The organism is Pseudoalteromonas lipolytica (genome assembly GCF_001306915.1).
GTDB lineage: Bacteria > Pseudomonadota > Gammaproteobacteria > Enterobacterales > Alteromonadaceae > Pseudoalteromonas > Pseudoalteromonas simplex.
Genome location: NZ_LJTC01000011.1, coordinates 115,343 through 173,013, shown reverse-complemented (window position 1 = coordinate 173,013; position 57,671 = coordinate 115,343). Strand labels below are relative to the sequence as shown.

Annotated in this window: 53 protein-coding genes and 4 pseudogenes (2 of these 57 running past the window's edge); 52 read left to right on the top strand and 5 right to left on the bottom strand. The window is 39.3% G+C overall.

All coding sequences use genetic code 11. The features are described from left to right. Positions 1-704, bottom strand: partial view of an immunity 49 family protein gene (locus tag AOG27_RS16400; protein WP_054554078.1) — the 5' portion only. Its footprint begins 160 nt before the window's first position; the window shows 704 of its 864 coding nt (coding positions 1-704); its start codon is at positions 702-704; its stop codon lies off the left edge, out of view. 12 nt (positions 705-716) lie between these two features. Then, positions 717-4,541 carry a contractile injection system protein, VgrG/Pvc8 family gene (locus tag AOG27_RS16395; protein ID WP_054554077.1) on the bottom strand — a complete coding sequence of 1,275 codons (3,825 nt, stop codon included), beginning with the start codon at positions 4,539-4,541 and terminating at the stop codon, positions 717-719. A 303-nt stretch (positions 4,542-4,844) separates the two neighbouring features. Here AOG27_RS16395 and AOG27_RS16390 point away from each other — a divergent pair, with 303 nt between their 5' ends. From AOG27_RS16390 to AOG27_RS16240, 31 genes are all read left to right on the top strand, one after another. Next, positions 4,845-5,264 (top strand): hypothetical protein, encoded by a 420-nt coding sequence (locus AOG27_RS16390; protein ID WP_054554096.1) that lies wholly within the window; start codon positions 4,845-4,847, stop codon positions 5,262-5,264. 28 nt (positions 5,265-5,292) lie between these two features. After that, positions 5,293-5,760: a type VI secretion system lipoprotein TssJ gene (gene tssJ, locus AOG27_RS16385; protein WP_082389302.1), complete on the top strand. Its 468-nt coding sequence runs from the start codon at positions 5,293-5,295 to the stop codon at positions 5,758-5,760. After that, complete coding sequence (tssK, locus tag AOG27_RS16380; protein ID WP_054554076.1) at positions 5,760-7,100, top strand: type VI secretion system baseplate subunit TssK; 1,341 nt, start codon at positions 5,760-5,762, stop codon at positions 7,098-7,100. Before tssJ ends, tssK begins: the two co-directional genes overlap by 1 nt. An 11-nt stretch (positions 7,101-7,111) precedes the next feature. Further along, positions 7,112-7,834 (top strand): type IVB secretion system protein IcmH/DotU, encoded by a 723-nt coding sequence (icmH, locus tag AOG27_RS16375; protein WP_054554075.1) that lies wholly within the window; start codon positions 7,112-7,114, stop codon positions 7,832-7,834. Positions 7,835-7,842: 8 nt separating this feature from the next. Continuing rightward, positions 7,843-11,559, top strand: coding sequence for a type VI secretion system membrane subunit TssM (gene tssM / locus AOG27_RS16370; protein ID WP_054554074.1), 3,717 nt, complete (start codon positions 7,843-7,845; stop codon positions 11,557-11,559). 8 nt (positions 11,560-11,567) lie between these two features. Continuing rightward, the gene (gene tagF, locus AOG27_RS16365; RefSeq protein WP_054554073.1) at positions 11,568-12,560 is read left to right on the top strand and encodes a type VI secretion system-associated protein TagF; all 993 of its coding nucleotides are present in this window, start codon (positions 11,568-11,570) and stop codon (positions 12,558-12,560) included. After that, positions 12,557-14,122: a TssA family type VI secretion system protein gene (locus tag AOG27_RS16360; protein WP_054554072.1), complete on the top strand. Its 1,566-nt coding sequence runs from the start codon at positions 12,557-12,559 to the stop codon at positions 14,120-14,122. Before tagF ends, AOG27_RS16360 begins: the two co-directional genes overlap by 4 nt. Before the next feature lie 52 nt (positions 14,123-14,174). Further along, positions 14,175-14,696: a type VI secretion system contractile sheath small subunit gene (gene tssB, locus AOG27_RS16355; RefSeq protein WP_054554071.1), complete on the top strand. Its 522-nt coding sequence runs from the start codon at positions 14,175-14,177 to the stop codon at positions 14,694-14,696. Positions 14,697-14,706: 10 nt separating this feature from the next. Beyond that, the gene (tssC, locus tag AOG27_RS16350) at positions 14,707-16,233 is read left to right on the top strand and encodes a type VI secretion system contractile sheath large subunit (protein WP_054554070.1); all 1,527 of its coding nucleotides are present in this window, start codon (positions 14,707-14,709) and stop codon (positions 16,231-16,233) included. Positions 16,234-16,370: 137 nt separating this feature from the next. Then, complete coding sequence (locus tag AOG27_RS16345; RefSeq protein ID WP_054554069.1) at positions 16,371-16,685, top strand: hypothetical protein; 315 nt, start codon at positions 16,371-16,373, stop codon at positions 16,683-16,685. Further along, complete coding sequence (locus AOG27_RS16340) at positions 16,682-17,206, top strand: hypothetical protein (RefSeq protein WP_054554068.1); 525 nt, start codon at positions 16,682-16,684, stop codon at positions 17,204-17,206. Before AOG27_RS16345 ends, AOG27_RS16340 begins: the two co-directional genes overlap by 4 nt. A 193-nt stretch (positions 17,207-17,399) precedes the next feature. Beyond that, positions 17,400-17,885, top strand: coding sequence for an Hcp family type VI secretion system effector (locus AOG27_RS16335; RefSeq protein WP_054554067.1), 486 nt, complete (start codon positions 17,400-17,402; stop codon positions 17,883-17,885). Positions 17,886-17,939: 54 nt separating this feature from the next. Further along, positions 17,940-18,347, top strand: coding sequence for a type VI secretion system baseplate subunit TssE (gene tssE / locus AOG27_RS16330; RefSeq protein ID WP_054554066.1), 408 nt, complete (start codon positions 17,940-17,942; stop codon positions 18,345-18,347). 22 nt (positions 18,348-18,369) lie between these two features. Then, complete coding sequence (gene tssF / locus AOG27_RS16325; protein ID WP_054554065.1) at positions 18,370-20,088, top strand: type VI secretion system baseplate subunit TssF; 1,719 nt, start codon at positions 18,370-18,372, stop codon at positions 20,086-20,088. Further along, on the top strand, positions 20,085-21,065 hold the full coding sequence (gene tssG / locus AOG27_RS16320; protein ID WP_054554064.1) for a type VI secretion system baseplate subunit TssG: 981 nt from the start codon (positions 20,085-20,087) through the stop codon (positions 21,063-21,065). The genes tssF and tssG overlap by 4 nt, the downstream gene beginning before the upstream one ends. A gap of 27 nt (positions 21,066-21,092) precedes the next feature. Then, positions 21,093-23,831, top strand: a complete 2,739-nt coding sequence (tssH, locus tag AOG27_RS16315) for a type VI secretion system ATPase TssH (RefSeq protein WP_054554063.1) — start codon at positions 21,093-21,095, stop codon at positions 23,829-23,831. Between the two features lie 21 nt (positions 23,832-23,852). Then, complete coding sequence (locus AOG27_RS16310; RefSeq protein ID WP_188729101.1) at positions 23,853-25,874, top strand: type VI secretion system tip protein TssI/VgrG; 2,022 nt, start codon at positions 23,853-23,855, stop codon at positions 25,872-25,874. Positions 25,875-25,889: 15 nt separating this feature from the next. Continuing rightward, complete coding sequence (locus tag AOG27_RS16305; RefSeq protein WP_054554061.1) at positions 25,890-26,306, top strand: hypothetical protein; 417 nt, start codon at positions 25,890-25,892, stop codon at positions 26,304-26,306. Next, a complete protein-coding gene (locus AOG27_RS16300) occupies positions 26,233-27,465 on the top strand; it encodes a hypothetical protein (protein WP_235523715.1) in 1,233 nt (410 codons plus the stop codon). Before AOG27_RS16305 ends, AOG27_RS16300 begins: the two co-directional genes overlap by 74 nt. Further along, complete coding sequence (locus tag AOG27_RS16295; RefSeq protein WP_054554059.1) at positions 27,455-28,486, top strand: DUF2169 family type VI secretion system accessory protein; 1,032 nt, start codon at positions 27,455-27,457, stop codon at positions 28,484-28,486. Before AOG27_RS16300 ends, AOG27_RS16295 begins: the two co-directional genes overlap by 11 nt. Further along, complete coding sequence (locus AOG27_RS16290; protein ID WP_054554058.1) at positions 28,476-29,384, top strand: hypothetical protein; 909 nt, start codon at positions 28,476-28,478, stop codon at positions 29,382-29,384. Before AOG27_RS16295 ends, AOG27_RS16290 begins: the two co-directional genes overlap by 11 nt. After that, positions 29,372-30,397, top strand: coding sequence for a DUF4150 domain-containing protein (locus AOG27_RS16285; RefSeq protein WP_054554057.1), 1,026 nt, complete (start codon positions 29,372-29,374; stop codon positions 30,395-30,397). Before AOG27_RS16290 ends, AOG27_RS16285 begins: the two co-directional genes overlap by 13 nt. After that, positions 30,394-34,251 (top strand): toxin VasX, encoded by a 3,858-nt coding sequence (locus tag AOG27_RS16280; protein WP_054554056.1) that lies wholly within the window; start codon positions 30,394-30,396, stop codon positions 34,249-34,251. The genes AOG27_RS16285 and AOG27_RS16280 overlap by 4 nt, the downstream gene beginning before the upstream one ends. Positions 34,252-34,334: 83 nt before the next feature. Next, positions 34,335-35,531, top strand: a complete 1,197-nt coding sequence (locus tag AOG27_RS16275; protein ID WP_235523714.1) for a dolichyl-diphosphooligosaccharide--protein glycosyltransferase subunit 2 — start codon at positions 34,335-34,337, stop codon at positions 35,529-35,531. Between the two features lie 92 nt (positions 35,532-35,623). Beyond that, positions 35,624-36,691 carry a hypothetical protein gene (locus AOG27_RS16270; RefSeq protein WP_054554055.1) on the top strand — a complete coding sequence of 356 codons (1,068 nt, stop codon included), beginning with the start codon at positions 35,624-35,626 and terminating at the stop codon, positions 36,689-36,691. Positions 36,692-36,731: 40 nt separating this feature from the next. Next, positions 36,732-36,983 carry a hypothetical protein gene (locus AOG27_RS16265; RefSeq protein ID WP_152967162.1) on the top strand — a complete coding sequence of 84 codons (252 nt, stop codon included), beginning with the start codon at positions 36,732-36,734 and terminating at the stop codon, positions 36,981-36,983. Between the two features lie 51 nt (positions 36,984-37,034). Continuing rightward, positions 37,035-38,237, top strand: a complete 1,203-nt coding sequence (locus tag AOG27_RS16260; RefSeq protein WP_235523713.1) for a hypothetical protein — start codon at positions 37,035-37,037, stop codon at positions 38,235-38,237. A 157-nt stretch (positions 38,238-38,394) separates the two neighbouring features. Further along, positions 38,395-39,384: a hypothetical protein gene (locus AOG27_RS16255; RefSeq protein WP_054554053.1), complete on the top strand. Its 990-nt coding sequence runs from the start codon at positions 38,395-38,397 to the stop codon at positions 39,382-39,384. A 103-nt stretch (positions 39,385-39,487) separates the two neighbouring features. Beyond that, positions 39,488-40,468, top strand: coding sequence for a hypothetical protein (locus AOG27_RS16250; RefSeq protein ID WP_054554052.1), 981 nt, complete (start codon positions 39,488-39,490; stop codon positions 40,466-40,468). A gap of 152 nt (positions 40,469-40,620) precedes the next feature. Continuing rightward, positions 40,621-41,817 carry a hypothetical protein gene (locus tag AOG27_RS16245; RefSeq protein ID WP_054554051.1) on the top strand — a complete coding sequence of 399 codons (1,197 nt, stop codon included), beginning with the start codon at positions 40,621-40,623 and terminating at the stop codon, positions 41,815-41,817. Further along, on the top strand, positions 41,817-42,329 hold the full coding sequence (locus AOG27_RS16240) for a DUF6795 domain-containing protein (protein ID WP_054554050.1): 513 nt from the start codon (positions 41,817-41,819) through the stop codon (positions 42,327-42,329). The genes AOG27_RS16245 and AOG27_RS16240 overlap by 1 nt, the downstream gene beginning before the upstream one ends. Here AOG27_RS16240 and soxR read toward each other — a convergent pair. Further along, on the bottom strand, positions 42,326-42,781 hold the full coding sequence (soxR, locus tag AOG27_RS16235; RefSeq protein WP_054554049.1) for a redox-sensitive transcriptional activator SoxR: 456 nt from the start codon (positions 42,779-42,781) through the stop codon (positions 42,326-42,328). The genes AOG27_RS16240 and soxR overlap by 4 nt on opposite strands. 218 nt (positions 42,782-42,999) lie before the next feature. Here soxR and AOG27_RS16230 point away from each other — a divergent pair, with 218 nt between their 5' ends. Continuing rightward, positions 43,000-43,485: a hypothetical protein gene (locus AOG27_RS16230; protein WP_054554048.1), complete on the top strand. Its 486-nt coding sequence runs from the start codon at positions 43,000-43,002 to the stop codon at positions 43,483-43,485. A 61-nt stretch (positions 43,486-43,546) separates the two neighbouring features. On the opposite strand, the gene AOG27_RS16225 is transcribed toward AOG27_RS16230, so the two are convergent. After that, positions 43,547-43,960 carry a hypothetical protein gene (locus AOG27_RS16225; RefSeq protein ID WP_054554047.1) on the bottom strand — a complete coding sequence of 138 codons (414 nt, stop codon included), beginning with the start codon at positions 43,958-43,960 and terminating at the stop codon, positions 43,547-43,549. A gap of 50 nt (positions 43,961-44,010) precedes the next feature. Beyond that, entirely contained in the window at positions 44,011-44,643 is a 633-nt protein-coding gene (locus AOG27_RS16220) for a hypothetical protein (RefSeq protein ID WP_054554046.1), read from the bottom strand. A 255-nt stretch (positions 44,644-44,898) separates the two neighbouring features. Here AOG27_RS16220 and AOG27_RS16215 point away from each other — a divergent pair, with 255 nt between their 5' ends. From AOG27_RS16215 to AOG27_RS16135, 20 genes and pseudogenes are all read left to right on the top strand, one after another. After that, positions 44,899-45,561, top strand: a complete 663-nt coding sequence (locus tag AOG27_RS16215; protein ID WP_054554045.1) for a GAD-like domain-containing protein — start codon at positions 44,899-44,901, stop codon at positions 45,559-45,561. A gap of 366 nt (positions 45,562-45,927) precedes the next feature. After that, complete coding sequence (locus tag AOG27_RS21950) at positions 45,928-47,001, top strand: RHS repeat-associated core domain-containing protein (protein WP_054554044.1); 1,074 nt, start codon at positions 45,928-45,930, stop codon at positions 46,999-47,001. 3 nt (positions 47,002-47,004) lie between these two features. Further along, entirely contained in the window at positions 47,005-48,195 is a 1,191-nt protein-coding gene (locus tag AOG27_RS16205) for an ADP-ribosylglycohydrolase family protein (protein WP_235378321.1), read from the top strand. Between the two features lie 704 nt (positions 48,196-48,899). Then, positions 48,900-49,586: a GAD-like domain-containing protein gene (locus tag AOG27_RS16200; RefSeq protein WP_235378320.1), complete on the top strand. Its 687-nt coding sequence runs from the start codon at positions 48,900-48,902 to the stop codon at positions 49,584-49,586. A gap of 128 nt (positions 49,587-49,714) precedes the next feature. Then, positions 49,715-50,604 (top strand): annotated as a pseudogene (locus tag AOG27_RS16195) (N-acetylmuramidase domain-containing protein). Next, complete coding sequence (locus AOG27_RS16190; protein WP_054554043.1) at positions 50,591-51,031, top strand: hypothetical protein; 441 nt, start codon at positions 50,591-50,593, stop codon at positions 51,029-51,031. Before AOG27_RS16195 ends, AOG27_RS16190 begins: the two are co-directional and overlap by 14 nt. A 200-nt stretch (positions 51,032-51,231) precedes the next feature. Further along, complete coding sequence (locus AOG27_RS16185) at positions 51,232-51,714, top strand: DUF6795 domain-containing protein (RefSeq protein ID WP_152967161.1); 483 nt, start codon at positions 51,232-51,234, stop codon at positions 51,712-51,714. A gap of 87 nt (positions 51,715-51,801) precedes the next feature. Beyond that, positions 51,802-52,113, top strand: coding sequence for a hypothetical protein (locus AOG27_RS16180; protein WP_054554041.1), 312 nt, complete (start codon positions 51,802-51,804; stop codon positions 52,111-52,113). 82 nt (positions 52,114-52,195) lie between these two features. After that, the gene (locus tag AOG27_RS16175) at positions 52,196-52,669 is read left to right on the top strand and encodes a hypothetical protein (protein ID WP_054554040.1); all 474 of its coding nucleotides are present in this window, start codon (positions 52,196-52,198) and stop codon (positions 52,667-52,669) included. 43 nt (positions 52,670-52,712) lie between these two features. Continuing rightward, positions 52,713-52,757 (top strand): annotated as a pseudogene (locus tag AOG27_RS21945) (hypothetical protein); the annotation flags it as partial. A 27-nt stretch (positions 52,758-52,784) separates the two neighbouring features. Then, on the top strand, positions 52,785-53,201 hold the full coding sequence (locus AOG27_RS16170) for a hypothetical protein (RefSeq protein ID WP_235378318.1): 417 nt from the start codon (positions 52,785-52,787) through the stop codon (positions 53,199-53,201). Next, positions 53,171-53,350 carry a hypothetical protein gene (locus AOG27_RS16165; protein WP_054554038.1) on the top strand — a complete coding sequence of 60 codons (180 nt, stop codon included), beginning with the start codon at positions 53,171-53,173 and terminating at the stop codon, positions 53,348-53,350. The genes AOG27_RS16170 and AOG27_RS16165 overlap by 31 nt, the downstream gene beginning before the upstream one ends. A 169-nt stretch (positions 53,351-53,519) precedes the next feature. Then, positions 53,520-53,822 (top strand): DNA/RNA non-specific endonuclease, encoded by a 303-nt coding sequence (locus tag AOG27_RS16160; RefSeq protein ID WP_268795055.1) that lies wholly within the window; start codon positions 53,520-53,522, stop codon positions 53,820-53,822. A 9-nt stretch (positions 53,823-53,831) separates the two neighbouring features. Continuing rightward, entirely contained in the window at positions 53,832-54,305 is a 474-nt protein-coding gene (locus AOG27_RS16155) for an immunity protein YezG family protein (RefSeq protein ID WP_054554036.1), read from the top strand. Between the two features lie 808 nt (positions 54,306-55,113). Beyond that, positions 55,114-55,263 (top strand): annotated as a pseudogene (locus tag AOG27_RS21940) (hypothetical protein); the annotation flags it as partial. A gap of 12 nt (positions 55,264-55,275) precedes the next feature. Then, positions 55,276-55,416 (top strand): annotated as a pseudogene (locus AOG27_RS21935) (RHS repeat-associated core domain-containing protein); the annotation flags it as partial. 63 nt (positions 55,417-55,479) lie between these two features. Next, positions 55,480-56,208: a hypothetical protein gene (locus AOG27_RS21640; protein ID WP_054554035.1), complete on the top strand. Its 729-nt coding sequence runs from the start codon at positions 55,480-55,482 to the stop codon at positions 56,206-56,208. Beyond that, positions 56,205-56,471 carry a hypothetical protein gene (locus AOG27_RS16145; protein ID WP_235378343.1) on the top strand — a complete coding sequence of 89 codons (267 nt, stop codon included), beginning with the start codon at positions 56,205-56,207 and terminating at the stop codon, positions 56,469-56,471. Before AOG27_RS21640 ends, AOG27_RS16145 begins: the two co-directional genes overlap by 4 nt. 10 nt (positions 56,472-56,481) lie before the next feature. Further along, entirely contained in the window at positions 56,482-57,234 is a 753-nt protein-coding gene (locus tag AOG27_RS16140) for an immunity 49 family protein (RefSeq protein WP_054554034.1), read from the top strand. A 27-nt stretch (positions 57,235-57,261) separates the two neighbouring features. Further along, positions 57,262-57,671: the 5' portion of a hypothetical protein gene (locus AOG27_RS16135; protein ID WP_235523712.1), read on the top strand. The gene runs 91 nt beyond the window's last position; the window shows 410 of its 501 coding nt (coding positions 1-410); its start codon is at positions 57,262-57,264; its stop codon lies off the right edge, out of view.

The following is a 57,671-nucleotide window of genomic DNA, read 5'->3' as shown; positions in this document are numbered from 1 at the left end:
CTGTAATATTCTTTATGCGCCAGCAAGGCTTTTTCCATGGCTTGATTATATTCTTGCTCACCGTTATCAGTGAATATGGCGGTGAACACCGGGATAAGCGGCCATTCTAAACGACTTACATAGAGGTATGCTTCATCATCAACGTAATCATCTGGGTTACAGGTGATATAGGCTTGCTCGATTAAAGGGGCTAAATCAGCACTTGGGTTAAATAACCCTTTAAGTAAGTCAGACAGTGCATAATCAAAGGGTCTCAGTTGATTACCATAATTAGCTGTTTTAAACACATCGTTATCGATAGCCGTTAAGTAAGCGATAGCATCATGGTTACGGGCGATAATACTGCTGTACAAAGCAAGGAGCCACACTGGGTGCTCAGCATGTTCAGGATCGCGTTTACCAGTCACTTCTAAATACTCATCATCGTAAAAAAAAGGGAAAGGTTGGCCGTCATGGGCATTGCTTTGGAAAATACCATGTCCTAATTGCGAAGCGCGAATAACATAGAGCCAAGCATGGTAGCTATTGGGGTTTTGAATCGCTTCCATGGGGAACGAGTCAATGATATTGCGGGTAAACTGTGTATGGAGTCCTAAGCGAGGATTTTTTTGAATACGGGGTATATTTTTATCTTCGTGCTTTTTATAGCGCTCTACCATATGGTCATAACTAACTTGTGCAAAGCTGTAATGGCTTTCAATCATTTTATTAGTTCCTTAAAATCCTATATCAAAAATCGATACGTCAATAACTTCGATAAGCCCTGCATCATTGGCTTTTTGTTGAATACCTATGTATTCAACTGCCCCATCTAATCTTGCATCATCAATATCATCCAGCATATCTTGAATGCCTTGAACCTCTTTCACAAAATCATCATCGCCCGCTAAGTAGCGTGGGTCTTTTGTTAGCGTATCAAGCTTAGAAGTGTAATTGTCAATTATCGAATTCATATACTTTTCAGAGCCTTGTTGCGCTCTATCTTTACCAGCACTCCGGCTACCCCAACTGGCATTACCGCCTTTGGCTTCGATAATTAATACTTTACCGTCTTCTGTTGCATACACTTGGTCAAATTGGCCTTGTTTGCCTTTACCTGGGAGTTTGCTTGCCAATGGTGTGGCATCTGGATAATTTTGTTTCACATAAATGCGTGCGGCTTCTTCACCCAGTGCTTCACTGGCTAAGCGCATGGCACTTTGCGCTTCTTTTAATGCAGTGGCGTTTCCGGCAAGGAGTGCGGCATCACGCTTGGCGACAGCTTGATTTCGTGCTGCTTCAAACTGTTTGAGTCGCTGTTTAACGTTGTCACTTAAATTAGCATGATTTATCTTTAATTTTTGCGCTATTTTGTTAAACACATTTATTTGGTCCGACACGGGCACTAAATTACCATTTTCGTAACGTAATTTAGGGGGCTTTTTGCCATCAAGGCGGCTAATAATGACTTTACCTTCACTGTTGGTATATGCGCGGTAATTGCCGCGAATATCGTCAGATAATTCAGTGAGTAATAAATATTCAGCATGGTCTTTTGCTGACACATGCGTCGCCACAGCGTGGTTTTTACTTGGCTGTAACTGTGTATCTGGTTTGGTTATTTTGGCTGAAACAGTTGGATGTTCAGCCGTCACAGCGTGTGATAACTGTTTATTTAGCTGCTTGCGTTTTACAATCTCGGCAATCTGAGTCAGTGCTTTATTTGCTTTTGCTAAATACCTTGATTTACTTGCCAGTGAAGCGGCCGCACCCACGCCACCTGTGAGCAGTGCTAATACGACCTCAAATGCCAAAATACCCGTTAATCGTTCTTGCTCTACGTGTGAGTGGGCATCAATATACTCGTAAGGGAAACGCGCTAGCGCCAAGCGGGTTTGTTCATCATCAAGTAGAATGTAAAGTAACTCACATGCTTGAGTAAGTGATTGGGCTGATTTTTGTGAGAAAGAAATAATTGTTTCTAGCTCATATTTAACGGCTTCTTTATCACCGCGAGCAATGGCTTCTATAATTCTAAAGCAAGCAGAGTACACACTTATATTAATATCAATACCGAGTACAATCAGGTCTGCTACGCCCTCAATAAGTGACTTTGCCCCTTGATAAAAACCAGTGGCATTTGCACCTAGCTCTATCATGTATTGGTTAAATAGACTTTCTTGTTCAAACAAGGCATCTTCAATGGCCGCTTTTTGTCGAACTTCATTTAGCATCGCTTCTAGGGTCTGCTTAAACTCATTACGCAGTGCAACTAAACGCTGTTCGTCGTCATCAGATGAAGCAATAAAACGAACCTGACTTTGACCTTGCGGCACGTTGGCCAGTTGCGCTTTGCCATTACTGAGTGAGCCGGTGTGCTCATGGCCAAGGCTATCGATAAGCGAGTAACGAATATTGTCTTCAGCACTGCCATCTAGGTAGCAATAGCTTAAGTCTAGTGTGCATAGTGTAGTAGAATCGAGTGAGCTATCAGCCAAATCAAATGATGAAATAGCAGGCGCACGACTCACATTAAGGCTTTGTGCACGCGCTGTACTTGGGCTTTCAATATCGTAATCAACGGGGCCATCAAAATTTATAAATGTGCCATCGAGGGTGAGTACATCGGTGGCAATAATCTCAACATTTCCTTGACTGTCGAGTTTAATTTCGCCGCCTTCGTTATGGAGAATTAAATCACCACGGCCTGAGCCAGTAATCGCGATTGACTGGTTAGTTTGTAAAAATGTTGAGCCATTGGGGGCCGAAATAGTTAAGTCACTTGAGCTAGTTTTAAGCTGAATATCGCTTTGCGCAAAGGCTTTAACTGCGCGACCACTGACCATTGACAGTGCTTGACGAGATTCAATAAGGGTGTCTTTTCCTTGCCATGCTTGGCTACCTGCACTTTGCATGTTGATATCGCGGTTTTGAGTGCTGAGCGAAACATTGTTTTTAACATCAATAAACTGATTATTTTTAATCACAAACTGAATGTTGTCGTTCTCAGTTGTTAGGCAGAGGTCTTTGCCTGCATGTAAGTTAATGGTGCCGAGCTGGCTTATCCATTCTATAAATTGGCGGCCTGATTTTTTGGCATTGAGCTCAAGATAGTGCTCACTGGCTAAGGTTTGTAAAATGATTTTAGGTGCTTGCTTGTCATCATCAAACTGCAGCTCGTTTTGCGCCGCACTGACCAGCCTGTTTTGCGTATTATTTGCAGCGGTGACAACGCTTGGCTGCGATTCATTCATCGCAAAACCCATTAAAAACGTGTTGTTAGGGTCGTTATTTATACAGCCAATAAGTACCTCAGAACCACCAACAAGGGGGAAGTGCCAGCCAGTGGCCTGAGGTTGGTTTTGACATGCGTATAAAGCAAGTTGCTGAATTGCTTGGCTTGATTGCGCAATTGGCCTTGCAGTTGTGTCAAAATCAGTTCGCACACGGTAGCAACCTAAATCATCAATGAAACTAGAAGTCGTTAAAGACTCTACCTTAGCCGGAAATACCATAGGTTTGGGTTGATGTGGCAAAGGTTTGGCTTTAAAAGGCGTACCACGTTCGATAAATTGGGCTTTACAACTGTAGCGTGTTAAACCTTGGTGACTATTTTCGTCATTAGGTTGTTCACTGCTGTGATACACGCTAACACACAGTAAATCAGCACTACTGCCGGTGCCGGTTTGGTCGTCAATTGCAACTGAGCTACCCGCAAATAAATCACATACATTACCCACTAGCTGCGTTGTTTTATTAAGAGAGGCTAACGCGTTACTGAAATCTTGCGCTTGTAATGAGGCGGCACTGGGTGTTGATGCGCATGGTTCAAAGTAAGATTGACTGTTACTTGCGACCTTTAAATATTGTCCATGGGCCACGCAGTCAGTGCGATCATTGTAAATAGAGTGATGTACTTGGCTGTTAAAAAAGCCAACATAAGCGGTATTGTCATCGTTATTCATACCAGCTGAGTTTTTGACTGATACTATACCGCGCTGCAAATATGGGCTGTTTAAGTTACTATCACTGATCACTAACAGTTCAACGTTATTTTTTGTTTCAAACCAAATAAACAAGCCAAATTGGGTTAGTAAGCGTTGTAGAAAATGCCAGTTGGTTTCCATTGCTTGCACACACTGTGGAAGCGCTGGCAGTGATGATCCGACACGAAAATCAATTTGCCCTGGTGAATAGCCAGCTTGGCCTGCTAAATAAAAAATAACATCTTTTAAATTAACGCCAATAAAAACCTTACTGTTCGTAATGTTTTTTAATGTGCTCAATCTATCTTTAATAACTATTTTATATCGATATTTACCTTTGAATGTACCTAAATTGTCACACTCAAAAATGATCCCTGCTAGGTGGCGAAAAAAATTATCTTTATTAACGAATGTAATTAATGCGCTTTGTAAAAGCAGATGCTCTAAAAGAATTTGCTGGCTGGATTCACCAGTGAGAATAAACTCAAACCCTTGATTTAATTTCTCAATTCCATCTACCTGAGTGACATTTAGGGTTATGTTATTTACATCAATTAATAGTCGAGAATTAGACACATCCTTGTCCTTTTTTAACTAAGTCTTGTAGCAAGAAAGGGGAAAATACACACTTATTAATCAATGTTCAATAGAATAATTGTAATCGTAATAATTACGTCATAATTTTGTTCATAATGCAGCTTGTTCTAAATTAATACATTGTTATTAGTTTTTATATTAAATTGAAATTAGTTTTATTTTTGAGCTGTATTGAGTTGACTTTTTTGAAAGGATGTTTGTATTATGCCCCCGTTTTAAGGACTAATGTACCAAAAGTATGACATGACTTTGTACTTTTTTTGGTTAATCAAGGATGATTTTATGGATAAAAAATTATTTATAAATCAAGTCGATAGCTTTTATTTTTTGGCTTGGTCTCTTACTAAAAGTATCTCTTCCTTACTTGATCAGACCGGTATTCCAGCACATCGAGTGTTTTCAGCGTCGGTGATCGATCAGTTTTTCTTTTTCCTGAATAGTCCACCTAAAAATGAAGGTAAAATCATTTTAATTAAAGAAGATATAAGCGCTTATATTGATGAGTTGATTGTTCTAAATAYAAAAATAATCTCTTCTGTAGATGATGTGGTTATTAAGTCTCTTGCTGTTGATAACCAAGAAAATAGACGTTCAGGTATTTTTACGAAAATATTCAATAGTCATAAATGGTCCGATTGCGCATCAGTGCGATTTAATCGAGTAATCTGTCCTGTTTACGAAGAAGTTCTTTGTAAAAATTAATTAATCTAATAAATCAATGGGGTTTTGAATGCGTTTTGCAATTAAAAAAGCAGTGCTAATTACTTTGTTTATGTCTTTAACAGCATGTATGAGCACAAATGTAGAGCTAGATATCACTGCGACAGATAATCTTAATTTGAACCAATTTGATGAAGCTCTGCCTGTGGTACTAAGAGTGTATCAACTTTCGGACATACAGAGTTTTAAAACGGCGACGTTTGAAGATTTGTGGAAATCAGATAAGTCAGTTTTATCAAATACGTTGATCACCGTAGAAGAAAAAACAATTAACCCCGCTGAGAAAACAAAAATAGAATTTGAACAAGCAGAAAATGCGCGTTTTGTTGCCATTGTAGCCCTTTTTAGAGATCGCCAAGGTGATAAATGGAAAACGTTTTATCCTCTCGGTGACGGGCCAGTTAAATTATCTACATCGTTAGATGTATTGATTACAAATAACGAAGTTCAATTACCAGATGAAGACGAGGCTGAGTAATGAACGTTAAAGGGCCAATGAAACCTGTATGGGCTGAAGGCGTGTTGCTAGCACAGCAGCATTTTCAGTTGTTTGATGACTACCATGAGCAAAATCAGATTGTTAGACAAGGCTTGATTTCGCCATTGGCCTTTGGTTTGCACCACCTTACTATTGATGAATCCGCTCTCGCTCGCGGTATTTTAAAAGTGATCAGCTTTAAAGCGATTCTTGAAAATGGACGTTTACTTGAGTTTGATCGTCAACATCACGAAGAACTAAAGCTTGAGTTAGCTGCCGATACAGATGAAGTCACTGTGTATCTAGCGATTGCAGCAAATAAAGTTGTGAGCGACATTGAAGGCTATGCAACTAGCGGTCAACTCAGTGCCTATCAAGCAGATTACATTGAGTTTAGTGATCACCACGATGCAGCAAGAAACCGTGAAGTGTTAATTGCACAACCTAATTATATTTTGCTGACAGATAACGATGTAAAAACGTATTTTGATACGCTTGCTTGTATTAAAATTATGCGCGCTGAAGACGGCTCGTTTAAAGTCAGCAAAGAGTTTGTGCCGCCATTATTAACGATACAGGCCTCGTTTTATTTAACCGAGTTGCTTAATAGAACGGCGAACTTGGTAAATGCAAAAGTGAACGTGTTGCTTGGTCGCAGAAAGAACTTTGGTTCAGTTACTGATTTTGGGCCTAACGAAATGAATAGCTTTTTGCTGTTAAATGCAATGGCACCATCAGCAAAACGCTTAGACCATTTAAAAAGTTTGCAACTTGTTCATCCAGAGCGATTATATTGCGAGCTTGTTGACTTAATTAGCTCTGTGTCGATGTTCGAGCACAGTGATTTAGTAAGTCAAATCCCGCCTTATCAGCATAAGCAATTGACTCATGTCTTCGGCACCTTAGATATTTTATTGAGTAAATTACTTGAGGGTGTTGTTCCTAAGAAAATGGCAGGTCTTAAACTTGAGAAAGTATCGAACGCCATTTATCAGGTTGCCACCATTGATTCAGCCATTTTTGATAATAACGACTTCTACTTGGCCGTTTACTTTGAATCTGAAGATACCAAGTGGATTGATACGTTTAGTGATCAGGTCAAAGTTGGCGCCACAGAAAAGCTCGAAATTATGATTGCATCGGCTCTTGCGGGCGTGCAGTTAACACATTGTCAGCGACCACCTAATAAACTAGCTATCAAAAGTGGCTATGAATACTTCCGTTTAGAGGCTCATGGTTTTATTTGGCAGCAAATTATTGAAGAGCAATCGCTTAGTTTATTTATTCCATTTGGCTTACAAGCGGCGCAAGTCGAAATCGTTACAGTGGCAAGAAATTAGGACGCAAGACAATGCAAGAAGCAAAAAACGAACTTGATTTAATCGCCTGTATTGCGCCAGTGATAAACGCGCTTGCGCCTTTAAAGTTAAAGCAATCGACAGATCTTGAACTAAACGATTTTCGGGAGCAGTTACTTACGAGTTTTGATGAGTTTGAACGTAACTGTTATACCCAGCAAGTAACAACCAGTGTTATGCAGGAAGTTAAGTTTGCCCTGACTGCAATGTGTGATGAATTTGTAATGAGCTCTGGCGCGCATTTTCGAATGGATTGGATGTCGAGACCCTTACAGCTAGAGTTTTTTGGTAATAATCGCGCGGGTGAAGAGTTTTTTGAGCGATTAGCAAAACTTCGTACCGGTGGTGAGCCAAAGTTTGCAGCATTAGAAGTGTATTACATTTGTTTGCAACTTGGCTTTGAGGGTATCTACAAAGTGAAAGGAATTGAGCAACTTAAAGCCTTAATTGTTGATGTACGTGCGCAAATAGAAGATGTACGCGGCACACCTCGAGGGCAGCTATCAGATAATGGCGCGCCACTTGAAGGGTTCGCAATGAAAGTAGGCAGAAACATTCCTTATTGGGTGATTTTATCAATTTGCTTGGCATCGATTGTTTCGCTTTTTGCTGGTTTTCATTTTGTTATTAACAAGCAAGCAACTCAGAGCAGCCAACGTATAGATAATCAAGTAGAAGTACTTACGCAATTAAGTAAAACCAACGAGACTCGATAGGAAAAGTAATGCAAGGAAGAGTGAACAAAAGCGGCCTAGTGCACTTTTTACTGGGCTTAGTGTCATCAAGAGCAACAGGGCAGTTAATTGGCTTAATTGCAGTGCTCAGTATTATTTGGTTTGCTGGCCGAATCGTTGGTTTAGACACGACAGATAAAAAGCTTATCGCGATGGCTGCGGTAACAGCTGTTTTTATCATCTTTATTTTTATCCGTTGGTTATGGACAAAGCGATCAGGTGATAAGCTAGCCTCTGAACTTGCGAGCCATAATGCGGGTTCAAGTGCTGAACTTGATGAAATAAAAGAAAAAATGCAAGAAGCACTAAGCTCGTTAAAAGCTTCCCATCTTGGCGCAGGATACCGTGGTAATACAGCTTTGTATGCACTACCTTGGTATATGATTATTGGTCCTTCAGCAACCGGTAAAAGTACATTATTTGCGAACTCTGGTTTGCATTTTCCATATTCAAACTCAAATGAATTACACATCCAAGGTTTTGGTGGCACGCGTAACTGTGATTGGTGGTTTTCAGACCAAGCAATTCTGATCGACACCGCAGGGCGTTACACAACAGAACAATCTGAAAACAAAGAGTGGTTATCTTTTTTAAGCTTGCTCAAAAAATATCGTCCTAAACTGCCTATTAATGGTGTGATGGTCGCGATTAGTGTTGCAGATGTTTTAACATCAGACAGTGAAGAAATTCGTCAACACGTAAAACTAGTTCGTGAGCGTATTGAAGAACTTATTACTCAACTTGGGGTGATCTTCCCAGTTTATATAACCTTTACCAAAACAGACTTGATCAGCGGCTTTGAGCCATTTTTTAATGACTTAACAGAAAAAGAACGTGAGCAAGTGTTTGGTGCTTATTTGCTAGATATTAGCGAAGATCAACAAAATGATCCGGCTGAAATGTTTGAAGTGCGCATGGAGGAGTTATACCAACGCCTTTGTGAGCAACGTTTGAGCAAGGTTGCTCGCGAACGAAATGAACACCGTAAGCAGCTAATTTTAGATTTCCCGAATCAATTTAAGTCAGCATCAACAAAGTTGACTGAGTTTGTAAACTTGTTATTTAAAGCCAACCCGTATCAAGAGGTTCCATGGTTTGCTGGTGTATATTTTACCTCAGGCACGCAAGAGGGCACACCGATTGAACGTATTACGAATGGAGTAAGGGATCAATTTGGTGCTGTCGTTGTTGAGCAAAAACAAGAAAGCATTACGCAAAGCTACTTTATCAACCGTGTTTTTAATGATGTGATCTTCAAGTTGCAAGACCTAACTCGTGGTAACCGCAAAAAGCGCTTGGTTGGCCGCTGGTTAAAAGGTTTAACAGTGACTTCAGGTTTGGCAAGTATTGCCGCCGTGACAGCATTACTCATTACTTCTTATACCAGTAATCAGCTATTGTTGAATCAAGGTGAAGCCCGTGTCAAAGCGATTGTAGAAGCGAATGTAAATAAAGCAAAAGACGAGCAAAAACTTGCAGCCACGCTTGATTTATTTGAACACTATCAATCGCTTAATAATTATGAAGAGCAGTTGCCATGGTATTTCATTTTTGGCATTTATGAGGGTGACGAAACCCTAACTAGCGTTTCGCAGGTTTTGTTTAATCAATTAAATCAGTTGATCACTCTTCCTGCAGAAAAGCAAACACTTGCGCAGCTCAAAGAGTTTGAAGCTATTTGGTCAGCAGATGATGCCGATGCTCGCGCAGCAAGTCGTCAGGCATATTACGATGCTTTGAAATTACATCTAATGTTAAGTGCTCACCCTGAACACAAAGACGATGAGTTTGCCAAGCAGCAGTTACTTAGTTTTATTAGCCAGCACTTTAACATTGAGATTGATGCTCAAGCTGATTCACCGATCACCTCACAATTAAACGATTTAGTTGATTTATATTTAGCGAACATAAGCACAGATCTAGAGAACCCAGGTGAAATTTTATTTTGGCAAAATAATGAAACGGCTGTACTGAATGCAAGAAATAGCCTGAACACACAACCAGAAGCCGAACCTCTATATCAACAAATTATTAGTAGCTTTGCTGAGCGTAAAAAAGCCATTCAGCTTAAACAGTTTATGGCTGCGAAAAATCGCGATGTACTGAAAAGCAACTTTAGCATTCCTTATGTCTATACCAATGCCGGTTGGCAAGAGTATGTTTATCCAGAAATTAAACGTATTTCTCGACTGGTATTCTCTGGTGATTGGGTAATGGGCACAAGTAATGAAAGCGGTCAAAATGCGGTTGATGAAGCGCAAGCTGATGCACTGGCAAAAGCAATGCGTAGTTATTACTTTAAAGACTATGGCAATACATGGTTCGCGTTTTTGAACAGTATAAAAGTGCCTACTTTTAGAGATTTAAATGATGCCAGTATTAATTTTGCTCGCCTTTCGTCTACTGATGGACCACTCATTGATCTGATGACGTTGGTGAATGACAACATCGTTGTTGCAGATAAACCATCTGCGGTTAGTGCAAACAACGACAAAATAGCGACCATTCTTTCTGGTGCAACAGATACTGCGGCTAAAAAAGTGGCCAAAGGAAAGCTAGCAAAGCAAGTTGCAGAGCGCCCTGATTTTTCTCAAGTTAGTACTGTTAGAGCCCCTGAACTTGAAACGCGTTTTGCTGACTTGCGTCGCTTCTCGCAGCATGATGAAGATAAGCAGATGTCTGATTATATGAGTCAGTACATTAGTTCTTTGAGCAGCATTCACTCAGATATAAAAGCGATGGCTGCTAGCAATGAAGATGATGCGCAAGCAATGGTGTTTGTACAAGACTTATTGTCTGGAAATAGCCAAGATAATGCATTGCAATCGTCTTGGATCATTATAGAAAGCCAAACTCGAGCGCTAGACCCAGAAACAAAAGACACGCTTGACGTGCTATTTAAAGCCCCATTGCAGTCAGGTATTGCAAGTATCATGGCAAAAGCACGTAGCCAGTTAAATGAAGAGTGGGAAAACCAGGTTTATACCATGTATAGCAACAGCATTGCTGGCAAGTACCCATTCAATTTGACTGGCCCTGATGCTGCTATTGCCGATGTTTCTGAGTTCTTAAATAGTGAAACTGGGGTGCTTTGGAACTTTATTAATAGCCAACTTAAACCATTCATGAAAGTACGCCGAGGTGTATGGGAAGAAAAGCAATGGAACGGTGTGGGGATTGGTTTTAATCAAGAGCTATTAGACGGTTTAACAAAAGCAAATAAAGTAACACGCTCTTTATTCTTGAACGGCTCAGACGCGGCTGGTTTTAACTTCCAAATGATGCCTGTACCACAAAAAGGCATTCGCGAAACGTATTTAGGTTTCTCTGAGCAAGGTTATCGCTATAGAAATGAACCGGAAGAGTGGCGTAATTTCTCATGGCCAGGAAGAGGCGCAGCAGAAAAAGCTATTTTGTATGGTTTAGATAACGCCGGACGAAGAGTCACTATTGAGCAAGATGGTCCATGGGCTTTATTAAAAGTACTTAACGAAGCAAATGTGAAATGGATTAAGGGTACAGAGTTTCTTGCTACCTGGGAATTAGTTGATAAATCAGAGCAAAGTTTAACAGTCCAGTTCTCATTAAAGTCTGGTCGCAATAGCGGTATTTTTTCAAAGTACATGTTGACCTCTTTTGCATTGCCTAATTCGTTGTTTGCACCTAAGCCACAACTTGCGCAAGCAAGCAGAGCCTCGGTTCAATAGGGGCAGGTATGTTTAATTTGTTCACCAAGAAAAAGTCGCCAACGCTGGTTAAGCAGTTTACCTACGGGTACATGGGTAAAACACCTGTTAGGCCTGACTTTGTAAAGTTAAATATATCTTCTAGGGAATCAGTAGCACTAGACCATTGGTTGCAAGAAGGTTTCGCGCATATAAACCGTGGTGTTATTGGCGGTAAAACAACTGCATTAAATGGAGTTTCTTCGTTATTTTTTGTATCTGGTAACAGTGACGACAGCAGTTTGTTTGGTGTTTTACAGCCAAGCACTGATAGCAGTGGTCGTTTTTACCCGTTTAGTTCGTTTATTCATAGCGGACTTGAGACTTACAAACGTCACCCTGCTTTTCTATTTTTATATGCAAGCCATGTCATTGAGCATCTATTAGGGGTTAATCAGCGCATCGTTGAAGCACATTCAATTGATGCGATGGCTGAGCAAGCTAAATCGTATAGTAAAGTGGCCGATGCATTAAAGCAGCAGCCAAATCTAAATCAAGAGCTTGATAAATTACGCAGTATTCCGATGAGTGTGGTTTGGCAGCATTTAGGGATCAAAGACATTCATCACCGAGCTGTTTTAATTGAAGAGCTTTCAGCGGTATTAAAGTCGATTGCGAATAGAGGTTGCCTACGTACACAGTTTGGTATTCGACTTCCTATGCCACACTTTAGTCACGAAAGTGCCCTGGTTGCAGGTTTTTGGCTACATTTAATTGCTTCGATCGTTGCCGATCATAATTGGCAACCTTGGTTCTTTTACCAGCTAGGAAATGAAAGTTCGCAACCGAGCCTAACGGTGTTTTGTCGCCCTGTGCCGGCATCTTATTTTGGTTCAGTGTGGCTTGCTGAGGATAAGTCAAAAGACATTATTGATTTAGTAAATCTCTCACTAGACAAAGTGCCGAGCGAATACAGCCTTAATTTTGCTGATATGGACAATGTGAGTGTTTACGATGCGCTCAGAAGGTGGTGCAAAGCATGAGTGTAGTTAATCCGCATACCCATAACAGCTGGGAGCTGTGGCTTGAAGAGCTTAGTAAGCCACTTTCGGGGCTTGCGTGTGGTGAAGATCTAAAATACGAAGAAACCTTTAAAGCACTTAAAGCTTCATCATCAGGTGTGGGCGAAGTTGATTTTAAAGTCATGTTTATTCAAGCCACTGACCTTTTGCAAAACCAAAGTAAAGATTTACGTTTAGTGAGCTACTTGTGCCTCGCGGCGACCAGTGAGTTTGGCGTGGTGGGTTTAACCCATTCTTTAAAACTGTTTAATCAACTATTAAGCCAGTTTAGTGAACAGGTTCATCCTTTAAAAGCACGTATGCGTTGTGCGGTTAACACGTGGTTTTTACAGCAGCAAGAACGCTTAAAAGGAATCGCCCAAGCTCAATCATCGAGCCCTGAGCAATGGGCTGAATTAGAGACTGTGTTAGCTGAATATAATCAGGTTTCAGTGCCTGTACTTGATGCTGAATCAGGGCCTTTATCAACTCTGAATGAGTGGGTTAGAGAACAAGTAATTCGCAATCCTGTTGCTAAGCCAGAGCCAGAAGTTAAAGCAGAGCCTAAAGCAAAAGAGACGACCGTAGTTAGCGAGCCAACGACTGAGCCCGTAGCGCAACAAGTTGTTCAGGCAAAACCAGTGACAACTGCACCTAAAGTGGCTGACATTGCCAGCGATAGTGCTTACCTAGCAGCAATTCGTGAGCTGCTTAATTTTGATAAAGAACAAAACAACATTGAACGGGTTTTAAAGCTCTCGCGTGCAGCACGTTGGTCTGGATTAGCGTTACCTGCCAATGAAAATGGCAAAACAAGACTGCCAGCGCCGCGTGCGGCTGCCTTCGCCCCCATTGAAAACGCACTGGCAACGGAACAAGCAGAGCAAGCATTGTTACTTGCTGAGGGTTTGTTTATGGAAGGTGCAATGCAGTTTAATTTGAATCTGCAAATGCTTACTTTGTCAGCGCTGAAACAGCTAAATAAAGCAAAATTAGTACAGTGGTTAGAGCAACAGCTAGTCTCTTTAGTCAGTCAATTTCCGTTATTAACCAATTTAAAATATGACGATGGTTCGGGGTTATGCAGCCCACAAAACAAAGAAGCGTTATTAGACATTGCCAATTCACATGCTTCGCAAAATGAAACAACTCAAGTGCAAGCAAATCCATTTGACGAGCATTACATAGCCTTAAGCGAGCAAGTTGCAAAAGGGCAGTTAAGTGCAGCACTTAGCTTGGTTGCACAATTAAGTACGCCAACTGGATTCGACCAAGCTCAAAGTCAATTGCTTAAAGCTAAGCTGCTACTTAAAGCAGAGCATTATGAGCACGCATTGGCAATTTTAACCGAATTACTCGAGCAAATTGAAACTTATCAATTAGCGAAGTGGCAACAACAGTTTTGCATGGAAGTATGGCGTTTCGCCAAGCAATGTTATGCCAATTTGTCTCAGACAGAGAGTGATGACATGAGTTTAGCTGCTAAGCAAATTAGTCAGCGAATGATGGTTACAAACCCGGCTCAAGCAATAGCCTGGGTGTAACACGCCTAATTGGAATTTAGTCGTTAGACAAACAAACTGCAAAGGAAGAAACATGACAGATACATTTCAAAAAGAGATCCCACGAGCTCGGATCAACATATCGTTAGAGCTTGATACTGATGGGGCATCACAAAAAAGCGAATTGCCTTTAAAAATGCTGGTTATTGGTGACTATTCTAATGGTCAGAATAGCCAAGAACTTGCTGAGCGCGAACGCGTGACGATCAATAAAAATAACATTGAGCAAGTGCTGAAAGATATCGCGCCAAAAGCGAACTTTCAGGTGGCAAATAAGATTAAAGGCGACGGTGATATCAATGTTAATTTGCAGTTTGATTCATTTAAATCGTTCGATCCAGAGCAGGTTGCTGCACAGGTGCCTGAATTAAACAAAATGATGGCAATGCGTAATTTATTACGTGACTTAAAATCAAACCTTCTTGATAACTCATCACTTAGAAAAGAGTTGGAACGTGTTTTACAAAACCAACCAGAACTTGATGAGCTAAAAGCCAAGCTAGATGAAATAGCACCGCTTGCATCTGAAGATGAAAAACAACCTGTGACGGAATAAGGACGCCGCTATGTCAATGCAAGAACAATTAAATGTAGCTGCTCACACGGTAGAGCAAGCGCCATTATCAACTTATGAAAACCTATGTAGCATGGTTGATATTGCCCCTGTAGGCGATGAAATCAAACTAGATACATTTAGAGATGCAGGTAATCTAGCAGAAACACGTGCGAATGAGCGCCTTACTGCCGCTATTAATGTCTTTTTAGATATGGCAGGTATGAGTGGCGAAGAAGTAACACGCATCGATAAGCTATTGCTTGATGATTATATTGCAAAAGTAGACACCATTATTTCGCAGCAGTTGGATCAGATTTTACACCACCCTGATTTTCAAAAAGTAGAATCAGCGTGGCGTTCACTGCGTTATTTAATTAACCGCACGCCAAATAACGCGAATATCAAAATTGAAATGCTCGATGTTGATAAAGAAACATTGCGTGATGACTTTGAAGAAGCGCCAGATACCACACAATCAGCGTTATATAAGCATGTTTACACATCAGATTATGATACTCCTGGTGGCGAACCGGTATCGACTATGGTGTCTAACTTTGAGTTTGATTGCTCAGCGCCAGACGTTTCACTACTACAAGAAATCTCGCGCGTTTCGGCAGCGGCGCATTGTCCATTTATGGGCAGCGTAGGTCCTAAGTTTTTCTTAAAAGAGTCATTAGACGAAGTATCTAAAATTCAAGATATTGGCTCTTATATGGAGCGTGCTGAATTCTTACGCTGGAAAAACTTCCGCGAGTCAGAAGACTCTCGTTATATTGGTCTTGCTTTCCCTCGTTTCTTACTACGTTTACCGTATGGTGAAACAAACCCAATTCGTAACTTTAACTACCAAGAAGATGTGAACAGTCAGCACCACGAGCGCTATTTATGGGGTAATGCAACATTTGCATTTGCTGCCAACATTATTCGTAGCTTCCATGATAATGGCTGGTCTGTGAATATTCGTGGCCCGCAATCAGGTGGTAAAGTTGAAAATCTACCATTGCACTCATTTGAAGCAGGTAAAGGCTCTGAAACTAAAATCCCTACAGAAGTGCTTATCTCAGAGACCAAAGAGCTTGAGTTTGCTAACCAAGGCTTTATTCCTCTTAGCTATTACAAAAACTCTGACTTTGCGTGTTTCTTCTCGGCAAATAGTGCCCAGAAGCCGCAAGTACTTGAAACAGCTGAAGCAACTGCAAACGCCCGTATTAACTCGCGTTTACCTTATATCTTCTTAGTATCTCGTATTGCTCACTACTTAAAAGTATTGCAGCGTGAAAATATTGGTTCGAGCAAACCTCGTCATGAGCTAGAGCAGCAGTTAAACGATTGGCTAGGTGCGTTGGTAACGAAGATGAATAACCCAGATGAGTCGTTAATTGCAACACACCCGCTCAAAGACGCAAAAGTAACGGTATCTGAGATCCCAGGTAACCCAGGTTATTACCGCGTGAGCACTTACATTGTGCCGCACTTCCAAGTTGAAGGTATTGATGTTCGCCTTGCCCTTGTTGGGCAAATGCCTGGCGAAAAATGAACTGCCAAGCCGCCGATGAAACGGATTTAAGCAGGCTGTGTAAAGACGTCAATTTGGTGAGTAGGGATAATAAACTTAGTTAGGCATGCTTACTGATTAAGTTTTGCATGCTTAGCTTCGTGTAAAGGAGTATTAAAATGGATGACGAAAGAGTCCGTGCGGCTATCAATGCCTTTTATAAAGGGGCAGGTGTAAATAAGAAGTTTAATGGCCAAGTTAACGAAAATGTAGCAGCTGTATTTGGGGTTATGATTTCGGAAACTAAGAAGTGCTCAAAAGCACTTTCGTGGGTTCCTGAGCCACCAAATGCAAAAGCTAGCATTTCTTGGGTTGTTCGTAATTTTGCAAATAGTGTTTTAAATCAGTTAAAAGATGAATCATCTTTAACTTGCGCTAAAAGAGTTATTCAAATATGGGACCGCAAAATCCAAATGGCAGGCATGGGTCTATGAGATTATTAAGTAATTTAATTTTCGTTTGCACGTTAGTTGTGTTTTGTACTTCGGCACAAGGCAAAAGTAATTCAATGTTTAAAATTAACTTCGCTAGTTTAAACCTTGAAATACCGAAAGAGAGTATTTGTTCCGTTGAAGTTCATAATTTGACAATGGCAGCTATGACTTTATTTGTTAATCAGCAAGATGAATGCATGGAAGTTGGTATTACTTATCTACCTGAGAGTAATGTAAGTGGTGGACTTGCCAAAAAACTTGGATTAAAAAACTCAGATTTATTTAGACAAGTAAGTGCACATGAATTAACAGCTAAGCAACTTGAGACTTTTGAGCGTGTTTTTTCAATTTCATCTGATGCGAAGTTTTCATTTGTAGAACAAGCTAGCGTGAATTTATTTTTCATAGAAGACATAGATTCATTAACAGTTTACGTGTTCAAAAATGAAGAAGTTGTATCAATTTCTGGGCAAGTTTCTCGTCAATTTTTAGATGTGATGCTCAGTAACTTGGTCGATTAAAATGAAAAGTTAACCTATTTTTCATTCTATATGTTGATTAGGTGTAAAAGAATGGCCCCAAGTTGGTTGCAGCCAACTTGGGACATGTTCCCCAGTGGCATGAAGCATCGGGCTTTTTGGGGGGCATAAACAAGGTTGTTTATGCCTATGCCATTAAACAGGAAACAATTCATTCTAAAAGGAGAATAATGAAATGGCAATTCCAGCGTATATGTGGTTAAAGGATGACCAAGGTAATGACATCAAAGGTTCTGTAACTGTTGCAGAGCGTGAAGGTTCAATTGAGATCCTACACTTTGATCATGAACTTCGCATTCCTACAGATAACGACACTGGCGAATTAACAGGTACTCGTAAGCACGAACCTTTTGTTATTACAAAAGCGGTTGATGCAGCAACACCTTACCTGTACAAAGCGTGCTCAAACGGTCAAACACTTAAGCAACTTGAGCTTAAATGGTACCGTATTGATGACACAGGGACCGAGCGTGAATATTTCTGCCACAAGTTGGAAGATGTAAAAATCACCTCAATTCTACCAACAATGCATAACGTAAAAGACTTAGACAAGGAGCGTTACCCGCACCTTGAAACAGTTAGCCTACGTTATAAGCGCATTACGTGGACTTACCTTGATGGCAACATCGAGTTCTCTGACTCTTGGACTGAAGGTCGATAAGTCAGCAAAATTAAAGGATATGCGAAAGCATATCCTTTTCTTAGAGGTAAGTTTATGGCGTTATTCGATTTTTTAACTCAACCAGTCACACGAAATGGTCATCAAGGTTTTCAAACTGATGAGCAAAACAGTGTCTGCAAACATCTAAATGAATTACTTAATGCGCGTCGTGGCGTGTTAAAACATTTGGCCGATTATGGGTTGCCTGATGTCGAAGATATCTACGAGGGCCTTCCGTATTCACAGCACACCTTGGCGTTTGAAGTTAAAAAATTGATAGAAAAATACGAGCCACGGGTTCGCTATGCCAATGTCATTCCTATGGAAATTCGTGAAGAAAATTGCGTGATTAGGCTTGATATACAAGCATTTTTAACCTCAGGACAATGTATCAAACTTAACACCCGATTTGAGTCGGGTGGTAAAGCCGATGTGGCAGAGCATGCCAAGCAGTTTGATTAATTCAGCGTAAAAGGATAGTTCAATGCAACAGTATTTTGATGCACAAATGCGCTTATTAACCCAAGCCGGCAAACAGTTTGCTCAGCATTACCCTGAGCACGCAGGCATGTTAAATATCGATGCGCTAAAAGATCGTGACCCCCATATTGAACGACTACTAGAAGGTGTTGCCTATTTAACTGCGCATACGCAAAAGCGTTTAGATGAGTCTGTTCCTGAGGTATCAGAGCAAGTGCTGCGTCAGCTATGCCCTATATTATTGAGCTATTACCCATCAAGCACGGTTGTAAAGTTTAGCCCTAAGTTGGCAATGCAAAAATCACATCTTATTGAAAAAGGGCTGACGCTAAGCGCTGATAAGTCAGTGGTTGATAAAAAACATATCACCTTTACAACAACGCACGACCTACAAGTTAGTCCCCTTGATGTTGAGCATGTGCGTTATCAAGAGTCGCATTTAGGATCTGAGCTACGTATTGGCCTACGCTTTGTTTGCCAAGGTGAGCGCAAAAATTACGACCTTGCAAATTTACAGTTTTACTTACGTGGTGACACGCCTTTATGTAGTTCTTTGTTTAAGCTTTTAAAAACAGCAGAGCAGTATACTGAGCTTGATTTTGGCCCCTCGCATTTTGAACATAATAAAAAGTTAAAAGTAAAAGGTTGTAGTGCTACTTATTTAGATATAGATGGCGCTTTATTACCGCATGCAGAACAAAGCCATCCGGGCTATGCGCTGCTGTTAGACTACTTTAACGCGAAAGACCGTTTTTACTTTATGCGCTTTGATGGTTTAAAAGATCTGACCTTACCTGAGCATATTGATCGATTTGAGCTAGTGTTTAGAGGCAGTAGTAAATTACCACCGGGTCATCAATTAAGCCGCGATAATATTTTACTCAATTGCGTGCCAGCTATTAATTTGTTTGCACAACCTGCAGAGCCAATACGCATAGAGTCAAACCGCACTGATTACATGATCACCGCTGATCAAAACAGAACAGATCATATCTTCAGTTACACCGTTAATGAGGTTAAAGGACGCAACTCATTAAGTGGCAAATCGTATGATTATACCCCCAGATATCAAAGCGTGTTTGAAGACGAAAAGAAACTGTTTACCGTTTTAACGAAAGATGTAGGCGGGGCTGCGCCGTGCCACTATTTACAGCTGCCATTTAACCTTGAAGAAGAAAAAGAAACCTTATCGGTTGATTTAACCGTTTTTAATGCTGGTTGGCCAAGGCAGTTACTCCAAGAGGGCGATTTAAACATTGGCGGCCCAGATATGCCAAGCATTGCCAATGTAGAAAATGTAATTCGCCCGACTAACTATTTGCCATGCCCTGAACAACCAAAGCATTGGCAGTTGATAAGTCTATTAAATGTGAAGTTTTCACAGATTACACAAGTCACCGAATTAAAACGCTTGCTGGTATTATTTGATTGGTCACAAAAAGCTGAAAACCGATTACGTATTGATAGCATTCAAAAAATTACCGCAACACCGATTAGTCAAATTAAGCGTGGCATTTTTATTAAAGGTGTTGATGTACTGATTGATATTGATGAAAGCAAATTTGTTTGTGATGCCGACTTATACCACTTTTGCAATATGCTGCATCAATTCTTTTTAATGTATGCGCCAATTAACGAAAGCGTGCAAACCCGAGTCAATGCGATTCCGAGTTATAAAACCCACTGCTGGGAAATTGAACCGGGCAAGAGTTATCAGTTATGAATATGCACGAGTCAATAAATCACCCTGTTTGGGCAAAGTTACCTGAACCAATAGAAAAGCTGATTGCAGCTCCTTGGCAGTTTAATTTGTTTAAGGCGATGAGCCTAATTGAAAAACATTGGGCAACCCCTTTAGAACTTGAAAAAGGGATTAGCGAGCGAGTTATCTTTAAGCCTTATAAAGAACTTGGCTTTCCTGCCACTGATGTACGTAGCTGCGAATTAGATAACCTTGGTCGTGGCCGATTAAGCTTATCGACATCATTTTTAGGCTTGTATGGTGTAGATGCACCTATGCCACATTATTTACTCGAGCAGGCGGCAAGTGATCAAGAAAGTGGGGGCCGAGTAAGGCGGTTTTTAGACATGTTTAATCATGTGCTTTATTGCCAATTGTTTCAAGCATGGAAAAAGTCGCACATCAATGTTGAAGGCCGTGGTGCAGAGCAATTCGACCATTTAATCGAAGCCATCTTATCAACCAAAACTGAGCAGAAAGTTCAGTGCGGCATCGCCAGTTTAAAACAAACCAGCGCTGCGGGTTTAGCGCAATTACTTCGCCACTCTCTAGAGGTTGAGCAACTGACTGTGGATGACACCCGAGCAAATTGGCAGCAAATCGACTCGCCAAGTTCATTTGGTCAAGATCAACAGATGGTGTTAGGCGAGTCAGCGGTTCTTGGTGAGCGCGTATTAGTCAGTGGTAGCGTACTGACCATAGTGATTGGTCCTGTGGATTCTGATACCGCGATAGCGCTTAATCCTCAGCACTCACAAGGCAAGAAAATGGCTGCCATGTTAAGCACTCATTTACCTAGTAATGTGCAATGGATTTGTCAAATTAAGGTGGCTAATCAAGCAGTAACAGAGCAAGCCTTAGGGCAAAACGATTTGCTACTCGGTCACAACTCTTATTTAGGCTGCGCTGAAGCAAATATCAGCGTGCACAGTTACACACATCAACAATATCAACATTAAAAGTAATCAGGATTTAAGGAAAACAACATGGATGCAAAAGGCATAAAGCAGCTTATCGACAAACTAAATGGCCATACTGCAACAGCACTTGAGTCAGCGGCAGGGTTTGCAAGCAGTCGTAGTCACTATGAAGTGTTACCTGAACATTTATTAATTAAGTTGATGGAAGAAGGTAGTAACGGCGATTTAGAGCATATTTTTCACTTTTTTAATATTAATCAAGACGCAGTGTGGCATGAGCTGCTCGACTTTTTAAACCGCCAACCTGCGGGTAACCAGAGTAAGCCTGTTTTTTCTCGTCGACTTTATGAGTGGCTTGAGCGAGCTTGGTTAAGTGCAAATGTACAGCACAAAAGTGACTGGATCACCGGCGCTGCGTTGATTGATGCCTTAACTGAATTATTGCCATACAGCCCTGTACTGCAATTGCCTGCGTTACTTGAAAAAATTGACGCCCGTTTTATGGCTGAAAACCTCGATAAGCTTTGCCAAAACTCAAGTGAGCGATTAAATCCACAGGCAAAACAAAGTGCTCAGCATACTGCTGCTGAGCAGCAAAGTGGTCAAGGTGGTGCCCTTGATGAGTATTGTGAAGACCTGACCGAGAAAGCGAAACAAGGCAAAATTGACCCTGTGCTTGGTCGCAATGACGAAATTCGCATGATGGTTGATGTGCTTTGCCGTCGTCGTAAAAACAATCCAATTTTAGTGGGTGAGCCAGGGGTAGGTAAAACGGCAGTAGTCGAAGGATTTGCTCAGCGTATTGTTGATGGTCAGGTTCCTGATGATCTTAAAGGTGTACGATTACTGGTGTTAGATATGGGCCTATTGCAAGCCGGTGCAGGGGTTAAAGGTGAATTTGAACGCCGTTTAAAAACAGTGATCGATGAAGTAAAAAACTCAACCCCCCCTATCATCATGTTTATTGATGAAGCCCACACGTTAATTGGTGCTGGTGGCGATGCTGGTATGAGTGATGCGGCTAACTTGCTAAAGCCTGCGCTTGCCCGAGGTGAGTTACGCACAGTCGCTGCAACCACTTGGAGTGAATACAAAAAATACTTTGAGCGAGATGCTGCACTTGAGCGCCGTTTTCAACTTATTAAAGTAGATGAGCCAACGGAGCAAGCAGCTCAGCTAATGTTAGCGGGTTTGAAAGATAAGTATCAACAACATCACAACATTCAAATAACTGATGATGCTATAGAAGCTGCAGTGGTCTTGTCGTCACGTTATATCACGGGTCGTCAACTACCAGATAAAGCCATTGATGTGCTAGATACCGCTGCGGCAAGAGTTCGAATGTCGTTTGCGACCGATCCTGCAGCCATTGAAGCTGAGCGTGAGCACATTAATTACCTTGAAACACGTATCCAAAGCATTGCAGCAGAAAGCGAGCAAGGCTTGGCGGTTGATATGGACAAATTGCTGCACTTACAACAAGAACTAAATGCAGCGCAGAGCAATTTAGCAACATTGACGAGTGCGCGTGAGTCACAAATTTCGACATTAGGCCAAATCAATGAGTTTAAGCAAGCTAATTCGCAAAATGAATTAGACAGCTCTGTGTTACTTAACTTACGACAAACGCTAAAAGAGCAGAACACCCAAGATAATGGCCTTTACAGTGAAGTCGATGCTGATGCCGTTGCGCAAATTATTTCGCAGTGGACAGGCGTACCTGTTGGCGCGATGGTGAAAGACCAAATAAGCAATTTGATTACCCTTGAAAAAGCCATAAGCCAAGAAGTGATCGGTCAGCAGTCAGGCATTGCGAAAATTGCCCAAACGTTGCGTGTAAGTAAGGCAGGTATAAGCAATGAGTATGGGCCGCTTGGCGTGTTTTTATTAGCTGGCCCTTCTGGGGTAGGTAAAACCGAAACAGCACGATGTTTAGCTAAGCAACTATTTGGTGGTGAAAAGTTTTTAACCACCATTAACATGAGCGAGTATCAAGAAGCGCATACAGTATCCCAGCTTAAGGGTTCGCCACCGGGATACGTTGGCTATGGCGAAGGCGGGGTATTAACAGAGGCTGTAAGGCAGCGTCCGTACTCGGTAATTTTACTCGATGAAGTAGAAAAAGCGCATAAAGACGTACTAAACATGTTCTACCAAGTTTTTGAGCGTGGCAGTATGCGCGATGGCGAAGGTCGCGAAATCGATTTTAAAAATACCGTGATCATCATGACCTCAAACTTAGGATCTGCAGAGCTTATTGATGCTTGCACGCCACCTAATGTCATTGATTTAACTGAACCGACTGACGATGAACATGCCGACATTGAAAATCAAGACCAAATCAATGCAGCATTGAATAATGAACAAGCCCCTTTGAATGAAGACGGCAGCCCATGGCAAGTTCCTTCAATTACAGCTCTAACAGAGCTAATTAAGCCGCAGTTACTGCAATTTTTTGCCCCGGCACTGTTAGCGCGTATGCAAGTTATTCCTTATTTAGCGCTCGATAAAGAGGCACTGCAATCTATTGTTAGTTTGAAACTAGACGGTATTGCCAAGCGTTTAGCGAATAATCACAAAATGCAGCTACGTGTTGATGAAACCGTACTTAATAAACTGACCGAACAGTGCCAGTTATCAGACAGTGGTGCGCGCATGGTAAATGCAGTGATAGAGCAGCAAATATTGCCAGGCATTGCGAAATCAATTTTAGAGTTTATGGCAGAGGATGACATGCCAGATATTCTCACTCTAGCTGTTGATGAGAATGATGAAATTACCGCAACCTTTGCGGACCAAGCATAAAGGATTTGAACAATGGGATTCATGGATAGCCTTAATGAACTAAAAGCCAACACCAGTCATTTTAGTGTCAGCGTGCAAGGGTTACCGGATGGCATGGTTTCGGTGACCGATTTTGAATCAAGCAATGACAGCCTATGTGAAGACTTTGCTTTTTCTATTCAAGTGTTAAGTCAAGAGCACCTCAGTGCCGAGATGCTGTTAGGTAAAGATGCCAAGCTCAATTTAGTGTGGTCAATGAGCGACCGCACGATTTCTGGGATCATCAGTGCTTTTACTGCACATGGGCAAAGCCATCAGGGTTATCACTATACGCTGACCATGAGTTCTTATTTAACCTTGTTGAAGCACCAACACTCTAACCGTGTTTTCACCATGATGGATCCAGCTGCCATAGTAAAAAGCGTATTTACTAAAGCTGGTTTTCCAATGCAAAAGTTTAGTATTCAAGCGTCGGGCCCAACCCTTGAAATGACGGTTCAATACAACGAAACAGACTATGAGTTTGTTACACGTTTGATGCGTAAGTATGGCTTTGTGTATGGTTTTGTAGAGCAAACAGGGGGTGATTGCACCTTCAAAGTATGTAATAGCAGTAAAGACTTTTCGTCCTTATGTGATGATGTAAGCCTGAGCTATGTGCCGCCATCAGGGCAAGTTCGAAATAGCGAAACCATTTTTGCAATAAGCCGTAAAGCACAGCTGCATCCACAAAGTGTGTCGCTTAATGATTACAACTACAAAGCCCAAGGTAACTTAAATGTGTCGACCGCAAATAATACCAGTTACCCAGGGTTTGGTGATGATAGTCATTATGCAGATAATTTTCCTAATGCCAATATAGGTAATTCGCTGGCTAAAGTACGCCAACAAGCCTTTGATTGTCAGCGTGAACAATTAATTATTGATACTGATTGCCGTGCCTTAAGACCCGGTATGTTGTTGACAGTGTATGACCACCCTGATCATAAAGGGCTGTATTTAATTACGCGTGTTGATCACAAAGGCAGTCAATCTGCAGCAGTAGAGTATGGCTCGCAAGTTAAGGGGTTAACCTATAAAAACCAAGCTTATTTATTGCCTGCATCCGTTGAGTTTAGAGCAGAGCTGTCTCCTGCTCGTCGTGTATTTGCAACATTTAATGCCACCATTGAGCAAGAGGTTGACGACGATGGCAATTACTTAGTGCGCTTACCGTTTAACCAAGACGGAGAAGGCCAAGAAAGCCGCCCAACGCGCTTACTACAGCAGTATGGTGGCAGTGGTCATGGTATGCATTTTCCGTTAACGACGGGCACCGAAGTGTTAGTAACCGGTGAAAATGGCGACTTAGATAGGCCGATTATTTTAGGCGCGCTTTATAATCAGAGCAGCCCGAACCCGGTTACCAGCCAAAATCCGACAGAGAATAAGCTTGTCACTCGTGCTGGGCATAGCTTGATCATGGATGACAAAAGCGGTGAAGAAAAAATTAGCCTTGCTAATAAAGAAAATAAAAACCAATTGTTGTTAGATGCAACCGAGAATGCCCATCAAGCAACACTTAAATCAGTGGAAGGTGACGTCAAAATTTCAGCCAAAGAGAACCTTCAGTTTGTTGCTGAGAATGACGCCATTTTTACTGCTGCCAACGATTTTACTAATCGTGTCGAGAACACCCTACAAGTTCAAACACGTGAGGGTGATATTAAGGTAACAGCTGCGGCTGATTTAACATTAAAGTCTGATGCTGATACCCGTATCGAAGCGACCGATGGCAGTAGCGAGCTAAAAGCAGCGCAAGAGCTTAACTTGCAAAGTGAGCAAGATTTTAGTGTCTACTCGGTCGATGGCAACCTTGAATTTCAAGCGCCAAATGGTGATTTGAACCTCTCAAGCGGGGCAAATATTACTATTAAAGGCGAAGGTCGAGGTTCGATCCAGCTCAGCCAAGGTGGTGCAAGTGTAGAGATTGATGCCGCGGGTAATTTAACTATCGATGCCACCAATATCACTCTATCGGCTAGAAACATTGCTATTAAAGGCAATGCAATAAGTAATAACTAATTTCAAGGACTGAAAATGACAGCCACAGTAACTCAGTTATTTGATCAGCAACAAAGCCTCGCAGAGGTCAGTGAAGTGTCACCTCAGGGTAAAGCTTTGAGCGTGGTTATTAATCACATTCGTTACGATGTTGCTTTACAAGCTGCCCATGTATCGTGTTGCAAAATAGGTAGCCAAGTTGTGGTGCTACACAGTGAGCAAGGTGTGATTGTAATGGCACTTTTAGCCGCACCTGAACAATCTCCGGCGGCTCACATTAGCAACGAAGCAGGGCATATTATTATTGCCGCAGAGCAAAGCGTTAGCTTGCAAACCGCCAAGGGCAGCATCGAAGTATTTGCCGATGGCACTATCGTGCTTGAAGGCGAAGATATTACTGCAAATAGCCAACAAGACCTTACTTTGGCAGGTTGGCCGATTAGGCTTAATTAATATGTTTGCAGCGGTTTCTAAGTTAAAACAGCATCAACAGCGTGTTACTACCTTAATGGCGCACCGTGAAAAGCTCCTTGCGTCAGGGGCGTATAGTCTTGCAAGGCAAAAAGTGTTAGAGCATCAAGTGCTTAATCATCTTTATGTGCTGGCATCGCTTAAGCAGCAGTCACCGTGCGGCTACTTCAATGGGAACAGCTTTAATGACCTTGCTGAACTTAGTTGTGATGATTTTTGTGAGATCGCGTTAGCGAGCGACCAGCACGCCATTTTTGCCCTTTGTGCAACACGTTTAATGGCTGCACCAGAACAAGACAACAGTGATTATTTTTTAGCGCTTAAAAAGCAGCAAGCTCTGCCTGTTTATACTTTGTTATCGCAGCAACTTAGGTATTGGACTATCCCAGAACAAAAAGCACTCAGAGCCACAGTGCTAGAGGGCAAAGAGTCATTACCGCAGCAGCTTAAAACTATTTTGTTTTCGCAGCCTTTAAATGATGCCGAGTTACAACAAGCCCTCGCTCATGCTGATTTTACTTTGGTGTATGCCGCTTTAGTCAATTGCTATTGCCAAGGCGATAACAGCCTTAGTGATAAGTTGTTTAAAGTGTTTTCGAGTACTAGCGAGCCTTCACAAAAAGCGCAGTTATTACAATTAGCGGGACTGGTTGACGATAGTCGCTGGCATGAGCCGTGCGCTTTATTTTGTAAAGCGCACCCAGAATTTTGCCAAACCGTATTAAGCCACTTTGTGTATAAATCAGCGCTGGTATTGGTGATAGAGCTTATGGGCGTTGCGCAAACACAGCAAGCAGCTTATCAGGCTTGGCTAACGTTAACAGATAGACCACTTGCAAAGGCTGAAGCCTTAACACTGGTAAGTGCGCAAAATCAGCATCATGTGCAAGTCGGTATAAACTTGCATGATGCAGAGCATGTTAGGCAAGCACTGGCTTTAAGCAAAGGAGAGTGTGTTTTAAAAGGCATGAGTTTTACAAAAGCGCAGCCAGAGCAAGGCTTAGCAGAATTGGCAGGCGAGATTGTACAGCGAGTATTTGCCCCTCAGTTTGAATTAACACTGGCCTGTGGCCTTTATCATACTCAGCAAACAGCAGTTCAGTGGCAAAAGTTAATAGCAGGAGCAAAGCATGCTGCATAACTTTACTCCTTGGCAAGCAAGCGTGTTTGAAGGTTGGCAAGCAGATGGCACTGCATCTCATGTTGTTTTGGTAAAACAGAGCTTTGAGTTTGATGAAAAAGGCAATACCAGCTTAATGGAACCGTGTGTTGAAATCGTCATGGCCGACGAATATAGCGGTGATCCGACTAGCGAGCCGCTGGTGGCAGTGAATGAACAAGTTGCATTTAAGCAAGGTTTCGAAGTGTATGGCAACTTTACTGCGTACCCGCCAAAGGGCAAAACTGCGCGTGTTATTGAGGTTGAGCTAGGTTTGGCAGCAAACGACACGCCAATAATTAAAAAGCGATTACGCCTTACTGGCGAACGTAAATGGCGCCGTTCACTGCTTGGCCCTGTCGCAACAGATCCTAGCCCAATTACGCCAACAGCTATTTGCTATAGCCATGCGTTTGGGGGCAAAGCACATCATGATCAAAGCGATTACAGCCTCGAAAACCCTATAGGTGTTGGCTTTAAACTGAAAAACAAGCACGCAGTAGGGCAGCCTTTACCTGCGATAGAGTATGCCAACGAGGTATTAAGAAAACCAAGCCATCGAGTAAGCGTTGCTGGCTTTTCGGCAATTCCGAGTCATTGGTCACCGCGTATAGAGTTAATGCCAGATATTGACGAACAAGCACTTATGGCTGGTAAGTACCCGTTCAAAACGTCATTGGCTAGCAACTTTTACAACACAGCCCCGGCAGATCAACAAACAAAGCAAGTGTTTACAAAAGGCTGGGCGTTTTCGTTAAGCGGATTATATCCATTGCAAGAATATGGCCAGCAACAAACTGTAGAGCTTCCTGTGCTTAAGCCTCTAGTGCAAGTGGCTAATACCTTAAAGAGGCATGATATCGACATGCACTGCGATACCTTAGTGATTGATTCGGACGCACAGTGCTTTTCGCTGTTATGGCGCGGGCATATCAACAGCGACAACGTGGCAAGTAGCAGCAATATAATTGTTGCTGAGCAAGGAGGTACAGATGCAGTTTGATACTCTTTATCATGTTAATGTCGCGGGGTGCTATACCGAAAGCTTTTATACTTCAGTGGCAAACCAAATGTTGTATTCAAAGCCAAGCAAAGCGCTGATCCGCTGTGATATTAGTTTAGATGCCCCTTATGTATTTGTAGAACTGACTGAGCTTGCTGGGTTTGATAGGCAAACTCGTTGCTTGCTAATTTTGTCTCATATTATTGAAAATATTGAGTTAAAAAAACTTTGTTGTTCATTTAGGGTCAATAAAGTTCAGTTTATATTACCGCACGCCAGTAATGGCGAGCCGCTGATTGATGATGACACATTAAGTGAATTATTGACTGACGCAATGCCTGAGCAAACACCTGCCTTTGAACAGGTAAGCGATTGGCAGCTCGAAGCAACCGACCTCGATACCCTCGTAGTTGCTGTTGATTCGTGTAATGGTTTTGAATACGTGTCTGAGCAAGCCAAACACCACACAGTACAAGTTGTAAATGGCCCTAGCGGCGTAATTAATGGCGAAGGTGGCTATGCATTGTTGGTACACAGACACGGTTGTTTAAAAGCCACGACTTTTGATGAGTCAATGCCTACTCAGCTTAAAAGCGCAAACATACAGGTTAGTGACTCCTTTATTTTTGCTGGCATGCAGTCGTATGAATGGCAAAAACAGTGGTTTAGTTATACCCAAAAGCACTATAAAAATGATGACGAACTAATAGAGTTTGCCGAACTAAATACCGTACTAGGTTATCAAGGTGTGGCAAACCAATCTGCGGCATTTGCATTAGCTGGAAGCTATTTGCATAACCCGCTGATGGCTGACACTGAACACGTTTTTGTGGTGTTCAATCAGCCAAATGAACAGCTATTTAAGATTTCAAGGAGTGAAAGCGAATGTCATATATAAATGCCATGGCTGGCAAAGAATCAGGCAGCGTACAATACGACATAGACGCACTCACTGCTGACGTACGAAGCGGCGGCAGTGTTACATGGCGCCATAATAACCCGACATTACTTGGTCTAACCAATAGTGCACGAAGCAACGGTGCACTTGGCAAAGCTAATGGTATTGCCATTTTTTCGGACCGCTCTGAAGGCGAATCTGCTTTTTTAGATGAAATTGCCAGACCCAAGTACCGAGAGCATACACTTGGTGAAATGGTTAATCGATTTATTCCAGATTACATTATTCCGCCACCACAATGGGATAACGAGAAAAACCAGCCAATTTTGCCGTGGAACGAACCCCAGACTAATATGGACGTTAACAAACCAATCGATAACCCCAGTGCCTTTTTAGATTTAGTGTCGAATCATTTAGGTTGGCAAGCAGGTACAGAGCAGCAATTAGTTAAAGATACAGAATCAGAGGCACCGCAAACCGCTACAGTCTCAGGGCAAAATGTGCTTATTAATGGCCGTACCGCTGTGCATCAAGATAGCGGTGGTAAGCTAACAACAATCGATGTGTGCTTAACCACAATTGGCACCAGCGTTGTGCCTATTCCCTACGGCAATAAAGCCCAATCAAGTGATGTTACCTCTGTCGCCAGTTCAGTCAAAGTGAATGGTCAAGGTGCTGCGAATGTAAAAAGTTACTTTTCTCAAAGCTCGGGTGACTCTCCAGGTGATAAAAAAGGTATCGCTAGCGGAACGAACGACGGTAAAGCCGAATTTATCATGGGGTCATTTAACGTAATGATTGAAGGCAAACCTGCGGCTCGCCAAGGCGACCCGATGATATCAAATAATAAAAATACCCCACCCATGCCACTTATGCAGTCTGGCGGCCCTGCACCAAGGGGGCTTAGAGTGCAAGTTAGGGATAGTTTGCAAGCTGAAAATGCAGGGAAAAAGATCATAGTTAAATTATCTGGAGCAGAAAAGCTAGACGAAGATGGGGTAAATATCCAATGAGTGATTTAAGTGTCGCAGACAAAATCAATATAAAAAATGCCCACAGAGAACTTGTTTTTGAACGCCAATCAGATGGTACGAAAAATGTATCACTGATGGTTAAAGATGAGTCAGTTGATAGAAGTCAAAAAGGTTTTTACAAAATTCCTTTGTATAAAGTGGATGCAAAAGAAGAAAATGACAATACAGCTGATATTGAACTGGTTCATATATTTCCCATCAGATATGCACACCCTGCTGATGAAATAGATAATCATAAAACGAATCTTAGAGATGGTTACTTATACATTTTTGTTGATGGTCATTTATGGCGTGAACTCAAGGTTACAACTGAGCAAAACGTGACACGTTTTAATGATGTTAATCTTGCATGGCAAAAAGGCGTCATGACGTGGAAGCAAAATAAAGGTTACAGAGATGCAACGGGCGAAGAACTCAAAACAGTTATTGTGCCTTATAAACTAAATGGGCAAACCTGTGAGGTTCAAGTAGCTTATTCAGAAGTGCAATGGTCTTGGAAGCAAATAGAGCTTTTTGGCGGCCTCAACCCTGAAGATCCAAGGTTAAATTATGGTGAGCCAGTTAAACCCGGTGATAATAATAGCGATGCGCAAATATTACGAGGTGATAGGCTTTTCACGTTAGATAAACTCGGTGACTTTGAACAAGGCTATAATAGCGCCAAACTACCTAAGCATGTTGTGCTTGATGTTGTTAATCAAGCGGGTGTGTATTGTCCAGTTATTCCTGACCAGATAGGCAAAGTACGCCAAGCCGCAGCGGATATTACATTAACGCGTTCAGTTATTAGTTCACTACCAATAGAGCAAGTCGCAAATGGACAAATGGTGTCGAGTGTAGCTGAACTCACAAAAGAACAAAGGGGGCAGCTTGAATTAGCATCGTTTGTTCAACAAACCTTTTTTGCTTTTCCACAGTCTGTTTCAGATAAGTTAGCAACCTATGGTGAAGACAGTGTTTCTGAACAAGAGCAAGATATTGCTGCTGATTATAAAAAATGGGTAGATAACAAATTTGATAAAACTGCTTTCAGAAAATTTTTAGCTACAGCAAAAGTGTTCGAGTTAGGCGAATATATCAATGAATTAAGAGCCAATGTAAAAGATATTATAGAGGACGAAGATAGCGCCTCTAGTTTTTATCAATGTACCAGAGATTATGCATATCACACGGGCAATCGAAGGCTCGATATGTATCAACTAATGTGCGATGTATTAGCCCCACTTAAAGATTTAACGGCAGACTTGCTTCGTTCAAGTGTAGTGTATGAAAAAGACGCACAAAAGCTTAAACAAATAGACAGTAATGACTTAGGCCAGCATATCATTTTAAAAGTGTTAGGTACTCACCCTGAAGACACTAGTAATCGTGAAAACTTATTGAAATTACACAAGTTACTTTTTCCTGACGAAAAGTGCAGTAACCCAGGCTTAACCGATTACTTAAATTTTAGAGACCCTGACGACCCTAAAAATATCGATTTTGATATGGATGAGTTTTACGCCCTTGAGAGCAACGACGATGGGCTAGATGGCTATATTGAAGGTGATTTAACGCAAGTATTTAGGCGAAGCAGTCAAGCTGTGTGGGGCTTTTTTAATATTATTATGGAAGTCCCCTCTGCTACATATTCAATGTCTCAAGGTAGCGGAACAATTAAAGATGTGTTTACTGCTCGCATGCAAAAACAATCAAGCTTACAGCGAGAAAGCAATAAAATTCAGCAGCAAATAGCAAACTTAAAAGAACAAATAAAAAATAAACAAAATGAAATTGAAAGCTCCGAAAAATCACGCAATGAGCTAATTCAAGAAGCGCGTAATCAAGGGATTGATGGCGATGACATCACAGAGCAATTAAACAGGCAACTGAAACAAAAAAATAAAGAATTAGAACATTATAAAACATTGCTAAAACAAGCCAAAACAAAAAGTAGTGTAACCCGTGCGCATTTATCAACCCTGAAAAGTGTTGGGCTCGACATGCTTAATAGTGAGGCCCGTATTAAGTCAGTTGCGATGTCGTACAACCCGTATCAAAAAATAATGCATTTAGCGCATATGATCTCTGACGACTTGCTTGTTGAGATAGATATTGATGTAAACGACTATTATCAGGGCAACTTGCCCGATTCAGTCGTGCCGCTTAATTTTGACAGCCGTGCAAAGCGAGCTGAACAACGCATTTTAGAGTTTAATAAAATAACCGAAGGCATAGATGAAGCATTAAGTCAGGGCAGTTACCCTGGTAATGGTGGAACGCGACCAGTCGTTAAACTTAAAGTTAACGATAAAGTAACTATACCCGCTCGGTTAGACCTTATTACAAGTTTAGATGGCTCTTTAAATGAACTTGAGGCAATGGTCACGAAGCAATATTACCAAGCAGACAGCGCCAGAGAAAAAGTAATAAAAAAAATGGTGGTGTTAGATAAAAATAAGCTAGCTGCATTACAAAAGGTTAAGAAGAAACTGGCAGATGGCTTAAATGCTATTGAAAAAGAAAAGCTTAAAACTGATTGGGATTTAGCCGGTTATAAAGATCATAATAAGTCTCTCAAAAAATACGCACAAACAGCATTTGGTAAGCAGCAACAGGGTAAAGTGGGTTCAGCCAGTATTGGTGTATTGCCGTTTGTTTCTGGGTTAGAGGCCATTAACTTTTATACCGTAATAACGGGTGATGGCGTGAGTGCCATGGATAAAGCATCGGCTACTTTAGATTTACTTGATGTGATGGTGAATATTGGTAAAGACCTTGTTGAACGCCGTTATGGTATGCCAAGTTCTGAACAATTGAAACTTTTCTCCAAAAACAAAGTGCCTGCAAGTGAGTTTACTAAAAAAATACTCAGAGGAAGAGTCAGTGTAATTACCGCGAAAGTAATATTGTTTTACGCCGCCAATGCTGCGACATTGCTTGCAGGCGCGATTAGTACCTATGTGGCTGTAAGAGATGCTGTTAATGAATATAACAAGGGTAATGTAGGTCTTGCCACGGCTAATTCCATTATGGCTTTAGGCTTTTTAAGTATGACCGCAGCATCGGGCATTGCTATTGTCACTAAAGGTGCATCTGCCTTAATTGCCGTTTTTGGTATAGCAGGCTTAGTGATCATTCTTATTGCAGCAGGGCTGATTTATTATTTTAGTGAATCAGAGGTTGAAGCTTGGTTGCATGCATGCCCGTGGGGTAAGGCAGCTTTTATTAATGATGGCTCAACAAGTGTGCGAGCAGAGCAATGGCGAAATCGCCCTGATTTAGCGCTTCTTGATATATACAACGTACTTTACAAGCCTTATGCAAAAGTGATTGCAAATGAACACGCAAAAACAGTCTCAATGGGCTTAACTGCTCCCTTAGCTGCAGTTAAAGAAGGTGTTGATACAAAAATTAGTTGGCGAATGCTTCCACCTGATAAGGGCATGCTAAATTATTACGCTGCATCATTACTAACTGATTATGACGCTAGACTAGCAAGATACAGCAAGAATAAACACTTTACTGAAATCCCATTAGATTCGGTTATTTTCCTTAAAAGTATGTGGGCGTTGCAGCCTGCTCGAACGGGTTGGCAGGCCGAAATAAATAATCATATTTTGTTGACAGAGCTTGGATTAAAACCTGGCGATCAAATCGAACTTAAGATAGAGGCGACAGTGTACCCAGAAGGTAAAGGTCAACCAACAATTCAGGGCTTTAATAGTATTTACGGTTTACCAATCGAATATTACAAGGTAGGTGAAAAGCCAGGGTTTTTATCTTGGGGTGATGATCGTAAGTTTACCCACCGCATAGGCAAAGAAACTAGCAAAGCCATTATTCATTTATAAAAGCTAAATTATAAAAATCTAAGCTTTAATAAATTTAAATATAAAAACAAGACAGAATAAGTGCAGCAAATAAAGGAGTAACAATGAGTAGTGATGATAAAAGCTCAGTAAAATCAAGCAATCTGGATGATTTAATTGATAACCTTATTAGTGATGAGGATCTTGAGCGCTATATTGCTGAACAAAACGACGGTTTAACTCGTGAAGAAAGAGAAAAAATAAAAAGAGAAAATCGTATTAACGCAATTAACCAGTGGTGCGCCGAAAACCCTGGCCGAGATCCTGCTAGAGCAAAAGATAAAACCATCAAACAACTGGCGTTAGATGAAGAAGCTGAGGTGCGAATAGAAGAGTTTAGAAAAAATAACCCTGAGGAAATGGCTGAAATTGAAAGAAGAAATGAAAACAAAAGCAAATATTTTGATGATAGAGAAACCTATAAAGCGCAACTGCCAAGAGACTACTTACATAAAGACAGTTATGAAACGCGATTAAAAAAAGCAGAAGCACTCAATGGCTGCAGCTTCAAAACTCGTACCTTTAAAAGTAAGCGTTTTACTGATCAATATGAAGCAGAGCTTGAATCCCCAGATAGTGGCTCAACACTTGAGGGGCATTGGGTAGAGAGCGATGGTAAGCAGTTGGCTATTTCATGGTTTGGAGGCTGGTCAAATTTATTTACTGCTCTAAGTTTCTTGCTAATGGTCGCAGCGGTTATGTTTTTTTTCGTTGATTTGGTTGTTATTGGTTTTGTGTGGGGCGACTATCGATGGGTGCCATTTGCTATATATGCACCTATGTTTATTGTCGGTTTTTATATGCTGAAACATCGCGCAATATTAGCGCACCGAGATAATTTTTACTTTAATCGCCATACCGGCCTCGTGAAAACTCCGCATACTTTATTTAGAAAACCGTTTTATTTACCTTATGAAGACATTGTTTGCTATGGTGCAAATCAGCGTAATGTCGGCTCAGCCCGTGGTGGCTCACGTGTATTTGTATCACTCATGGTGCCGTTAAAATACCCTAAACATTATCGCTTCACTAAGCCAACATTTTATGTAGGTGGTTCAAACCGTGACTGGGATTCACTGGCATACGCCACAGCGATGACCTTTATGGATACATCCATCCCGCTTGGTACTCACTTATATCAATCGATAGAGCATTACTTCAAAATTGATAAAGACATAACAGAAAAACACGGATTCCCAGAAGAGCTAAAACCCTATTTAGATCCAGTCGATTGCCAAGTAAATAGAGAAGCCGTGTGGTAGTGAAGCTAGTTTGGTTTGTATTTACGCAAAGGAGTGGCACCGAACTGTAAATAAATAGTTAGTAATACAGTTCGGTAATAAGGAAGTTGAATATGCTTGAGCAATACGCAGAAACCGCTTATCGCGGAAAACAAGCTGCAAAATTTAGAAATGAAATCGCAACAGATGAACGTGAATCAATGTATTGCCGCTACCAAAGTAAACAGGCGCAATTTCCTAGGGGTAATGTGTTAGGTCACTGTTTTGATAACTCTCAAATATTAGAATATAAAATGAATCTAAGTGGTACTGCAAACCGGCATCGCAGTATCCTCAGTCAAGGTAAGAATCGACTGGAACTTCCATTAGCTTCTGAAGCAGTCAGTTTCATCGATAACTTAACTTTCTTCTGGGGGGTCATACACATTTATGTTTTATTTCTTTTGATAGCATTCCCAGTCGCCAGTCTTTTTTTAGGAGATATTGGAGAAGCTTTCAATAGTTACATTTTTTTGTTGCCTATTTGGTGTTTTTCAAAAATTCTGAACTGTGGAATATGGCCATACTTTAGGCCTAATTTTAAATTAGCAGTTATTTTTGAACGTAAAACGGGAATCGTAAAAGTGCCAAGGAAAGGTTCTAAAAGTTTTTCTTATTTAAGCTTTGAACAATTTAACGCGCATTATAAAGCTACTCATAATCCTAAGAGTGGATTTCCACACAGGGGATTTACACTTTTACATTATAAAGAAAATCGTCATTATGATGTTGCTTACAATAATGAGATAACTTGCAGCTTCCATCATTGGGAACTATTACAAAACTTTATGGATGTTACCCAGCCTTTGGCCGATATCCCACAATTTGAATATTATCGAGAGTTTGATAAAACAACCGCAGAGTTTGATAAAGCGAATGGTCGTCCAAAATATTTTTGGTACCGTGTTGAGCGCAAGTTCGCTAAACAAATGAACAAAGAAGCCCTGAAGTTAAGTAAAGAGTTTGATAATGAGGAGCAACTAGATAATTTACTGATGGGTAAACCAATCAAAAAGCTCAATCCACCTGAAATTTTTAAGTTTCCTTGGAAATACGCAGAAAATATAAAACCAGAAAGTGAGATTAAGTTTGGCAAAACAGCGTGGCAAAAATTCACTTCGTTTTTAATGATTGATTTGTAAAAACTGACTGTTAGGGCAACATTGAAAGATAAGGATATCAATGTCTATTTCGTATAGATTCGCAAAAATGAATGCCAGCGCAATCGAAGTGTCACAAAAATTTAACCAGTGTATCGCTCTAAATAAGTTTGAATATAGCTCACTAGCCAACCTTACACGCTGGGCAAACAAAGAAATCACTAAGCCATGGGAAAAATGGCCAATCGACGAAAGCTTAAATCAGCCTGATACAACGCCTTATTGGAAGCGATTAACAAAAACCTTATTAAGACAAGTAGCAGTGGGTGTTTAGGGTCTGAGATATTTAAAGTGGAATGGTTAAAAACAAGGAATGTAGATAGCAATGACTATGAGTAGTGATGATAAAAGCTCTGTAAAATCAAGCAAGCTGGATGATTTAATTGATAACCTTATTAGTGATGAGGAGCTTGAGCGCTATATTGCTGAACAAAACGACGGTTTAACTCATGAAGAACGAGAAAAAATTAAAAGAGAAAACCGTATTAACGCAATTAACCAATGGTGCGCTGAAAACCCTGGCCGAGACCCAACAAGAGCGAAAGATAAAACCATTAAACAACTGGCGTTAGATGAAGAAGATGAGGTGCGAATTGAGAAATTTACAAGAGATAATCCTGAGGAAGCGGCAGAAATAAGTATAAGAGCTGAAAATAAAGTTAAATACCGCAAGAATAGTCAAACCTATAACGAACAACTGCCAAGAGACTATTTACATAAAGACAGTTATGAAACACGATTAAAAAAAGCAGAAGCACTCAATGGCTGCAGCTTTAAAACTCGTACCTTTAAAAGTAAGCGTTTTACTGATCAATATGCAGCAGAGCTTGAATCCCCTAATCGTGGCTCAACACTTGAGGGGCATTGGGTAGAGAATGATGGTAAGCAGTTGGCTATTTCATGGTTTGGAGGGTGGTCTAACTTATTTACAGCACTTGGTTTTTTCTTTGAAACACTCGCTTTTATGGTTTTCTTATTTCATGTATATGCGTTAATTGCGAATGGGTTTGAATATTTTTGGATTATGGCCTCAATCTATGTGACGCTCTTTGGTTTGGGTTATTTCACTTTAAAACATCGAGCCATATTAGCGCACCGAGATAATTTTTACTTTAATCGCCATACCGGTCTTGTAAAAACCCCGCATACTTTGTTTAGAAAACCGTTTTATTTACCTTACGAAGACATTGTTTGCTATGGCGCAAATCAGCGGAATGTCGGCTCAGCCCGTGGTGGCTCACGTGTATTTGTATCACTCATGGTGCCATTAAAATACCCTAAACATTATCGCTTCACTAAGCCAACATTTTACGTTGGTGGTTCAAATCGTGATTGGGATTCACTGGCATATGCCACAGCCATGACCTTTATGGATACATCCATCCCGCTTGGTACTCACTTATATCAATCGATAGAGCATTACTTCAAAATTGATAAAGATATAACCGAAAAACATGGATTCCCTGAGGAGCTAAAACCTTATTTAGATCCAGTAGATTGCCAAGTAAATAGAGAAGCCGTGTGGTAGTGAAGCTTTATTAAGGCAAATAGCTGTGGGTGTTTGATGTTGAAGTAACATCAACACTTATTTACAACGAAAGTCTAACGTTACCGGTAGATTTTGATGCGTTTGAAAAGCCAATTGAAAATGTCTCACCTGATTTAGCAATTGCATAAGGAAAAAAATGCAAAACAATGACTACTTAACTGTTGATATCATGCCTAAAAAAACGAGATTTAATCGTTTTTTTTACCCTGAGAGATTAAATGGTCTTAAGAAGAAGTTCAAAGGCTTATGCTATTTATATGATTTACCTGCAAGAAAGCAAACAGTAATTCAAAAACATCCAGAGCGATTTAAAATAGAAATGTGTGGGAATAGTCCTACTCGAGCTTTGCTTTTTGGTCCTATGGCTATTGGTGGAGTTCTGAGCTTTGTTACTTTTATCAGCATCCTATCGCTACCTATTTATGAAGAAGGTGAAAATTTTCAATGGTGGATCCCAATCTTAAGCTTTTCTTGGAACTTGTTTTTTCTTAATTTATTGCCAATAACAGAGAGTTATATCCCCAAAAAACAAATCTACTTTGATAGAAAAAAACAGTTAGTCGGCTTTACTTATGACATACCTGGATGTGAAGAGCGCGATGAACTGGGTAATTGTTGTTTTAAATGGGCCGATATTGTATGTCATCTTGATATTGTGGCAACGCGCCCAGGTGTAATGGGGTTTGTGCCTTTTATTAGTCATATTGATGAGGATAAATACCCTGAGACTAAAATAGCAGTTCAAGTGCCTGATAACTCAAATAACCCGATGAACTGTTATTTATATTGGGAACGTGTAGTTCGGTTTATGGATAGCAATCAACCATTGCCTGATGTGCCTGAGTATGAAAGTTGCCGTCATCTTGATGAGTTAACTGCTGAATTTGACAAGCACAATAAGAGACCCGATAAGTTTTGGAGTGATTTTTCGCTTGCTCAACAAGTCGAAATTTGGCGAAAATTCAATAAAGAGGCTGCGCATTTTAATTGGCTTAGAGCAACACCTAACGAAGAAATCACTAAACCTTGGTTGCATTTTAAAGGTGAGCCCGAGCGCATAGAAAAGCTGACATGGAAATACAAAGCAAAGCGCTTAGCACTACAATTATTTATAGGAATACCTTAAAAGATAGTTTGATGCATAGTATTGGGTTAAGTGTATTGATAATAAAAATATCTTAATTGTAGTTTTTATGTACCGCCTCGGCTTGTTAAAGCAAAGGAATCTAATGCAAAAACAAAATTACCTAGGTGTTGGAATAATGCCGAAGAAAACGAAGTTTAATCGTTTTTTTGAATATCGTAGTATAAAAAATACATATCACGAATTTAAAGGCCTGTGTTTTTTATATGATTGGGCTAATACCAATAAGGTATATGAAAATGAACGCGAGAGATATAAGGTCATTCCTTGTGGCAACAACCCTATAAAAGCCATATTGTTTGGGCCAATGGCTATAGGGGCTGTATTGAGTTTATTAATTATAATAGCATGTGTTGTCGCAACATATTCAGAAGAACCATTCCCTTGGTGGCTTGTAATTCTGACCTTTTCTTGGAACTTATTCTTTTTAAATTTACTACCAATAACAGTTAAGTATATACCTGATAGGGTGATGTACCTTGACAGGCAAAATCAAACGGTCGGGTTCACTTTTGATATTCCCGGTTGTGAAGGGCGTGATGAATTAGGTAACTGTTGTTTTAAATGGGAAGAGATTGTTTGCAGGTTAACCTCGAAAATGGGCGCGCCGGGTGTAATGAATTACTTTCCAGAAATTAGCCATATAGACCAAGATAAGTATCCTAAAACAACTGTAACTGGTTCAGTTGTCGAACTTTCAGCCAATCCTGTGCATTGTTATTTATTATGGGAGTGTTATGTACGTTTTATGGATTTTAGTAAGCCGTTACCTGATGTGCCGGTATATGAACAACACCGTCACTTAGATCCAGTTACTGCAGAGTTTGATAAGAAAAATAATCGTCCTTCAAACTTTTGGGTAGACTTTTCAATTGAACAGCAAATTGAAATTAGGGACGAAATTTTAGAAGATGCTTTTCCATTTGATTGGCTAAAAGGTAAAGCAAATGTCGAAATAACCAAGCCTTGGCTACATTGGAAAGCCGAGCCAGAACGCATAGAGCGATTAACGTGGAAATATAAAGTTAAGCGTTTACTGGTTCAACTTTTTATAGGTTTTCCGTGAAAAGGCTTAAGTTGAATTGCCAATGATACGTTAACAGTTTTGCAAAAATAGCACTCTTAAAATTACCTTCGACGAAGTAAGCAAAAAGCAGTGGGTGTTTAGGGTCTGAGATATTTAAAATGGAATGGTTAAAACAAGGAATGTAGATAGCAATGACTAGTGATGATAAAAGCTCATTAAAATCAAACAAACTGGATGATTTAATCGATAACCTTATTAGTGATGAGGAGCTTAAACGCTATATTGCTGAACAAAACGACGGTTTAACTCATGAAGAACGAGAAAAAATTAAAAGAGAAAACCGTATCAACGCAATTAACCAGTGGTGCGCCGAAAACCCTGGTAGAGACCCAACAAGAGCAAAAGATAAAACCATTAAACAGCTCGCCTTAGATGAAGAAGATGTGGTGCGATTAGAAGAATTTAGAAGAGATAATCCTGAAAAAGCTGCAGAAAGTAGAAGGAGAGCCGAAAATAGTAGTAAATATTTTGATGATAGACAAACCTATACAGAGCAACTACCAAGAGACTATTTACATAAAGACAGTTATGAAACGCGATTAAAAAAAGCAGAAGTACTCAATGGCTGCAGCTTTAAAACTCGTACCTTTAAAAGTAAGCGTTTTACTGATCAATATGCAGCAGAGCTTGAATCCCCAGATAGTGGCTCAACACTTGAGGGACATTGGGTAGAGAATGATGGTAAGCAATTGGCTATTTCATGGTTTGGAGGCTGGTCAAATTTATTTACTGCTCTAAGTTTCCTGTTAATGGTCGCTGCAGTTATGTTTTTTTTCGTTGATTTGGTTGTTATTGGTTTTGTGTGGGGCGACTATCGATGGGTGCCATTTGCTATATATGCACCTATGTTTATCGTCGGTTTTTATATGCTGAAACATCGCGCTATATTAGCGCACCGAGATAATTTTTACTTTAATCGCCATACCGGCCTCGTAAAAACCCCGCATACTTTGTTTAGAAAACCGTTTTATTTACCTTACGAAGACATTGTTTGCTATGGTGCAAATCAGCGTAATGTCGGCTCAGCCCGTGGTGGCTCACGTGTATTTGTATCACTCATGGTGCCGTTAAAATACCCTAAACATTATCGCTTCACTAAGCCAACATTTTACGTTGGTGGTTCAAATCGTGAGTGGGATTCACTGGCATATGCCACAGCTATGACCTTTATGGATACATCCATCCCGCTTGGTACTCACTTATATCAATCGATAGAGCATTACTTCAAAATAGATAAAGACATAACCGAAAAACATGGATTCCCTGAGGAGCTAAAACCCTATTTAGATCCAGTCGATTGTCAAGTAAATAGAGAAGCCGTGTGGTAGTGAACTTTGTTAGGTTAGCATTTATCGCTATTTTTCTTTTTACTTCAACTGAGGTATTCGCAGGCATGTTTGGTTTGTTCAATAAAAGTGATTTTTTGTTATCTGCTCCAGTTCAAGGGGTTTTACTAGATAATGGTAAACCGGTGGCAAAGCAAAAAGTAACCCGTTTGCTTACTTATGGTAAAGAATACATTGATAAGACGATAACAGATGAGAATGGCCGCTTCCGCTTTGATGAAAAGCTAATAAGAACAGCTAAACCTGCAAAAATGTTTGATAATGACTCGCTTATTCAACATATCTACCTTGAAAATGGCACTCCCGAAGGTATTGTGCTTTGGTATACAAGTATTTCAATTCATGAAAATAGTAATACCCTTAAAGGGTTGCTTGGTGATCTTGTTTGCGATCTATCAAACAGCCCACAAACAGTTGATATTCAGATAGAAGAGGCGCCTGAGCATACGTTTGCTATTTACGGTATGTGTGAGCTGCGCAAAGCTAAACTTTAATCTCTTTCTAACAGCACAGCGCCGCTTTGATCTTCACCTAAATAATCATCTTTGTTGTAGATAGGGCATTTGGCCATTGATAAACAGCCGCAACCAATACAACCATTAACGCGCTCGCGCAATCGCTGCATGTATTGAATGCGTTCATCTAATTGCGTTTGCCAAACTTTAGAAAGAGCTGCCCAATCTTGTTTAGTGGGTGTGCGTTGCTCGGGTAGGGTGCTTAACGTTTGTTTAATGTCTTCAAGAGTTATGCCCATGGTTTGTGCAGCTTTTATAACGGCAATTCGGCGCAATACATCGGGTTTATAGCGGCGCTGGTTACCGTTATTACGCCAGCTGCGAATAAGTCCTTTCGACTCATAAAAATGCAAGGTTGAAACTTTTACGCCACTGCGTTTTGCCACAAAGCCAACCGCTAGGTTTGCATCAATAAGTTTCTTATCTGACATAATTTTCTCCAAGGTGTTGACCTAAAGTTAGCTTGAGGTAGTGTGCATTCAATAGTAAAAAAAATGCATTTCACTGTGCAAGTAATATTTCAATCTTAGTGTCGAAATTTTAATTTCATCTATGAATAAAGTAACTTTTTTAATATTTTTGGTAATTTTTTTGTGTTTTTGATGTATAGTATATTTCTGTTTATGTTTTAAATACAAAAGGAAGGGTTATGAAAAATAAATTGTTATTTGGTATGGTTTTATTAATGGCTAGCTCAACATCATATGCGTCAGTGAAAGATAAAAAAGCAATGAGGAACGTTGACAGTAATATTCTAGCTGAAGTGAGTAAAGTAAAATCTAGCTGTGGAAATTCAGCTTTAGATGTAACTGTAGACTGGGATAGCTATAAGAATATGATTAGTAGTAATGGTGAAAAGCTTAATAAAGATAACTATAAGAGTGAGTGGGTTATTTCTCATTCAGGTCAACGAACCGTTGCGGCACTTGAGGCAATAACATCTATATGTGGAAGTGATGAAGATTATAAAGAAGAATTAGCAAAGTTAAAAAAGATTAAAATAACAGCTAAGCAAGACTTTTTAGATTCAAAAAATAACTTTACTTTATCTGATAATACTTTAAATATTGAAACAGGTCATAAGATGACTCGAAGAGCGTCTGATTATACTGATAAAATAAAATCTTTATTTTAAATTGATTGTTGTAATGATCTACTAAATGTAGATCATTACATTTTAGTCTATAACTAGAATGTTATAGCTCTTTTTCTATAGCATTCTGTACTGATTCAGCTCTTTCATCTATTTGATTCGCCGCATTCAATATTGGTGAATGATTTAAGGTTAAAATACCCTTGCTGTATGTTGCAAAGTGGTTAGCATTATGAACATTACCATAGTTTTGAATGATTAATTTTTTCAAATCTTCTTCTATCGCTTCTTTAGAAAATTCATCAGAACACATTTCTTTAAATGCTTTTATGGTTGGTTCAAAATAGATCATAGGCCAAGTTTGATCATATAAATGAGCGTAATCATCAATAGCAAGCGTTTCCCAATTTACTTCTATATCAAATTCGAATTTGGCTGCTTCGAAAATTTGTCTTTTAAGTGAATCGAAACGATTCTTTTCAAATTCTCTTGCTGCTTTTTTCTCTCTTAGTCCCATTGTCATTCCTTATTTATTTGACATGTTTATTAATGATTTAACTTAATGAATTACAAAGTTCTATTAAGTCCTTTTTCGATAAGTTGATTAATGCTGTGTGGTAGAGGCTCTGAGTAGTTAATTTTTATTGTTATAGTTTTATTGTTGAGCTTCAAATTAAACTTTGACATTTCGTCATTCTTAATGTGGAATGTGTGTACTTTATTTATTGCTGATAATGTAAAGTCATCATTAGTTAATTTTTTTATGTTTTCTGTTAAATAATCGATAACAATAGAAATTTTTTCAGCCTCAATATTGTTATTATATTTATCAGCAAAGAATTTAAATTCTAAATCATAACTTGATTTAAACATTTCTGACGTTAAATTTATTATTTCATCTATATCAATTATTTCTGATGTTGGCTGTTTGGTTTCTAAGTTTTTAAATAAATTTACTGTTGAATTTTGGTCTTTAATTGTTACGTGTGTTGCATAATTTAAATCAAAAATGGTTTTGTTTTTATCTTTATCAGATATGAGTACAGTGTTACTCTTTTCACTTAACTCTTCTAACCTGCCGGTAAAATTATTTCCAAACTTATCAAAAAGAGTAACTTCAAAAGAAGATTCTTGATTGATTAACCTGCTTATTAAATCTATTGGAGAGGGGATTGTTGGTTTTTCTTGGGTGTTAATCATGATATTCCTTATCTAGATTTAGTCCTTAATTTAGGGATATTATCTTTTTTTTTTGATTCAGACAATATCATTTTTCACTTTCTGTGTTAAAAACCTTTGTTTTATAGTCACTGCTTAATTATTCACCATTGTTCACAATGGGCGAAAGCCGATCGAGTTGATGGAATGGATAAAGCAGCTAAGCAAGCCATGGATTTGCACGGGCCAGATGCAAAAATGAATGTAGAATTATCACGTTGTAAGTAAGGCGGAAAGATGCACGAATTTAAATTAGATGAGGACTTTGAGGGCTTTTTAGAAGATTTTGGAATGCCAGAGCAGCAAGAAAGCTGTTCTTCAATAACATTAGAAAAATTTAAAAATAAGCTCCCAGATCGTTTATTAGAATATTGGCAAGAATATGGGTTTTGTAGCTTTAAACAAGGTTTATTTTGGATTGTTAACCCTGATGATTATGAAGATACCCTAGATGAATGGTTAGAACATACAGATATTCCAGATAATGATATCTATCATGTTTTTGCACGAAGTGCATTTGGAAATTTATATATTTGGGGTGAAGAAACCGGTTATAAATATGAAGTTAATACTCGGCGAGGTTGGATTATTGAGCAAGATGGGAATGCTCGTGATGAGAATGATTTTTCATTAGAGATCTTTTTTGGTGGAGCAAACGTTAAAGATTTTGATATTAAAGATAAATCTAGATCTTACTTATTTGAACCATCTATCAAAAAATTTGGTGAATTAAAGGCAGACGAAATGTTTGGTTTTGAACCGAGCTTAATTGTTGGTGGAGAAGCTATTTTTGACAATATTAACAAGGTAAATATTTTTGTTCACTTATCTATATTGGCGCAATTTGGTCAAATCGAAGTACTTGATCATGATGCACTTATACGAAAAGCTTTTTCATAATTAAAATCGCTCTTTAACAACACGGATGTTCTATAGGCTTGGGCTATTTGGCTTAAGCCTTGCAGATATTTTGGCTCTTATTGCCTAACCCATTTTGGCGATAGCGATTTTGACTACGACTCACTCGGTCGTCGTATTGCTAAGCAGACTGAACATGGCAAGATTGATTATATTTGGGATAACGACCAGCTAATAGGTGAATACCAGCACGGCGAGTATACCTGGTACATCAACTTTCCCAATCAATTTCACCCGGTCGCACTGATTAAACAAGGTGAACTGTATTACTACCACCTAGACCAACTAAATACCCCACGTTTTGTAACTAATAAAAACGCAGAGGTTGTATGGCAAAACCACGCCGATGTGTATGGCTATGAAGAACCAGAAACCCATGCTGACTTTTATAAAGAAAACCGCTTCACTCAGCCAATACGTTTTCAAGGGCAATATTTTGATGATGAAAGCGGCCTACACTACAACCGCTACCGTTATTACAGCCCTAAGCAACAACGCTTTATAAATCAAGACCCGATAGGCTTAGTTGGCGGCATAAACCACTACCAATACGCGCCGAATCCGGTTAATTGGGTGGATCCCTATGGGTTGATGTGTAAGGAAGGTGAAAGAAGTTTAAAAATAAGCTTAGATAGAGCTTTCAATAAAGGTGTGATTAGTAGGGAGTTACAAAGGAATCTATTTGAAGCTGCGCAAATTGGTTTCATCACTCCGAAAGAGATTAAACAAGAGCTTATATCTGGAAATCCAGCTTCATTACTTGTATTCGAAGCTAAAGACAAATCAGAGCCACTAGTTTCTCAATCTGTAATAAAAGAAAGTAATAAAACTCCGCCCTCTGTGGATGAGCTAATTATGTCAGATTTAAACATCGGCAATAGTTTAAATGGTTTAGAAGGTGAAGATTTCAAAAATCATGTCCTTATGAATTACTACTTACATCCAGGTTTAGATGTACTATCGCGCGAAGAATTTTTGTCAATCTCTGTATATACAACAAACTTATATGAACCAATTAATAATGGTTTAAGAGGCTTTTCTTCCGATGATAAAAAGAAATGGTCTAGAGTTGTTGAAAATGCCAATAAAGGCTTAGAAAAACTAGCTGAAAACCCAGAGTTCAGATATGAAGGTGAGGTTGTGCGGGGAGATAAGTTTAGTGATGATTTATTAGATGAGTTATTTCCCATTGACGGAATACATCATGAAAAGGGTTTTAAAAGTACCAGCTTTAATCCAGATAAAAGTTTTTCCGGTAATACAAAGATTACAATTAAATCAAAAAATGGTGTTAAAGTGGCTGACACAGCTTCAGTAGCTCCACATGAAGAAGAAGTTTTATTTAAATCGGGAACTAAATTTAAAGTTATTAGTAGAAATACATTAAATGGATTTACTGTAATTAAACTAGAAGAGATGTAAATAATGAGTAACGATTTTTTATTAGATGATAATGGTCTTCCTATTACAGATCCAGATATTATCAAAATTTTTGAGGAGAGATTTAGAATTCCCGACGATCTTCGCTTTCCTTTTATGACAAATAAAATGAGCGGTTCTAGAGAGCCTCATAAAACACAATGGATGTTATCATATCTTGTTTACCGAACCGCGGTGCCCAAACCTACTGATGAACAGTGCAAAGAATATTATAAGAGAATTCAAGTAGATTGTGATGATGATATTAATCGTTTTCGAGGTGCTCTGCTTGGTTGTGCTGTTGGGGACGCTTTAGGAACGACGCTTGAATTTCAAGCTCCGGGAACATTTGAGCCGATTAATGGCATTATTGGAGGTGGGCCGTTCAATCTTAAAGCAGGGGAGTGGACTGATGATACAAGTATGATGTATTGCTTAGCTCATAGCCTTGTTCGCACTAAAGTTTTTGATCCAAAAGATCAAATGGATTTGTATTCTAAATGGTGGAAGGATGGTGTTTTTAGTGTTAATGGAAAATGTTTCGATATTGGAAATACCGTAATTCATGCACTGAAAAATTATGAGCGAACAGGTGATCCTATAGCGGGTGACAAAGATCCTAATTCAGCCGGAAATGGTTCGTTGATGCGTTTAGCACCAATACCGATTCGTTACTATTACAGCTTCGAAGACTCAATTAAATATGCCGCTTTAAGTTCTAAAACAACTCATGGTGCAGAAGAAGCAGTCGATGCGTGCCGATATTTTAGTGGTTTGCTATGGGGAGCACTTCATGGTGAATCTAAAGAAAACTTACTAGATGGAGTTTACTCACCTATCGAGGGTTATTGGGAGAAGAACCCACTTTGTCAATCTGTAACTGACTTAATAATAAATGCTGAGTATAAAACTAAAAAAGCTTCGCAAATACGTGCTAGTGGCTATGTAATGCATACTTTAGAAGCTGTTTTATGGGCTTTTTATCATTCTGATACCTTTGAGGACGGTGCTTTGCTGGCTGTCAATCTAGGTGAAGATGCTGATACTACTGGGGCTGTATATGGACAACTTGCTGGTGCTTATTATGGAGAGCGTGTGATTAATTACGATTGGGTTAAAAAGATTAAAGAGTTACATGTCTTTTATTTAAAAGCTATGGAACTTAAAGAGCTAATTAAGTCAGAGCTAACTAATTAAAAGTATTTGTTTTTTACTTTTTCTTGTACCGACGCTTTAAGTAATGATGACAAAACGTATGTCAGCCTTGATGTTATTGAGATGAATGTAGAAAGGGTCAATGACAATTTGTTTCGTTGGCTTAAATTTCATCCTGATAGCTAGTAACCTTGTTTAAGACTAGAGATTTTAGAAGCGGGTAGTAATGCGCTTATCAAACGAAAGAATATATGTAACGTGTATGATGAAGCGTTAAAGGTGACACATGATTTTAAAAAATTAACATTTTTAGATATCTACAATCTGAATGTTAATTCACAAACTCTGACATTTGACTTAGAACTCTCTTTGTTGAGTCAGAATGTAGTTAATATGAATTGTTTAATTAAGATTGAAAATACAGGTTTTTCTCCACTTGAGTGTCACCGTTTAGAGGTGGAGGAATAGCCTGCGGCCGGATTGATGCTAACTGCTATAAGAATACGTAAAAAACCTTACAAGTTCGTAGTTGAGCACAAGGTTGATTACGAGATAGATACTGTAAATTTAAAGGTTTAACTTGAAGGTTAATTATGGAGATAAGACTAAGTTTTATGGGCTGTATGCGAGGACTGAAAATGATTCGAACAAGTGGAATCGTGCTGTATTTAATCTAAAGCCAACAGGTGAATTCAATATTGATTTTTCATGGGGTCAAGAATTGGCAGATGAAATAGAGCGACTGAATGATGAATAAATTTTTCGATAACTTTTACAACTTCAAGGGATTTGGCCCCGCGATAAAAGCGACAATGCCAACCAATGAAACGCTTGAATTTTTTAAAGGCAAACTTCCTGAGCGTTTGTTGGAATACTGGCAAGAATATGGCTTTTGTGGCTGGGGTGATGGCATTCTCTGGCTAGTAAATCCAGAAGATTACCATGATATTTTACAAACTTGGCTTGAAGATACTGAGTTTGCAGAACGAGAAAAAGCCGGTATTGATAATTATTATGTGATAGGTCGAAGCTCTTTTGGAAAGCTCATTGTTTGGGGGAAGACATCTGGTCAAAGTATTACCATTAATCCAAGTTTTGGTATGATTTTCCCTACTGATGGCACTTCGGACTTAAATGAGGATGGAGAAGATTTAACGGTAGATTTATTTTTTGCTATTATGCGAAAGGATGCATTAGAGCAACAAGACATTAACGAAAAGCCTTTGTTTGAGCGTGCACTAAAAAACCTAGGCCCATTAGAAGCCGATGAAATGTATGCGTTCGTTCCTGCGTTGGCTCTTGGTGGTGTAAATAAGCTTGAAAATTTGCAGAAAGTAAAAGCGATTGAGCATTTGAATTTTCTCGCTGAATTGGGCGAGAAACTCATAATGGCTGATATTGTCGCTATGTCTAATGAATTACATAAGAAGTAACGCTGTAGCGGTTAATCATTTCAACTAAGTAATACTAAATTGGGTATCCAACAGGTACTAAATAGGCCATTTCGTCGAACGTTAATATGAAATGGCTTTGAAAATAAATACATGAAAAGGACTTTCATATGTCAGCAATAAGAATAACTCAGTCAGTTGGTCTGAGTGGTGTTAATAATCCAGCTGATGTAAAAGCAATACAAACCGCATTAAATAAATTACTTAAATTGCTCCCTTCTATAAACGCATTGGTCGTGGACGGGCGTTTAGGTTCCCGCCCAGAAAACTCTAAAAAAGTTGCTGCAATTAAACAGTTTCAAAGCAAAGTTGTAGGTATGGTGCGGCCAGATGGGAAAATAGACCCAAATGGCCGAACTCACAAAAAGATTAACGAGAAACTAATAATTAAAAGCCATCAATTACGTTTTAAATTACCATTGGCATCATCGAATGTTCAAGAGTTAACTGAATCTGACTTTTTGAGTGTTGCTAAGACATTGAATTGTAAAGTTGCTGCGATTAAAGCTGTAGCTGAGGTTGAATCTTCTGGTGATGCCTTTTTACCTAACGGAAAACCAAAGGTTTTATATGAAGCGCATATTTTCTCGCGATTCACAAACCATCAGTATGATTCGAGTCACCCTTCTGTTTCTAGTAGGAGTTGGAATCGAAGCTTATATGTTGGAGGTGCTCTAGAGTATAAAAGGCTTGAAAAGGCTATGGAGTTGGATGCAACAGAAGCTTTAAAATCAACTTCATGGGGGCGTTTTCAGATTATGGGTTTTAATTTTAGAGCTGCAGGATTTGCGAGTGTAGAGGCTTTTGTAAAACAATGTTTAATTCGCAAAGGAAGCAGTTAGATGCATTTGTGAACTTCGTTAAAAGTAAAGGTTTAGAAGAGTATCTCAGAACATTGAATTGGGCTGCATTTGCCCAAAGTTACAATGGCTCACAGTACGCCCAAAATAATTATGATATTAAATTAAAAAAGGCCTTTGACAAGTATGATAAAAAATAAGCTTTTTTCTGTTTTGCTCACTTTGCCGCTATTGTGTATTAATGCGTGCCAAGCGAATCCAAGTGACTTTGTTGTTATTTTTAAGTGCCATTCAGATACGCCAACCAAGATCCGTGTGGTAGTTAAGGAGCAGAAAGGCCTTTTTGAACTTGAGCAATTTAGTCATTCGCAATTTAAGCACTCAATGCCTGAAAAAGTAATTGTTATCGGTAAATTTAGCTATCACCGCCCGTTGGTTACAGAACATAGTATGGAGTTTAAAGTCGGTGAAAATAAATTAACACTGAGTGATTATCACAGTGAAGAACTAGGTATGAATATAAAAGAAAAATCGGTCACGTTAGTCCAAGGCGGTAAGAAAGAGTATTGGCTTTGTGATGATTTGAGTTCTAGTCAGTTACCTTCTGTAGATGATTTTAAGAAATAAGGTATTTCCGTTATGGGTTATGGAGATACATTAGGCGAGACTCTGAAAATAACTTGCGCTAGAAAATGACAGGTGGTCGATATTTCCACTTTATAAGTCATTGAAAAAGCAGTATCTAGAAATAGAAATTAGATTCGAAATTACGACTATACAATTTTTAGACGTGAATTAAAGGGAGGTTTAAGCATATGGTTGGCTTAATGAAAAAATACGATGTTCATATGTGCTCTGAGGTTAAGGGTTGTATTTTGAATTATGGAGAGCCGGTAAATGGAGTAAGAATACGTCGAGAGTTAACTTATGCTCACTCAGTTGTTGAAATTGATGAAACGGTAACGGATGCTAATGGCCATTTTTCAATGCCCGAAATATTAATAACGTCAAAAAAGCCTGGTGATATGTTTGTTCATGATGTTGTATTACAGCGCATTACAATTTTAAGTAATGAAGAAACGTATGTTTTATGGAACACAAAACAACTAGGTATTGAACCATTCAAAGAGATAGAAGAAAAATTGCTTACTCTGAATGGTGATTTAAGTTCACAAGAAGTGCGATTCACTTTTCCCAATAAGAAAAACCCGAGTTTGGAATTCGATGGGTTAAGTATTTGTAGGTGGGAAAATGATTTTGAAGTTTTTGAGCTTAAAGAGAGTGAAGGATATTTCAGCGATTTTGTCTAATAAAAGTGTATTCAGTGAAATGTTGTCGATATATCAAAATTAAAGAGAGCTCTTGCATTGAGCCGAGTTTTGCAAATAGGAGAAGGTTTGTTTTTTAATGATGAACAAAAGCGTAAAGTTGAACTTTATGCGCTCATATATGTTGCCGTATTTCTTTTACCTTTCCCTATTTCGCTACACTTTGCTGAGTTAGCTAAAATTGGCGGTATATTACTTTGGCTGATTGCTTCTGTAGCGTATATGGTTGCTTATCTAAGGGTGGTGTCAGAATTACCTAAAAAGGATAGGGTTCTAGTTACTTGGAATCAATCTACTTACCTACCACAAGTCATTTTCAAGGTTGCTCCCGTGTTAATCTTTATGCTTGTTTGGTTAATTCTCAGCACAGTTTGGTATTAGCATATGGGATATCGAATGGGTTAAAAATTAATAATCTATAAACCGAGTTCTATTATATTTATTCTAAAAGCAGGAACATTTAATGAATCGCTATGACACTGCTCCAGATCCTTTTAACAAGCCAGTAAAAGTGTGTCGGCATTTAAAAGAGAAGGTTGATAGAAAGGTAAAAATTGATCCAGTACCTTACGTAATAGGAATAACTGATGACTATTATACTTGCTCATGGTTATGTATGGGCTGTATTGAGAAATATAAAGTACCAAAGCAAGGCGTTTTTTTATTTCATTTACCAGCAAGTGATGATGGGGATGAACACTTTGTGTTTCTACGTAACTTGAACTTGGACTTAAGCGACATAGAAAGTTGCTTTGATATATTAGGCTTTAAAAATTCGGGCGATTTAGATAATAACCCATTTGAGGCTGTTGAAGGAGAGTTGAACGTTTATTTAGATTTCAACACGTTCTTTTTATTATCTGGTATTACTCCAGCCACTAATGATGCATATGTACGAGATACACTTAAAGTACCATTCGGCTCAATATTAATGTAGTTAGGCCCGTTCTTCATACCACACGACATAACAACAACGTTTTATAAACCAAGACCCGATAGGCTTAGTAGGTTGCATAAACCATTATCAATATGCGCCGAATCCGGTGAATTGGGTGGACCCGTTTGGACTTAGTTGTAAGGAAGGTACGTCTACTAATATTTTAACCCCTGTTATAGGTGCGTCAGGGAAAATAGTTGAACATATTTCAAGCGATACAAAGCTGGTCAGGTTTGAAAGCCCATTAGAAAGTACGCCTATGACGCCACATGAATCTCCATTTTTCGATGTTTCAAAGGCAATGAAATACGGTTTAAAGCCAGATTATTATCAGGCCCTATTCGCCGCTTCAGAACCAAACTTGGGAGAGCTAACTAAGCTAAGGAAGAAGCAGGGAAATTTTAATAATGATGTGGAGCTAAAAGAAGCAACAGTTGGTGAGTTGTTAGAGAAAAACCTGATGCTAAAGTATTATCTGATTTTAGGTTTAATGATTCTGTTTTGGGTAAAGAGTCTGGCGTATATATTGTAATCACAAACAATCAGCCAGAAAAAACCAAAGAGCAAGAAAAACCGAAAAAACTCAACTTTAAAAAGCCTATAGGTGAGAATGAAACAGTAGATAAGCCAGTTGTAAAAATCCTGGCTGGAAGTGCGTCTGAAAAGCCAAGAGGGAAATGAAGCTGGGCGGAAGAACTTGAAAACCCTAAATCTAACACTATCTATGAGGTAACTTCTATTCATGATGGTCAGCCTGCAATTTATACTTACGAAACAGATGAACAAGGTCGTACAATAAAAGTTAAAGGTAAGCTCACAAAGTCAGCAATAAAAGATCAAACGATAAGAGATAAAAAAACACCGTAGTTCGAAACAAAGTAGCTATGGTTGCGATGATCCAATGTATGATGGTGGGCATTTAATTGGTACACTTTTTCAAGGTCCAGCAGAAAAAATAAACATAGTACCTCAACTAAAAGACCAAAATCGCTTTGCTGAATGGAGAGAAATAGAAAAAGAGTTAGATAAAGATAATGAAGTAGAAGTAGAGATTTCGGTGACATATGATGGTGATAATACTTCGCCGAAGACTCTTTTTGCTACTTATATGGTTGATGATAATGAGCCAATAGAAAAAGAGTTTGATAACTAAGGATACAAAATGTTCGATACAATCGACGATATATACAATCATATAGGGCAAGCGATGTTTGACGCCCTCCCTAATGAATGGGATATAGCCACATTAACATTACTAATGGATAAAGTAGATGTTTCCGTAACGATGTTTCAGAAATATTTGGATAAGAGTGATTCCAAGAGTTACCAATATTTTAGTGTTAATAAACGAAATGGAGTTGCATATGAATCAAAAGTTTCCGATGCTTTCTATGCACTCTTTCATATAATGAAAAAGAATGAAAATGATGTTCCTTGGAATAAAGCACGATTTGAAATGACATCCGAAGGCGACTTCTCAATTGATTTTAAATATGACGAAGATTTTGCTTGGTACAAATCCCTCGATATTGAGAGTCAAGAATATAATGATCTTGACATAGATGTGATAAATCAAATTAAGTCATGGGAAGGTTTACCTGAAAGTTATCCTAGGTATTGGGCAAAACGCTATTAGTGCTTCCAAATGTAGATACATTAACGAGAGCAGATGTATCGGCATTTACTTTAAAATACAATAACTCGGCTGTATTGGAAGAGCACTGGCAGGATAACTATTCTGATAATGCAATGCGATTATGGGAGGAGGTAAAGCAAGCCTATGAAAATAAGGAAGAAAAGTAATATAGTATAGATGAATTAATTTTTGCTCTAAATTATGACTTTGCAGTTATGCCTTACCAAAATGATAATGATGACTTGGGCTTTTATAAATGGATTTTCTTAGAGATTTCTAAATTAAGTTAGAGTTCGTTAAATTCTTTTTTATTTATAAGTCAGATGTCTATTTTAATTTTTACTCTGGTGAGTAAGTACTAAATTTCAGTTGATGTAATTAATAGATAGAATTTTTCGTGTAATAGCAATAAAGCGCCAAGTAAAATGGATGCCACACAGCTCTAACACTGATAACAAAGTAGTGTGTATGTTTTTATGTAGTGAAGAGCATTTTTAAATAATCACAAATAGCATTTTTAAACATGAAAAGGACTTTCATATATCAGCAATAAGAATAACTCAGTCAGTTGGTCTGAGTGGTGTTAATAATCCAGCTGATGTAAAAGCAATACAAACAGCATTAAATAAATTACTTAAATTGCCCCCTTCTATAAACGCATTTGCCGTGGATTGATGTATAGGTTCGCGCCCTGAGAACTCGAAATCGCTCAAAATCCAATGTCAAAATATGTTAAAAAAATCTTACGGTATTACTGGATATTGACTTGAAAGCAAGTGGTTATTAAGGCGAACTATATTACTACCACCTAGACCAACTAAACACCCCACGTTTTGTTACAAACAATAACGCAGAAGTTGTATGGCAAAACCACGCCGATGTGTACGGCTATGAAGAATCAGAAGCTAATACTGACTTTAATAAAGAAAACAGCTTCACTCAGCCAATACGTTTTTAAGGCCAATATTTTGATGAAGAAAGCGGCCTACATTACAACCGCTACCGCTATTACAGCCCCAAACAACAACGCTTTATAAACCAAGACCCCATTGGCTTAGTAGGCGGCATAAACCATTACCAATACGCGCCGAATCCGGTTAATTGGGTAGATCCGTTTGGACTTAGTTGTAAGGAAGGGGCTGCCACAGTTTTAAAAATCGGTCATGGTAGTGACATGCATTTTGCGATTCAGGTCAAAGCAAAGTTTGATACGACTAAAACTCACCAACATGGTGGTACTGAGGCTGATGGCACTAGAACCAATACACTTATCATCGGTTACGATGAGGAAGATTTTGCAGGTAAATCGATTGAGAAATCGACGATTAAGTTACCAAATGCGATAGCTGCAAGTGACTTACAAAGGCAACCACTTAGAGAAGGCGACATGGCTCTTGATAGAGCTGATTGGAATCCAGATAACTTGGATACACCACTATATGATCCTGTTAACCAAAGTTGTTTAACCCATGTATTTGATGTGTTAAAAGCTGGGGGGGTTGAGAGTGTTCCTAATAATTCCGACATTGAAGATCGGAAAGTTAGGGTGTTTACACGCAAGTTAATGAAAGGAAAAATTCACTCTCCTAACAAAAAGCCAGAAGAAGATAAGAAAGAGCCTAAATCCGAAGATGCGACTCTTGAAAAACATACCAAAGCAGTTGAAGAGTATAAAAAACACTATGAAACGCGGCTAAAAGACTCAATTGCGGCAGGAGATTCAGCTAGGAGGCAAGGTGCTTTTAAAGCAAAGATTACAGAGGCTAAAGGTGAGCTTGGTGCTTCAATGTATATGGAAAAAGAGTTTTCAGACCCACCTCCTCCAGCCACAATGGAAATGGGCTTTGGCCAGGTCCAGGAGTCGACCAAGTATGGGCAAAACGAGACGAAAATGGCAAAGTGATAGAGTACTTTGTTGTTGAAGCTAAAGGTCCTGGCGCTAAATTAATGACTGGCGCCAAAAAAGGTAACCAGATGACGGATCCTTGGATTAAAAAAAGCTTAGAGTCGATGAAAAAGTCAAAAAAATACAAAGAGAAGAACAAGTTAGGTAAAGATATTTTAAGAGCTATGAAAAATGACGACCCAAAGATAACTAAATTAGTAATTGAAGCTAAAGAGGTCGAAGGTAATATAATTGGTGGGAAGATTCAGCCTCTTCCATAGGAAAAGAAGAATGTTAAAACTTAATAATTATGATTTCGAATTTGGTGAACTATTTGAAGAATCACCTATTACATTAGAAATAAGATTAAAACATATGAATGACCCATCTGTTGGGGTAGACACTAAAAAAAGAGCGTGTTGGGTTCTTTCTGAAGAATACAAAGAATTGGCATGTGCACATTACGTTTTAGAAAACTATAATGAAGCAAAATTTTACCTAAAAGAAGCGGCACCATTTGCATACTTAACAGGTTTTGATTCCGAGCTAAAAGGGCATAACAATGAGTGGACAATCCAAGGAGAGTTAAATGTCGCTTTATTGTTTGGCGATGAAACAATAATTAATAAATTACGTGAACATGCAGATGACTTTACAACCAGCAGTGTGACCAAGAAAGCTATTTTTCTATATGATCATTTATTAATAAAAATAGGCACAGGCAAAGTGCTTTCTACAAACGAAATAGAAAGCGCACTGACTGAGGCTAAATCAACAAAAGATAAAGATGTACAACAATGCATTGTGCCGCTTGTTGAGGCGATTAAAGGTCTCTCTATAGGTGATAATTTATTATGGCAATCAAGTATTGATAAAGTCATTGCATGGCATACTGATGAATGTAAATACGGCGACTTTAAAGAAGATGGAAATGCGGTCATGTCATTAAATGCGCTTAGCATGGCCAAATTGGGTAAAGATATGCATGGCTGGCAGTGTCAAACAGACTCACTTTATTTACCGTTATATTTAATTAACGATTAAATTTTTAGCCACTAATTTAGAGAAGAAATGATGAGTAATGTGATTAATCTTTTTATTGTTGATGAAGCTGTCTATCCCACAACCTCGAACTTAAGCGATGAGCAAACGTATCAAGCGTTAATTGATATTACTCAGGATGAAGCGACAAGATGGCAATCAATAGAGCTTAATATGCGAGCATTTATTCCTGCTATAGAGTTACTTGATGCTGTTGTGGGTGGCCAAGGGTTACTGCCGGTATGTACTTTTCATTATTATCCTTATCAATTAATTGGACCAGATGCTTACATCAGTGGTTCATTTGGCTTTTTTTCGAATGAAATGGTGCAAGACCTATTCCCTTTATTAGAAAAGTATTTTGAAGTCGATATTGAGAACAGTGAAAATAAAGCGTTAGTAGATAGTATTGAGCATAGGGCTGGTGAACTTGACCCGCA

Bases quoted from the DNA above. Each gene is read 5' to 3' on its own strand.
- tssJ (WP_082389302.1), top strand. From the start codon at position 5,293: ATGCGTTTTGCAATTAAAAAAGCAGTGCTAATTACTTTGTTTATGTCT.
- tssK (WP_054554076.1), top strand. From the start codon at position 5,760: ATGAACGTTAAAGGGCCAATGAAACCTGTATGGGCTGAAGGCGTGTTG.
- icmH (WP_054554075.1), top strand. From the start codon at position 7,112: ATGCAAGAAGCAAAAAACGAACTTGATTTAATCGCCTGTATTGCGCCA.
- tssM (WP_054554074.1), top strand. From the start codon at position 7,843: ATGCAAGGAAGAGTGAACAAAAGCGGCCTAGTGCACTTTTTACTGGGC.
- tagF (WP_054554073.1), top strand. From the start codon at position 11,568: ATGTTTAATTTGTTCACCAAGAAAAAGTCGCCAACGCTGGTTAAGCAG.
- AOG27_RS16360 (WP_054554072.1), top strand. From the start codon at position 12,557: ATGAGTGTAGTTAATCCGCATACCCATAACAGCTGGGAGCTGTGGCTT.
- tssB (WP_054554071.1), top strand. From the start codon at position 14,175: ATGACAGATACATTTCAAAAAGAGATCCCACGAGCTCGGATCAACATA.
- tssC (WP_054554070.1), top strand. From the start codon at position 14,707: ATGTCAATGCAAGAACAATTAAATGTAGCTGCTCACACGGTAGAGCAA.
- AOG27_RS16345 (WP_054554069.1), top strand. From the start codon at position 16,371: ATGGATGACGAAAGAGTCCGTGCGGCTATCAATGCCTTTTATAAAGGG.
- AOG27_RS16340 (WP_054554068.1), top strand. From the start codon at position 16,682: ATGAGATTATTAAGTAATTTAATTTTCGTTTGCACGTTAGTTGTGTTT.
- AOG27_RS16335 (WP_054554067.1), top strand. From the start codon at position 17,400: ATGGCAATTCCAGCGTATATGTGGTTAAAGGATGACCAAGGTAATGAC.
- tssE (WP_054554066.1), top strand. From the start codon at position 17,940: ATGGCGTTATTCGATTTTTTAACTCAACCAGTCACACGAAATGGTCAT.
- tssF (WP_054554065.1), top strand. From the start codon at position 18,370: ATGCAACAGTATTTTGATGCACAAATGCGCTTATTAACCCAAGCCGGC.
- tssG (WP_054554064.1), top strand. From the start codon at position 20,085: ATGAATATGCACGAGTCAATAAATCACCCTGTTTGGGCAAAGTTACCT.
- tssH (WP_054554063.1), top strand. From the start codon at position 21,093: ATGGATGCAAAAGGCATAAAGCAGCTTATCGACAAACTAAATGGCCAT.
- AOG27_RS16310 (WP_188729101.1), top strand. From the start codon at position 23,853: ATGGATAGCCTTAATGAACTAAAAGCCAACACCAGTCATTTTAGTGTC.
- AOG27_RS16305 (WP_054554061.1), top strand. From the start codon at position 25,890: ATGACAGCCACAGTAACTCAGTTATTTGATCAGCAACAAAGCCTCGCA.
- AOG27_RS16295 (WP_054554059.1), top strand. From the start codon at position 27,455: ATGCTGCATAACTTTACTCCTTGGCAAGCAAGCGTGTTTGAAGGTTGG.
- AOG27_RS16290 (WP_054554058.1), top strand. From the start codon at position 28,476: ATGCAGTTTGATACTCTTTATCATGTTAATGTCGCGGGGTGCTATACC.
- AOG27_RS16285 (WP_054554057.1), top strand. From the start codon at position 29,372: ATGTCATATATAAATGCCATGGCTGGCAAAGAATCAGGCAGCGTACAA.
- AOG27_RS16280 (WP_054554056.1), top strand. From the start codon at position 30,394: ATGAGTGATTTAAGTGTCGCAGACAAAATCAATATAAAAAATGCCCAC.
- AOG27_RS16275 (WP_235523714.1), top strand. From the start codon at position 34,335: ATGAGTAGTGATGATAAAAGCTCAGTAAAATCAAGCAATCTGGATGAT.
- AOG27_RS16270 (WP_054554055.1), top strand. From the start codon at position 35,624: ATGCTTGAGCAATACGCAGAAACCGCTTATCGCGGAAAACAAGCTGCA.
- AOG27_RS16265 (WP_152967162.1), top strand. From the start codon at position 36,732: ATGTCTATTTCGTATAGATTCGCAAAAATGAATGCCAGCGCAATCGAA.
- AOG27_RS16260 (WP_235523713.1), top strand. From the start codon at position 37,035: ATGACTATGAGTAGTGATGATAAAAGCTCTGTAAAATCAAGCAAGCTG.
- AOG27_RS16255 (WP_054554053.1), top strand. From the start codon at position 38,395: ATGCAAAACAATGACTACTTAACTGTTGATATCATGCCTAAAAAAACG.
- AOG27_RS16250 (WP_054554052.1), top strand. From the start codon at position 39,488: ATGCAAAAACAAAATTACCTAGGTGTTGGAATAATGCCGAAGAAAACG.
- AOG27_RS16245 (WP_054554051.1), top strand. From the start codon at position 40,621: ATGACTAGTGATGATAAAAGCTCATTAAAATCAAACAAACTGGATGAT.
- soxR (WP_054554049.1), bottom strand. From the start codon at position 42,781: ATGTCAGATAAGAAACTTATTGATGCAAACCTAGCGGTTGGCTTTGTG.
- AOG27_RS16230 (WP_054554048.1), top strand. From the start codon at position 43,000: ATGAAAAATAAATTGTTATTTGGTATGGTTTTATTAATGGCTAGCTCA.
- AOG27_RS16225 (WP_054554047.1), bottom strand. From the start codon at position 43,960: ATGGGACTAAGAGAGAAAAAAGCAGCAAGAGAATTTGAAAAGAATCGT.
- AOG27_RS16220 (WP_054554046.1), bottom strand. From the start codon at position 44,643: ATGATTAACACCCAAGAAAAACCAACAATCCCCTCTCCAATAGATTTA.
- AOG27_RS16215 (WP_054554045.1), top strand. From the start codon at position 44,899: ATGCACGAATTTAAATTAGATGAGGACTTTGAGGGCTTTTTAGAAGAT.
- AOG27_RS16205 (WP_235378321.1), top strand. From the start codon at position 47,005: ATGAGTAACGATTTTTTATTAGATGATAATGGTCTTCCTATTACAGAT.
- AOG27_RS16200 (WP_235378320.1), top strand. From the start codon at position 48,900: ATGATGAATAAATTTTTCGATAACTTTTACAACTTCAAGGGATTTGGC.
- AOG27_RS16190 (WP_054554043.1), top strand. From the start codon at position 50,591: ATGATAAAAAATAAGCTTTTTTCTGTTTTGCTCACTTTGCCGCTATTG.
- AOG27_RS16185 (WP_152967161.1), top strand. From the start codon at position 51,232: ATGAAAAAATACGATGTTCATATGTGCTCTGAGGTTAAGGGTTGTATT.
- AOG27_RS16175 (WP_054554040.1), top strand. From the start codon at position 52,196: ATGAATCGCTATGACACTGCTCCAGATCCTTTTAACAAGCCAGTAAAA.
- AOG27_RS16155 (WP_054554036.1), top strand. From the start codon at position 53,832: ATGTTCGATACAATCGACGATATATACAATCATATAGGGCAAGCGATG.
- AOG27_RS21640 (WP_054554035.1), top strand. From the start codon at position 55,480: ATGCATTTTGCGATTCAGGTCAAAGCAAAGTTTGATACGACTAAAACT.
- AOG27_RS16140 (WP_054554034.1), top strand. From the start codon at position 56,482: ATGTTAAAACTTAATAATTATGATTTCGAATTTGGTGAACTATTTGAA.